52 protein-coding genes and 1 pseudogene (2 of these 53 cut by a window edge) are annotated in these 57671 nt (G+C 39.1%); 18 read left to right on the top strand and 35 right to left on the bottom strand.

Features of this window, described 5'->3' with window-relative positions; all coding sequences use genetic code 11:
* The 6 genes from ABLB98_RS03300 to ABLB98_RS03275 form a co-directional block, all read right to left on the bottom strand.
* Positions 1 to 254: the 5' end (the start) of a hypothetical protein gene (locus ABLB98_RS03300; RefSeq protein WP_348882790.1), read on the bottom strand. It extends 412 nt beyond the left edge of the window; the window shows 254 of its 666 coding nt (coding positions 1–254); the start codon lies at positions 252 to 254; its stop codon lies off the left edge, out of view.
* A 249-nt stretch (positions 255 to 503) separates the two neighbouring features.
* Complete coding sequence (gene bioD, locus ABLB98_RS03295) at positions 504 to 1148, bottom strand: dethiobiotin synthase (RefSeq protein ID WP_348882791.1); 645 nt, start codon at positions 1146 to 1148, stop codon at positions 504 to 506.
* Positions 1145 to 1897 (bottom strand): malonyl-ACP O-methyltransferase BioC, encoded by a 753-nt coding sequence (gene bioC / locus ABLB98_RS03290; protein WP_348882792.1) that lies wholly within the window; start codon positions 1895 to 1897, stop codon positions 1145 to 1147. Before bioC ends, bioD begins: the two co-directional genes overlap by 4 nt.
* On the bottom strand, positions 1894 to 3048 hold the full coding sequence (locus ABLB98_RS03285; protein ID WP_348882793.1) for an 8-amino-7-oxononanoate synthase: 1155 nt from the start codon (positions 3046 to 3048) through the stop codon (positions 1894 to 1896). Before ABLB98_RS03285 ends, bioC begins: the two co-directional genes overlap by 4 nt.
* Positions 3035 to 4330 carry an adenosylmethionine--8-amino-7-oxononanoate transaminase gene (gene bioA, locus ABLB98_RS03280; protein WP_348882794.1) on the bottom strand — a complete coding sequence of 432 codons (1296 nt, stop codon included), beginning with the start codon at positions 4328 to 4330 and terminating at the stop codon, positions 3035 to 3037. Before bioA ends, ABLB98_RS03285 begins: the two co-directional genes overlap by 14 nt.
* Before the next feature lie 320 nt (positions 4331 to 4650).
* Positions 4651 to 5364, bottom strand: coding sequence for a hydrolase (locus tag ABLB98_RS03275; RefSeq protein WP_348882795.1), 714 nt, complete (start codon positions 5362 to 5364; stop codon positions 4651 to 4653).
* A gap of 195 nt (positions 5365 to 5559) precedes the next feature.
* On the opposite strand from ABLB98_RS03275, the gene ABLB98_RS03270 reads away from it, so the two are divergent.
* Positions 5560 to 6138: a peroxiredoxin gene (locus ABLB98_RS03270; RefSeq protein ID WP_348882796.1), complete on the top strand. Its 579-nt coding sequence runs from the start codon at positions 5560 to 5562 to the stop codon at positions 6136 to 6138.
* 52 nt (positions 6139 to 6190) lie between these two features.
* Here the strand turns inward: ABLB98_RS03270 and bfr are convergent, their stop codons facing one another.
* A complete protein-coding gene (gene bfr, locus ABLB98_RS03265; RefSeq protein WP_004663600.1) occupies positions 6191 to 6655 on the bottom strand; it encodes a bacterioferritin in 465 nt (154 codons plus the stop codon).
* A 351-nt stretch (positions 6656 to 7006) separates the two neighbouring features.
* On the opposite strand from bfr, the gene ABLB98_RS03260 reads away from it, so the two are divergent.
* Positions 7007 to 8062, top strand: coding sequence for an aldehyde reductase (locus tag ABLB98_RS03260; protein ID WP_249570781.1), 1056 nt, complete (start codon positions 7007 to 7009; stop codon positions 8060 to 8062).
* A gap of 77 nt (positions 8063 to 8139) precedes the next feature.
* Here the strand turns inward: ABLB98_RS03260 and ligA are convergent, their stop codons facing one another.
* From ligA to ABLB98_RS03240, 4 genes are all read right to left on the bottom strand, one after another.
* Entirely contained in the window at positions 8140 to 10167 is a 2028-nt protein-coding gene (gene ligA, locus ABLB98_RS03255; protein ID WP_348882797.1) for an NAD-dependent DNA ligase LigA, read from the bottom strand.
* Between the two features lie 71 nt (positions 10168 to 10238).
* Positions 10239 to 11228, bottom strand: coding sequence for a cell division protein ZipA C-terminal FtsZ-binding domain-containing protein (locus ABLB98_RS03250; RefSeq protein ID WP_348882798.1), 990 nt, complete (start codon positions 11226 to 11228; stop codon positions 10239 to 10241).
* Between the two features lies 1 nt (position 11229).
* Positions 11230 to 14679: a chromosome segregation protein SMC gene (smc, locus tag ABLB98_RS03245; protein WP_348882799.1), complete on the bottom strand. Its 3450-nt coding sequence runs from the start codon at positions 14677 to 14679 to the stop codon at positions 11230 to 11232.
* A 10-nt stretch (positions 14680 to 14689) separates the two neighbouring features.
* Positions 14690 to 15385, bottom strand: a complete 696-nt coding sequence (locus ABLB98_RS03240) for a GntR family transcriptional regulator (protein ID WP_004663651.1) — start codon at positions 15383 to 15385, stop codon at positions 14690 to 14692.
* Between the two features lie 346 nt (positions 15386 to 15731).
* On the opposite strand from ABLB98_RS03240, the pseudogene ABLB98_RS03235 reads away from it, so the two are divergent.
* Positions 15732 to 16696, top strand: a pseudogene (locus ABLB98_RS03235) (hypothetical protein).
* 14 nt (positions 16697 to 16710) lie between these two features.
* Entirely contained in the window at positions 16711 to 17250 is a 540-nt protein-coding gene (locus ABLB98_RS03230; RefSeq protein ID WP_348882800.1) for a GTP-binding protein, read from the top strand.
* Here the strand turns inward: ABLB98_RS03230 and ABLB98_RS03225 are convergent.
* The gene (locus tag ABLB98_RS03225; RefSeq protein ID WP_087536749.1) at positions 17247 to 18047 is read right to left on the bottom strand and encodes a sulfite exporter TauE/SafE family protein; all 801 of its coding nucleotides are present in this window, start codon (positions 18045 to 18047) and stop codon (positions 17247 to 17249) included. The two genes, ABLB98_RS03230 and ABLB98_RS03225, sit on opposite strands and share 4 nt — an antisense overlap.
* 29 nt (positions 18048 to 18076) lie before the next feature.
* Between ABLB98_RS03225 and ABLB98_RS03220 the strand changes: the two genes are divergently transcribed.
* Both ABLB98_RS03220 and ABLB98_RS03215 read left to right on the top strand, forming a co-directional pair.
* Positions 18077 to 18829 carry a biotin--[acetyl-CoA-carboxylase] ligase gene (locus ABLB98_RS03220; protein ID WP_348882801.1) on the top strand — a complete coding sequence of 251 codons (753 nt, stop codon included), beginning with the start codon at positions 18077 to 18079 and terminating at the stop codon, positions 18827 to 18829.
* 14 nt (positions 18830 to 18843) lie between these two features.
* Positions 18844 to 19587: a pantothenate kinase gene (locus tag ABLB98_RS03215; protein ID WP_005158532.1), complete on the top strand. Its 744-nt coding sequence runs from the start codon at positions 18844 to 18846 to the stop codon at positions 19585 to 19587.
* Positions 19588 to 19716: 129 nt separating this feature from the next.
* On the opposite strand, the gene ffh is transcribed toward ABLB98_RS03215, so the two are convergent.
* The gene (ffh, locus tag ABLB98_RS03210) at positions 19717 to 21123 is read right to left on the bottom strand and encodes a signal recognition particle protein (RefSeq protein WP_016652919.1); all 1407 of its coding nucleotides are present in this window, start codon (positions 21121 to 21123) and stop codon (positions 19717 to 19719) included.
* Positions 21124 to 21270: 147 nt separating this feature from the next.
* Here ffh and ABLB98_RS03205 point away from each other — a divergent pair, with 147 nt between their 5' ends.
* Positions 21271 to 22080: a cytochrome c biogenesis protein CcsA gene (locus ABLB98_RS03205; protein WP_348882802.1), complete on the top strand. Its 810-nt coding sequence runs from the start codon at positions 21271 to 21273 to the stop codon at positions 22078 to 22080.
* 80 nt (positions 22081 to 22160) lie between these two features.
* Complete coding sequence (locus ABLB98_RS03200; RefSeq protein WP_348882803.1) at positions 22161 to 23087, top strand: tRNA-dihydrouridine synthase; 927 nt, start codon at positions 22161 to 22163, stop codon at positions 23085 to 23087.
* On the opposite strand, the gene ABLB98_RS03195 is transcribed toward ABLB98_RS03200, so the two are convergent.
* From ABLB98_RS03195 to ABLB98_RS03160, 8 genes are all read right to left on the bottom strand, one after another.
* The gene (locus ABLB98_RS03195) at positions 23084 to 23692 is read right to left on the bottom strand and encodes a Uma2 family endonuclease (RefSeq protein ID WP_348882804.1); all 609 of its coding nucleotides are present in this window, start codon (positions 23690 to 23692) and stop codon (positions 23084 to 23086) included. The two genes, ABLB98_RS03200 and ABLB98_RS03195, sit on opposite strands and share 4 nt — an antisense overlap.
* A 99-nt stretch (positions 23693 to 23791) precedes the next feature.
* Positions 23792 to 24832, bottom strand: coding sequence for a DUF6160 family protein (locus ABLB98_RS03190; protein ID WP_348882805.1), 1041 nt, complete (start codon positions 24830 to 24832; stop codon positions 23792 to 23794).
* 212 nt (positions 24833 to 25044) lie between these two features.
* Positions 25045 to 27438: a DUF6160 family protein gene (locus ABLB98_RS03185; RefSeq protein ID WP_348882806.1), complete on the bottom strand. Its 2394-nt coding sequence runs from the start codon at positions 27436 to 27438 to the stop codon at positions 25045 to 25047.
* A gap of 26 nt (positions 27439 to 27464) precedes the next feature.
* On the bottom strand, positions 27465 to 28217 hold the full coding sequence (locus tag ABLB98_RS03180) for a hypothetical protein (protein ID WP_348882807.1): 753 nt from the start codon (positions 28215 to 28217) through the stop codon (positions 27465 to 27467).
* A gap of 10 nt (positions 28218 to 28227) precedes the next feature.
* Positions 28228 to 30312 carry a hypothetical protein gene (locus tag ABLB98_RS03175; protein WP_348882808.1) on the bottom strand — a complete coding sequence of 695 codons (2085 nt, stop codon included), beginning with the start codon at positions 30310 to 30312 and terminating at the stop codon, positions 28228 to 28230.
* A gap of 149 nt (positions 30313 to 30461) precedes the next feature.
* A complete protein-coding gene (locus ABLB98_RS03170; RefSeq protein ID WP_348882809.1) occupies positions 30462 to 31835 on the bottom strand; it encodes a hypothetical protein in 1374 nt (457 codons plus the stop codon).
* A 282-nt stretch (positions 31836 to 32117) separates the two neighbouring features.
* The gene (gene dcd, locus ABLB98_RS03165; RefSeq protein WP_004663684.1) at positions 32118 to 32687 is read right to left on the bottom strand and encodes a dCTP deaminase; all 570 of its coding nucleotides are present in this window, start codon (positions 32685 to 32687) and stop codon (positions 32118 to 32120) included.
* Positions 32688 to 32801: 114 nt separating this feature from the next.
* A complete protein-coding gene (locus tag ABLB98_RS03160) occupies positions 32802 to 33395 on the bottom strand; it encodes a LysE family translocator (RefSeq protein WP_004663686.1) in 594 nt (197 codons plus the stop codon).
* Between the two features lie 312 nt (positions 33396 to 33707).
* Between ABLB98_RS03160 and ABLB98_RS03155 the strand changes: the two genes are divergently transcribed.
* A complete protein-coding gene (locus tag ABLB98_RS03155; protein ID WP_348882810.1) occupies positions 33708 to 34280 on the top strand; it encodes a DUF2062 domain-containing protein in 573 nt (190 codons plus the stop codon).
* Between the two features lie 29 nt (positions 34281 to 34309).
* Here ABLB98_RS03155 and apbC read toward each other — a convergent pair whose 3' ends face one another.
* Complete coding sequence (gene apbC / locus ABLB98_RS03150) at positions 34310 to 35539, bottom strand: iron-sulfur cluster carrier protein ApbC (RefSeq protein WP_348882811.1); 1230 nt, start codon at positions 35537 to 35539, stop codon at positions 34310 to 34312.
* A 161-nt stretch (positions 35540 to 35700) separates the two neighbouring features.
* Entirely contained in the window at positions 35701 to 36237 is a 537-nt protein-coding gene (locus ABLB98_RS03145; RefSeq protein WP_348882812.1) for a hypothetical protein, read from the bottom strand.
* A 256-nt stretch (positions 36238 to 36493) separates the two neighbouring features.
* Between ABLB98_RS03145 and ABLB98_RS03140 the strand changes: the two genes are divergently transcribed.
* The 4 genes from ABLB98_RS03140 (at position 36494) to ABLB98_RS03125 (ending at position 41740) form a co-directional block, all read left to right on the top strand.
* Positions 36494 to 36991 carry a hypothetical protein gene (locus tag ABLB98_RS03140; RefSeq protein ID WP_348882813.1) on the top strand — a complete coding sequence of 166 codons (498 nt, stop codon included), beginning with the start codon at positions 36494 to 36496 and terminating at the stop codon, positions 36989 to 36991.
* A 101-nt stretch (positions 36992 to 37092) separates the two neighbouring features.
* Positions 37093 to 39150 (top strand): methionine--tRNA ligase, encoded by a 2058-nt coding sequence (gene metG / locus ABLB98_RS03135; protein ID WP_348882814.1) that lies wholly within the window; start codon positions 37093 to 37095, stop codon positions 39148 to 39150.
* A 91-nt stretch (positions 39151 to 39241) separates the two neighbouring features.
* The gene (locus ABLB98_RS03130) at positions 39242 to 40768 is read left to right on the top strand and encodes an ATP-dependent endonuclease (RefSeq protein WP_256415271.1); all 1527 of its coding nucleotides are present in this window, start codon (positions 39242 to 39244) and stop codon (positions 40766 to 40768) included.
* 15 nt (positions 40769 to 40783) lie between these two features.
* Positions 40784 to 41740, top strand: a complete 957-nt coding sequence (locus ABLB98_RS03125; protein ID WP_348882815.1) for an MBL fold metallo-hydrolase — start codon at positions 40784 to 40786, stop codon at positions 41738 to 41740.
* A gap of 61 nt (positions 41741 to 41801) precedes the next feature.
* Here the strand turns inward: ABLB98_RS03125 and ABLB98_RS03120 are convergent, their stop codons facing one another.
* Complete coding sequence (locus ABLB98_RS03120) at positions 41802 to 42425, bottom strand: LysE family translocator (RefSeq protein WP_348882816.1); 624 nt, start codon at positions 42423 to 42425, stop codon at positions 41802 to 41804.
* Positions 42426 to 42780: 355 nt separating this feature from the next.
* Here ABLB98_RS03120 and ABLB98_RS03115 point away from each other — a divergent pair, with 355 nt between their 5' ends.
* Positions 42781 to 44403, top strand: a complete 1623-nt coding sequence (locus ABLB98_RS03115; RefSeq protein ID WP_087545413.1) for an oleate hydratase — start codon at positions 42781 to 42783, stop codon at positions 44401 to 44403.
* 46 nt (positions 44404 to 44449) lie between these two features.
* On the opposite strand, the gene ABLB98_RS03110 is transcribed toward ABLB98_RS03115, so the two are convergent.
* Together ABLB98_RS03110 and ABLB98_RS03105 are read right to left on the bottom strand one after the other, a co-directional pair.
* Positions 44450 to 45208 (bottom strand): class I SAM-dependent methyltransferase, encoded by a 759-nt coding sequence (locus ABLB98_RS03110; protein ID WP_348882817.1) that lies wholly within the window; start codon positions 45206 to 45208, stop codon positions 44450 to 44452.
* A 100-nt stretch (positions 45209 to 45308) separates the two neighbouring features.
* The gene (locus ABLB98_RS03105; protein ID WP_348882818.1) at positions 45309 to 45986 is read right to left on the bottom strand and encodes a DUF1345 domain-containing protein; all 678 of its coding nucleotides are present in this window, start codon (positions 45984 to 45986) and stop codon (positions 45309 to 45311) included.
* A gap of 334 nt (positions 45987 to 46320) precedes the next feature.
* Here ABLB98_RS03105 and ABLB98_RS03100 point away from each other — a divergent pair, with 334 nt between their 5' ends.
* Both ABLB98_RS03100 and ABLB98_RS03095 read left to right on the top strand, forming a co-directional pair.
* Positions 46321 to 47193 carry a pyridoxal-phosphate dependent enzyme gene (locus ABLB98_RS03100; protein WP_348882819.1) on the top strand — a complete coding sequence of 291 codons (873 nt, stop codon included), beginning with the start codon at positions 46321 to 46323 and terminating at the stop codon, positions 47191 to 47193.
* A 53-nt stretch (positions 47194 to 47246) separates the two neighbouring features.
* The gene (locus ABLB98_RS03095) at positions 47247 to 48443 is read left to right on the top strand and encodes an NAD(P)/FAD-dependent oxidoreductase (protein WP_348882820.1); all 1197 of its coding nucleotides are present in this window, start codon (positions 47247 to 47249) and stop codon (positions 48441 to 48443) included.
* A 35-nt stretch (positions 48444 to 48478) separates the two neighbouring features.
* Here the strand turns inward: ABLB98_RS03095 and ABLB98_RS03090 are convergent, their stop codons facing one another.
* The 3 genes from ABLB98_RS03090 to ABLB98_RS03080 all read right to left on the bottom strand — a co-directional run bounded on the left by ABLB98_RS03090 (position 48479) and on the right by ABLB98_RS03080 (position 50905).
* Complete coding sequence (locus tag ABLB98_RS03090; protein WP_348882821.1) at positions 48479 to 48658, bottom strand: hypothetical protein; 180 nt, start codon at positions 48656 to 48658, stop codon at positions 48479 to 48481.
* A gap of 256 nt (positions 48659 to 48914) precedes the next feature.
* Complete coding sequence (locus ABLB98_RS03085) at positions 48915 to 50477, bottom strand: mechanosensitive ion channel (protein WP_348882822.1); 1563 nt, start codon at positions 50475 to 50477, stop codon at positions 48915 to 48917.
* A gap of 227 nt (positions 50478 to 50704) precedes the next feature.
* Positions 50705 to 50905 carry a hypothetical protein gene (locus ABLB98_RS03080; RefSeq protein ID WP_087547041.1) on the bottom strand — a complete coding sequence of 67 codons (201 nt, stop codon included), beginning with the start codon at positions 50903 to 50905 and terminating at the stop codon, positions 50705 to 50707.
* Between the two features lie 206 nt (positions 50906 to 51111).
* Here ABLB98_RS03080 and ABLB98_RS03075 point away from each other — a divergent pair, with 206 nt between their 5' ends.
* Positions 51112 to 51534 (top strand): hypothetical protein, encoded by a 423-nt coding sequence (locus ABLB98_RS03075; protein WP_016652946.1) that lies wholly within the window; start codon positions 51112 to 51114, stop codon positions 51532 to 51534.
* A gap of 20 nt (positions 51535 to 51554) precedes the next feature.
* On the opposite strand, the gene ABLB98_RS03070 is transcribed toward ABLB98_RS03075, so the two are convergent.
* Positions 51555 to 52316, bottom strand: a complete 762-nt coding sequence (locus ABLB98_RS03070; RefSeq protein ID WP_348882823.1) for a ferredoxin--NADP reductase — start codon at positions 52314 to 52316, stop codon at positions 51555 to 51557.
* Positions 52317 to 52400: 84 nt separating this feature from the next.
* Here ABLB98_RS03070 and gigC point away from each other — a divergent pair, with 84 nt between their 5' ends.
* Positions 52401 to 53285, top strand: coding sequence for a LysR family transcriptional regulator GigC (gene gigC, locus ABLB98_RS03065; protein ID WP_348882824.1), 885 nt, complete (start codon positions 52401 to 52403; stop codon positions 53283 to 53285).
* A gap of 13 nt (positions 53286 to 53298) precedes the next feature.
* On the opposite strand, the gene ABLB98_RS03060 is transcribed toward gigC, so the two are convergent.
* From ABLB98_RS03060 to nuoM, 5 genes are all read right to left on the bottom strand, one after another.
* A complete protein-coding gene (locus tag ABLB98_RS03060; RefSeq protein ID WP_348882825.1) occupies positions 53299 to 54051 on the bottom strand; it encodes an excalibur calcium-binding domain-containing protein in 753 nt (250 codons plus the stop codon).
* A gap of 188 nt (positions 54052 to 54239) precedes the next feature.
* Complete coding sequence (locus ABLB98_RS03055; protein ID WP_004663739.1) at positions 54240 to 54533, bottom strand: cold shock domain-containing protein; 294 nt, start codon at positions 54531 to 54533, stop codon at positions 54240 to 54242.
* A gap of 118 nt (positions 54534 to 54651) precedes the next feature.
* Positions 54652 to 55287: a uracil phosphoribosyltransferase gene (upp, locus tag ABLB98_RS03050; RefSeq protein WP_004663741.1), complete on the bottom strand. Its 636-nt coding sequence runs from the start codon at positions 55285 to 55287 to the stop codon at positions 54652 to 54654.
* A 116-nt stretch (positions 55288 to 55403) separates the two neighbouring features.
* On the bottom strand, positions 55404 to 56900 hold the full coding sequence (gene nuoN / locus ABLB98_RS03045) for an NADH-quinone oxidoreductase subunit NuoN (RefSeq protein ID WP_348882826.1): 1497 nt from the start codon (positions 56898 to 56900) through the stop codon (positions 55404 to 55406).
* 3 nt (positions 56901 to 56903) lie between these two features.
* A protein-coding gene (gene nuoM / locus ABLB98_RS03040; RefSeq protein WP_348882827.1) for an NADH-quinone oxidoreductase subunit M crosses the window boundary here: on the bottom strand, positions 56904 to 57671 show its 3' portion. 831 nt of this gene lie beyond the right edge of the window; the window shows 768 of its 1599 coding nt (coding positions 832–1599); the start codon falls outside the window, past its right edge; it ends in the stop codon at positions 56904 to 56906.

Raw genomic sequence — 57671 nt, 5'->3', positions numbered from 1 at the left:
GTTAATACATAACCAGCCCAAAAATTACGTCCTGCATTGTCAAAACTCACACCCGATAAATAGGCTTCTTCCCCTGAGATCAGTTTTACGGCTTCGGTAGAATCAATCTGAATGGCTTGAGGAGGATTGGCATTTGAATCTTGTAAGTTGGTGATCCAACTGATGATGGTTTTATCTGTGGGTACAGTAGCGTGAGTTGTCGAGATTAGACCTGACAGGCAGAGGGTTATATAAATAAAATTCTTTTTATTCATTATGATTTCTCTTTAGTGATTAAATCTGAAAGCGGTCTTGACGGAGTCTCCCCCAGCTCTCATCCGATCATAGGGAAACCTTCTTACTTTTCAAAGATGAAAAGTAACAAAAATCTTTTGTTAGACTGACGGTACGTCCTGAGCAATTTCAAAGCAAGGCTTTGAAAGCAGCGCAAGGCACTCTAACTTGGCGGCATCCTTGCCGCCCATCACGATTACAGATATTTACTAGACAATAAATATCTAAAGCTATTTAAATTTTTCCAACTCAATCCATTCTGCTTCTGGAAAATGCTTTGTCAAATAAGCTTTTAAATAATCAGCCGTATCTTTCGAAATAAGTGGATCTTTCGACTCATCCTTTAAGTTATACACCAAAGCATGCAAATTCAAATCACGCTGCTTTAATGCCTCTAAACTCAATAAGGTATGATTAATACTACCTAAACGCCCAGAAGTCACTAAAATCACAGGAAATTGATGTTGAGCAATATAATCAATGGTCAACAACTCTGTGGTTAAAGGCACCATTAAACCGCCCGCACCTTCTAATAGCACCACATCAAAACGCTGAGCAAGCTCTTTAGTTGCAGCTTCGATCTTGGCAAAATCTAGATCACGCCCATCCAACCGCGTGGCTAAATGTGGCGAGGCAGGATAGCTAAAAATTTCAGGCATGGTCAATTTTTCATGATCTTCTGGAAACCAACCACTTCCCATAATTTTACGGTGTTTTTCGATGTCTTCAGACACATCGACATTACCCGTTTGTACTAATTTCTGGGTGATAACACGCTGCCCTTGTTCGGTCCAAAGTTTGGCAAGATAACCTGTGGCATAAGTTTTACCAATTTCAGTATCAATACCGCTGACAAAATAAATTGCTGCACTCATGCTATTCTCCGCGCAATCACATAGATCGGATGATAAGTCAGGCTAAAACCCTGCTCACCATAAAACTGTTGATAATCTAAATAAAACTGCTGCAACGATTGCTTAGTCCAACGATGCGATTTTGCTGTTGCGGTCACGCCTGTTGCTTTTAAATGCTGCAATACCGATTTTGGATGATCAAAATAAATCTGCTTCACTTCTTGCTCAATGAACAGCACTTCAAAGTTTTGCTGTTCAAGCTGTCGTTTTAAAAACTCTAAGCTAATATAATTTAAGCCTTGCCCTGTCAAGTGCTTAATTTCAGTGAGATTATCTGACCCAAAAGTGGAAAAACCGAAATATGCATTGGGTTTTAAAGCATCATGAATTCGTTGTAATAACGCAGGTAGATCAGTCATCCATTGCAAAGCTGAACTCGAAATCACCGCATCCAATTCTGATGGTAATTCAAGCTGTTCAATATCTCCGATCAACCAAGCTATATTTTGAATCGTTGAAAAATGCTGATCTACATCCTCATAAAGATCATTTAAAAATAGTTGATCAACTTGAAAATAAGAATGAAATAAGTGAGTTAAATTACCCGAACCGCAGCCAATCTCAAGCACAGAGGCTAAGTTCTGCGGACAATACACTTTAAGGTATTTAAATAATTGTGCACTAATCTGTTTCTGTACCACAGCCTGCTCGACATAGCTTTGCCCTGCTTTGGCAAAACGTTGGGCAACCAGTGCTTTATTAATACTCACAAATACTCCACTAGTTGTTGCAATTCATTTTTTTGCACCAAAGAGGTTAATGAAATTCGCAGGCGTGAACTATTTTGTGGCACTGTTGGTGGGCGTACTGGCATAGCATAAAAGCCTTGTTGCTGTACATAACGTGCTTTTTCAATGGCCGCTTGGCTTTCACCTACGATAACTGGAATGATATGACTGCTCGATGGGCTTGAAAAACCTTTTGCAATTACCGCTTGCTGTAAATACTGACTGATCTCGGCCAAGTGCTGACGCTGTTGCTGCATGCTCAATACTTTATTAAAAATAAAATCTGACCATGCCATTGAGATCGGTGGCAATGCGGTACTAAAAATCAATGGACGCATTTTATTGATCAGATAATCACGGATAATCGAATCACAAATGATATAACCGCCCACTGAGGCAATTGCTTTGCCAAAGGTTCCCACCAAGAAATCAATCTGATCCAATACCCCATATTGTTCAGCACAACCCAGACCTTGCTCTCCCCTAACCCCAATCGCATGTGCTTCATCGACATACAACATGGTTTTGGCAAAGCGCTGCTTTAACTGCGCCAATGCAGCTAAATCCGTTTCGTCGCCATCCATACTAAAAATACTTTCAGTCACCACAATAATGCGTTCAACTTGTTCATCTTGATGATACTTTTGCAATAACTGTTCCAAATGCTGCAAATCATTATGGCGATAACGCACATATTGAGCATTCGATAGACGAATACCATCAATCATACTGGCATGTACCAGTTTATCGGCTAGAATCACGGTTTTGCTATCACATAAGGCTGGCAAAATACCGATATTCATGTGGTAGCCACTATTAAAGAGTAAGGCAGCTCGACCAAAGGCTATGCTTAGGCTATTTTCAAATTGTTCATATTCTGCAAAATTACCCGTCAGTAAGCGTGAAGAAGATGAACTAAAGAGCGCTCGTTCAATTTTCAGCGTATCAAGAAATTCTTCTCTTAAATTTAAGTCAGCGGCCAAGCCTAAATAATCATTGGATGCCAGATTCAACATGGTTCGATCTTGAATCGTGATCCATTTTCCCTGCTGTTGATTTGCAGTAAATTGGCGGAAATTACCTTGCTGTTTAAGGTTGTCAAGCTGCTCAGCATAATGATCAAGCAAGGACATTAGCTTGTGCTCCTTGCATATTTTTGACCACTTCACTCATCTGCACTAATAAGTAATTTAGCTCATCATCGGTGATCACATACGGCGGCATCACATAGACCAATTTTCCAAATGGTCGCACCCAAATACCACGTTCAACAAACTGTTGCTGCAAGGTTTTCATATCGACATTACTGGTTAATTCAACCACGCCAATCGCCCCTAAAACCCTTACATCCGCAACATGATCGAGCTGGGCTAAATCATTTAACTGTTCAACCAGAATCTTTTCAATCCGTTGAATATTGGCTTGCCAATCTTGCTCAACCAATAATTGGGTGCTTCTTAATGCTACTGCACAGGCCAGCGGATTCGCCATAAAGGTTGGGCCGTGCATAAACACACCCGCTTCACCACGACTAATGCTTTCAGCCACTTGCTTGGTGGTCAAGGTTGCAGACAGCGTCATATAACCACCCGTTAAACCTTTGCCAATACACATAATATCGGGTTCAACTTGGGCATGTTCCCAAGCAAACATTTTGCCTGTGCGCCCAAAACCCGTGGCAATCTCATCGAAAATTAACAATAAATTGTATTGTTCACATAACGCCTTGGCTTGGCGTAAATACTCAGGATGATAAAAACGCATGCCACCTGCACCTTGTACAATCGGCTCGATAATTAGTGCAGCAATACTATGATGATGCTGTTCAATCTGCTGTTTGAGTTGCTGAATATCTTGCGGATTCCATTCACCATCAAAGCGACTTTGTGGTGCGGGTACAAAGATTCGATTCGGTAAACTTGAGCCAAAAATCTGATGCATCCCCGTGACTGGATCACACACCGACATCGCATTCCAAGTATCACCATGATAGCCAGAACGGGTGGTAATAAAGTTGGTTTTCGCGGGTTGATTCAACGCAGCCCAATATTGCACGGCCATTTTTAAGGCGACTTCTACAGCAACTGAACCTGAATCTGCATAGAAAATTTTATCTAAACTCGGCGGCGTAATTTTTAATAGTAATTTACCTAATTCAATTGCAGGGTCATGGGTCAGACCGCCAAACATGATATGCGCCATGTTTTGCAATTGGTCAGCAACTGCCTTGTTTAGTTGTGGATGGTTATAGCCATGAATCGCACACCACCATGACGACATGCCATCAACCAAAGTTCGCCCATCTTCTAATTCAATGGTTGCGCCATAGGCACGTTTCACTTTAAAAGTTGGCAGTGGATTTAACATCGAAGTATAGGGATGCCATATATGCTCTAAATCAAATGGGTCTGTCATCCTTTACCTCTGTAAATTCAATATTTAACGATGTGCTGTACAGTGTCATTCCGAGTACTCACCCAATTTCAGGATAAGCCTTCAGCTGTACTTACTTTTCAAAGATGAAAAGTAAGCAAAAATCTTTTGTTAGGCTGATGGCACATCCTTGATGCCACAGCCTAACGGCGACATCCATGTCGCCTCCACGATAGCGAATATTAAAAGTAAATTTCAATAATGATTAGAACGTTCAATAAATCTCAACAGCTTTTTATCTTAAAGCTGTCAAAATCTAAAATAAATTGCGAGAACTCTCAATTCAAGCAAGATTAAACCGTCTATTGAATAAAATCTTCAATTATTTGCACAGTCTGCTCCACCATAAAGCATGGAAAACCATGTGAAGCTCCTTCAACAGAAACGATAGATGAATTATTTGCAGCTAAATCTTTAGTTTTTTGCATAACTTGGTAAGGAACTAAAGCATCATACTCGGCAAAGACATGCAACTGCTTACCCTGATAATTTTTATACATTTCAACCAGATTTAATTGCTCCAGCAACTGTAACCCGTCCCGAAGCAAAGCAATTGGTTGTGGACGAATCAATTTCTGCATAGCCACGAAATCTTTCTTTGCAGAACTTGCACCCTGACACACCAATAAACCAAACCGTTTTAGCGTGGTAATGGCATCCTGTTCAAATGATTGTTTAAATTGCATAAAGGTTTCAACAGGCATGGCAGTCATCCAATCTGCTTGAGCAACAAAACATGGATTCGACGCTAAAGTGATTAAAAGTTTCTGTTCAGCATATTGTTGTTGTATTTGATTGACCAAGATTGTTGCCAGTTGTCCGCCAAGCGACCATCCAATAATTACATCATATTCAACCGCAAGTTCGACATGCTGTTGTAAAACGTCATCATTCAAGACATTAAAAATATTAATCCGCTCAACACTATGTCCCTTTTGTTCTAAAGCCTCATGTAATGGCTTTAATAATTCTGCTCCACCGCCCCATCCTGTGATGAGTAGAATCCTATAAGTCACGCGCTTGCTCAATTCCAAAAAGTTGAATGCAGTATACTCTCCGATTTATACGAGTCATTATTTTCCTAATCAATCCCTTTCATTATGCTTTGCTCAAAAGACACCATAAAACGGATCAAAATTCTTTAAAGAATTTTCTAACCCATATGATTTCGAAATTTGCTAAAGTAGAGTTTATTACACTTTGAGATCAACATGATGAATACGATAAAGTCCAAAGTTATTATTTTATGCGGTTTGTTTTTTTTACTTGGTATCCCTAGCCTTAGTACAGCACAAACTTCTATTTTTTCTAAGCAAAATACAGCTCAAAAAGAATGGGTTGGACAGTCTGCACCAGATTTCAAACTGCAAGATCAAAGTGGTAAATGGCACACTTTAAACCAATATAAAGGCAAGTGGATTGTACTTTATTTCTACCCTAAAGATGACACTGCGGGATGTACTCAAGAAGCGAATCAATTTAAATCACTTTATCCTCAATTCTTAAAATCAAATGCAGTCGTGCTGGGTGTTAGCTTAGATGATGTTGCATCACACCAAAAGTTTTCACAAAAGCTCGGTTTACCTTTCCCAATTTTGGCAGATGAAAAAGGCGAACTTGCTGGAAAATTTGGTATTGTCAGAAACCTCGGGATTACAAAAATTGCCAAACGTGAGAGTTTCTTGATTAATCCTCAAAGTGCAATTATGTATCACTACACGAGTGTGAATACGCAAACGCATGCTGATCAAGTATTAAAAGATTTAAAAGAAGCCCAAACTAAAAAATAATTCATAAATAAAAAACTCAGCAGGTGCTGAGTTTTTTATTTATTCGAAAATCTTAAATTTGCGATTGAATATAATTTTGCAAACCAATTAATTCAATTAAACGCAATTGTTTTTCTAACCAATACGTATGATCTTCTTCTGTGTCCGAAAGCTGCTGACGCAACATATCACGACTAATGTAATCACCTTTATCTTCACAAAGCTTAATGCCTGTCGCTAGTTTTTCACGCACATGATATTCAAGTGCTAAATCAGCTTTTAAACAACTTACGACATCTGTACCCACATTGATGTCTTCACGATTCATGTTTGGTTGAGCACCCAAAAATAAAACACGGCGAATGATTGAATCAGCATGTGAAGCTTCTTCTTGCATTTCATGATCAATACGCTCATAAATTTTACTTAAGCCCCAATCTTCGTACATTCTTGAATGAATTAAATATTGATCACGAGCAGCCAATTCACCGCCAATGAGCATATTTAAATAGTCGATGACTTCTGGATTGCCACGCATAATATTTACTCCTATCGAATAATAATATTATGGTGAACTTAAATCATATTTGCAAAATTAAATTGTGTAAGTTTATGATTTTTATAAAATTAAAATGAGAAACATACGCATTTACAGTTTTAATTCGCCTAATTTATCTAAATAAAAGAAGCATTTGCATATCATTTTAACCTTTCAAAATAGATAATCTTATTGAAAATCATTTGTTTGATTTTTTGTAACGATTCGCAATGCTTCTTATTCCACTGCAATTTTGATCAAAAAAGATTAAAAAATGACTGCTCGGCTGTTGTTTGTTTATACAAAATTCGGTAAATAACATCAATCACAAAAACACAATGCGGAAATAAAATGGATAAAAGTAAGCCCATTCTGGTCACGGGTGCAACGGGTTATATTGCGAGCTGGATTATCGAACGCCTGTTGAATCAGGGTTATAGCGTTCATGCCACGGTTCGAGATCCATCTAAGCAAAATAAAATTCAGCACCTGTATGATCTAGCAGATAAATCATCAGGACAAATCCAGTTTTACCAAGCAGATTTACTCGAACCAAATTCCTTTGATGAAGCTATGCAAGGTTGTGAAGTTGTTATTCATACTGCATCACCTTTTGTAGTCACTAACTATAAAGATGCCGTCAAAGACATTATTGAACCTGCAGTGAAAGGCACAGAAAATGTCTTAGATAGTGTAAATCGTACAGAATCAGTCAAACGTGTGGTTCTCACTTCAAGCATTGCCTCAACCTATGGCGATGCGATTGAGATTCAAAATACCGCGAATAACGAGTTTGATGAAAGTCACTGGAACAATACGAGTAGTGAAACGCACCAACCCTATCCATATTCAAAAGTCGCGGCTGAACGTAAAGCATGGGAAATGGCCGAGCAACAAAATCGCTGGAGTCTTGTCTGTATCAACCCTGCACTGGTGATGGGACCATCACTCACTGATGCAAGTCAGTCTGGCAGTATTGAAGTACTACAACAGTTTGGCAATGGTACCACTCTGTTTGGTGTACCACCAATGTGGAATGGTATTGTTGATGTTCGTGACGTTGCCGATGCACATGTTGCTGCGGCACTCAATCCTAAAGCACAAGGTCGCTATATCATTTGTGGTGGCACATTAAGCCTACTAGAAATGGGCCAGGCATTAACGAAAAAGTTTGGCTACAGATATCCTTTCCCACATTTTACCGTGCCTAAAGCAGCTTTTTCCTTGATCGCACCAGTATTTGGACATTCCCGTCAATTTGTAAAACTGAATATGGGTTATCCTATCTACTTTAATTCACAACGTAGTGTGAAAGATTTAGGGATTCAATATCGCAATATTCGTGAAAGTGTTTGTGAACATTTCCAGCAATTGCTTGATGATGGGATTGTTAAAAAATATATTTAACACATTAAAAGGCGGCATCAACATGCCGCCTTTTTCTTCTCAAGGATCAACTTTAAATTAACTCGAGAAGAAAGAAATTAATTTTCATACTGCGCTAAAAATGCCAAAAATTCTTGTTCATTCATCACGCGAATCTCAAGCTTTTGCGCTTTATCCAATTTGCTTCCCGCTTTTTCCCCTGCCACCACACATTTGGTTTTACTAGAAACACTGCCACTGACACGTGCACCCAAAGCTTGTAACTTTTGTGTCGCCTCATCACGTCCCATGGTTTCCAGTGTACCCGTCACCACCCAACTCTCACCATTCAATGGCTGACGAGTCGGTGCAGTTGGTGCATCCCAATGAATTCCTGCTGCCAATAAACGATCGAGTACTTCAATGTTATGTGGTGCTTGGAAAAAGTCTGCAATCCATTCCGCAGTAATATCACCGACATCAGGAGTTTTCTTAAGTGCTTCAACATCGGCTACTTTCAAAGCATCCAAAGTTTGGAAAGTATTGGCTAACATGCGTGCTGTAGTTTCACCGACACCACGAATACCTAGGCCATAAATAAAACGTGCCAAGGTGGTTTTCTTACTTGCTTCGATTGCATCAATCAGATTTTGAACGGATTTTTCACCCATTTTCTCGATGGTCAATAAGGTGTCACGATGTTCATGCAAATGATAAATATCAGCAACGTCTTTGAGTAAGTCGAGATGTAATAGTGATTCCACCCAACGATCGCCCAAGCCTTCAATATCCAAGGCTTTACGCGAAACAAAGTGACGAATGGCTTCAATCCGTTGTGCTGCACAATACAGGCCACCTGAACAACGTGCCAAGGCCTCACCTTCTGGCATCACTACAGGTGATTCACAGACTGGACAATTGGTCGGAAGATGAACCATCTCTGCATCGGCAGGTCGGAACTCTGCCCAGACTTTCTCAACTTTTGGAATCACATCACCAGTACGATAGACGCTGACAGTATCGCCTACACGTACATCTAAACGGTGGATTTCACCAATGTTATGTAAAGTCACATTAGAGACCGTCACACCACCTACGAAGACAGGTGCTAAACGCGCAACTGGGGTAAGTGTTCCAGTACGTCCCACTTGCCAGTCAATATTCTCAACTTTGGTTAAAGCGGCTTGTGCTGGGAATTTATAAGCTGTTGCCCAACGCGGTTCACGACTTAAAAAGCCCAATTGTTGTTGCTGTTTAAGGCTGTCCACCTTAATCACCATACCATCAATTTCGACTTTAAGATTTGGGCGCTCTTGTTGGATTTGTTCATAGCGTTGCTGTACCTCATCAATCGAGGCACAGAGAAATTGACGTTCTGCGATTTCAAAACCAAATTTGGTTAACCAGTGCAGACTGTCATGCATGGTCTCCAATCCATGATTCGGTACACACTGCGCGATACCATACGCATAGAACGCCAATGGACGTGAGGCTGCGATATTTGGATCGAGCTGCCTTAGACTTCCTGCTGCGGCATTCCGTGGATTCGCAAAAGTCTTCTCGCCTTTCGCTTCTTGATCGGCATTGAGTTTTTCAAAGCCTTGCTTTGGCATCAGCACTTCACCACGCACCTCAAGAAACTCTGGAATCGCTTGATGCTGACTGGATAATACTTTGGGCAGGTTACGAATGGTTTTAACATTTTGAGTAATGTCTTCACCTGTCTCACCATCGCCACGAGTGACCCCACGAACCAATACACCATTTTCATACCACAGTGAAATCGCCAAACCGTCAAGCTTGAGTTCAACTTCATATTGAACTTTTTGATTAGGTAAACGCTCATCAATACGGCGTGCAAAGGCAAACAGGTCTTCCTGATTAAAAACATTACCTAAAGACAGCATCGGCACTGCATGAGTCACGCTTTCAAATTTTGACAACGCTTGACCACCGACTTTATTGGTCGGGGTATCTACCTGAATACATTCTGGATGTTGTTGTTCTAAGGCTTTCAATTGATGAAATAAATGGTCATATTCACTATCAGAAATGGAAGGTTGATCCATCACATAATAAGCATGATTATGTTTTGCAATCAGTTGAATTAACTGACGCATTTGCTCAATAACTGAGTTGTGTTCCATTTAAATTTCACCATATAAAAGGGCGGAAAAACCGCCCTATAATTTTTACTAAATTTATTATAAAAGATTCATTAGACGGTTGCTTGATTTGGACGATAATCAATCACATGATGACGCCAATGTTCCTTCAACTGCGGCGTGAATTCAAGATTGTTTTCATCATAGACCTTACCATCAATCTCACGCGCAATTAAGCCTGCGATACTGGTCATCATGTCATAACCTGTTACAGCTTTACTATTTGGTAAGGCAAGAAAGAACGCTAATCCCTGTACTTGTTCTCCCGACAAACTTTCCAAATCAAAACCAGCAGGTCCATTATCTGTGACACGTAATACAGAGAACATTAATGGGCTTGGCTCATCGGTATTTTCATAACGATGGAAGCAAGACATCTCTCCAAAACGCAGACCGTATTTCAACAATACTTTGAGAGCTTTATCACCAGACAAAGCACGGCGTGGGTTTGGATAAACATTAAGGGCAATGATCTGTTCAGCAGTCGCCAATGCACTTTCATCATCACAGCGTTGCTGCTCATGCAGATGCACATCCAGAATATTGCTTTCACCATCAAATTCTTCAATTTCAACAGTTGCAATATTTGGGTTTAAGCTAAGCTCTGTTTCAGCTTTCTCATCCTCAGCTTTTTCTGGCGTTGCTAAAAGCGCTTCAACTTCGTCTTGAGACTGCGATTCAAGAATTGTCTCTTGTTTATTTGCACTCGTAGTGAACTCAACGACTGGCTCAGGTTCAATCACAACATCAGTTTCACTCGCTTTTACAATATTTTCTGCAGCAGTTGTTTCAACTGGCGCTTTTGCTTCAATCGGTGCCGTGTTAAAACTTGGTTCAACACGTTCAACTGTAGCGGCGACATTGCTTTGTAGAAGTTGATCTCGCACATGACGAGGAATCACAGGTTGCTGACTTTCAGGGTTAACATGAAGATCTGCTTCTAATGAAGGCTCAACTGGTTTTGGTTTTCTTAAAATCATGATCAAACCAACGAGCATAATCACAACGGCGATAAAAATGCCTATTATTGTATTCATTTCCATATTAGGACTCCGCAACTAACCCGTATTCTTTTGCCTGTTCTAAATCGACAGTCACTAATTTTGATGTGCCCGGCTCTGGCATGGTCACTCCCAGTAAATCAGTTGCCATTGTCATCGCCAATTTATTATGTGTAATGTAAATGAATTGCACTTGTTCAGAAAGCTCTTTTACCAAATTACAATACCGCTGCACGTTGGCATCATCAAGTGGTGCATCAACTTCATCTAATACACAAAAAGGTGCTGGATTTAACCTAAAGATCGCAAATACTAAAGCCAGAGCAGTTAAGGTCTTTTCACCACCTGACAATAATGCCAGAGAACTGTTACGTTTACCTGGCGGACGCGCCATTAATTTCACACCCGACTGCCAATCACCTTCAAGGCTTAAAGTCGCTTCACCACCACCAAACACCTTTGGAAATAGCAGTTGTAACTCTTGATTGACCTGATCAAAAGTGGTCATAAACAACTTACGCGTTTCCTGATCAATACTTTTCATCGCGTCTTTAAGCTGATCAACCGTATTTTGTAGATCCTGCATCTGATGACTCAGCTCATCAAAACGCTGTGAAACTTCTTCGTATTCTTTTGAAGCCGCTAAATTCACAGCACCGATTTTCTCGAATTGCTGCTGCGCTTTTTCCAGTTTTTGCTGATGATCTTTCATTTCTATTGACAGATCAGATAAAGCTTCCGCATTTAATTCTTTCAGCTGTTCCAGATAATGTTCACGATCTGATTTTGCTGCCTGCCATGCTAAACGCTTTTGTTCCAACTGCTCACGCACCCGCTCGTCTTTCTGTTGAGCTTGATGACGTTGTTCTGTGAGTTGTTGCTGTTTCTCTTGTACTTGATTTAGTTCAAGCTGCCATTCATTCCATGTTTTCTGTAGCTTTTCTGTTTGCTGGAATTGCTCGTGAAATTCAGACTCCAAGTTCGGCAGCTCAAGCTGAATCGGATCAACAAACTTCTTCGCCTGCTCAATTTGTTCGATGATTTGACGGTATTGTGTTTTCAGGAACGAGATATCTTTCTCTAACAATTCAATTTGCTGATTGGCTTGCGAGGTCTGGCGGCGTAAAGCTTCACGTTGCTGTTGTTGTTGAGTCAACTGCTGTTGTTGCTCATCCAACTGCTCATTCAAGTTTTCCACCTGAAACTGCAAGGTTTTATAATTTGGCAATACTGCTTCGAGTTTGAGTGCCAATGCATGTAAGTCAATTTCCAGATCATCACGCTGCATGGCATCTTCTTCAAGCTGCACATCCAGTTGTTTCAGTTGCTCTGCCAGTTGCTGCTGTTGCAGCACAAAAGCCTGTGCGGTACTTTGCAGTTTGGCAATTTGTACATCCAGCTGTTGCAGTTCTTTTTGCTTTTGCTTCACACTTTGCTGCTGTTGCTGCAAGATTTGTTGTTGCTGTTGCAGGCTTTGCTGTTGTTGGAAAAACTGGTTTTCCAAATCAAGCAACTGGGGTTGTTTCTGTGCCAGTTGCTGTTGAATTTCCTCTAAACGCACCTGATGACTGAGCATCCCCTGCGCAGTTTGACTGTCTTCATCATAGTGCAGTGCAATCACCCAGTCTGAGCCGACATGATAACCATCAAGCGTCAGAATAGATTGTGCTTGCTGGAGATGCACTTGGTATCGCAATGCTGCGGCTAAATCTTCTGCAACGGCGACATTTGTCCATAAAGAAGATTGTGGTGCCTCGATCCACTCACTTAAACAAGTCAGCTCTACAATTTGAATAGGCTGCTGTTGTGATGATTTTAACTGCCGTGCGATACCCTCTTGGAAGGCTTGCTCATTCCCAATCAACTGCGCTTGCAGCCACTTAGCCAAGAATTTCTCAATAATGCTTGCATGCGCTTTAGCTTGAGCACTTAAACGTAGGCTTTGCATCAGTCGAACTGCATGTTGATCCTGCTTCGGGCTTTGCTTTGCGACAAGCTGATTCAGGTTTTTTTGTTCAGCCAATAACACCTGAATCTCTGTTTTTAAACTCTGTACATCAGTCTTGCTTAACTGTTGTTGATCTTGCTTAGTCTGAACATCCTGCTGTAATTGTTCAATCGCAGTTTCTAACGTAATAATTTCCTGTTGCAGTTGCTGCTGCAATTGTTCTAACTGCGCCTGTTCATCATCCTGAACCTGAGCACGAATCTGAGTGGTTTGTGTTTGCAAGGTCTGCTTTTGCTGCTCAATCCGTAGCACATTCTTACCCAACTGCTCAATTTGCGCTGCCATCTGCAATTTTTTTTGTTGTTGCTGATCGACTTGGATTTTCAGTTGTTCAAATTGCTGTTGTGCTTGCTTATGTTGTGCTTGAACATCGCTAAAATTTTGCTCAGCCGTTTGTGTCTGCTGTTCTAAAGCAAGTAAGCTTTCGTTTTGCTCATCAAATTGAGTTGTTAAAGTTTCGACCTGTAACTCTGATAATTGTAAACGCTCTTTGGTTTGTAATTTTTGCTGTTCAAGTTGAACCAAACTACTGCTGTTTTGCTGGAATAAACTCTGTTTTTGTTCCAAGGTCATTTTTAATTCAGACAGCTTTTTCTCAGCCTGTTGCCATTCATGCTGTAAAGGCGAAGATTGCTGAATTAAACGCTGGAATAAAGCACTGGTGGCTTCAAGATCATGTTCAATGGTTTGAGATTCAGAACGAACCAGTTTAAAATTTTCGCCCAGTGCCGTCATTTCAACCGTATATTCTTGCTGTAATTTCTGACTCTGATTCGCTTGGAACGAAAGGATTTCAATTTTTAAAGTTCGAATCTGCCCTTCTAGGGTCTTATATTGAATTGCGGCTTCAGACTGGCGCTTTAAACTTCTAAGTTGGGATTTTAGTTCAGCGGCAATATCGTCTAAACGCGCCAAATTCTGTTCAGTATGTTCTAAGTGCTGTAAGGTTTCACGACGACGCGCCTGATAACGTGATACCCCAGCAGCTTCTTCAATAAACACGCGCATTTCTTCGGGCTTGGCATCGACCAAACGGTTAATCATGCCCTGTTCGATCACCGCATAAGAACGCGGCCCTAGGCCTGTCCCCAAGAAAATATCGGTGATATCACGACGACGACAACGCGTGCCATTTAAGAAATATTCAGACTTACCTTCACGTGTGACTTGGCGACGGACGGCCAGCTCGCTATAAGCATTATAAGCACCGCCTAATTTGCCATAAGTATTATCAAAACGAAGTTCGACACTGGCAACCCCGACAGGTTTACGTTTGGCTGTCCCGGTAAAAATGACATCCTGCATACTACCGCCGCGCAACTGACGTGCATTGGATTCACCCATAACCCAACGAATAGCATCGATGACATTTGATTTACCGCAACCGTTCGGTCCAACCACCGCAGTACGGTTTGCTTTGAAATGTAATGTAGTACTATCGGCAAAAGATTTAAAGCCTGAAAGTTTTAAACTGCTTAAACGCATACTGCCCTAACTAGCGGCGTGAGCGTCTCGCCCAAGCCAATTCAATCTGTTTCATACGTGTCAGAGATTCCAACACAAGGTTACGTAAGTGTCGACAAAAATCTTCCATAAATAAAGCGGCTTGTTGTGATTTTCGGATCAAAATAGCATCAATCACTAACTTAAACAGGGTAAAAGATTCCTGTAATTCACGACGTGAAGTATTTAAGGTTAAAAAGTAGCTACGACGTAACGAAGGCAACAGTTCTTTATAAAATTGCATTAAATAGGGATTGGCCACCATATCATGCTGATCTGCTAAATATTTAAAAATCGAATCGTAGAATTTTTCAATGTCCCCAGCACGTACAAATTCAACCAGTTGATCTAATAAGGTCTGTAGCTGTTCAGCCTCGTTAACTCTCCAAGTCTCACTAATTCGTTGCACAATATGCCCAAGTACCATGACATTGGTATCAAACAAAGCTTTAACTTGTTGAGCTGACATTTCAGAAACAATTGCACCTCGTCTTGGGAAAATTTCAATTAAATAAGTACGTTCTAGTAGTAGCAAAGCTTCACGAACAGAACCTCGACTCACATCTAATTCTTTCGCAATACGTAGCTCTTGAATACGCTCTCCCTCAACCAGCTCACCACTAATAATTTGTTCACTAATATATTTTGCAATCTGTTCAGAAAGACTATCAGCCTCTTCGAGATTCATGATCCCCTCGCTATCGTTGTTATACGCATATTCCAATGCTATTTGCGCTTTTTTGTTTTAACTGATCTCGTTGTATAAATTCTATATCATTGTCTAACAATTTTATTGCTTTTTAAGTCAATCGAAAGATAAAAACAATATTTTAAGGAAATATTTGGTTAAAAATTTAAATTCCTTATGTTTAAGATCAATGAGTTAAGCTTACGAAATTGCGCTAACTGAATATCTGAAAATTAGTTTATTTACCAAAAATTTATTGATATAAATCACATAAAATAATACTTTTACCAACGTAAGCCCATTTTTATTAATTTTACTGAATTGCTCAGCAATTATGAGTAGCATTATGAGTGTTCATCAAGCTGTTAATATCGCAATTTTTGGGCTCAGTCTCAGAACATTGAATGAATTAAAAGAACATGTACAAACTGCTATTCCTAGTCATATCCAAGTCAATTGGAGCAATATTGCTGAACCACATCTCGATATTTTGATGATCAATCATATCTTTTTTGACTCACCGAATATCAAAAGTTTAATCAACAATAACCATATTAATGTTCTACAAATTGCCAATAATGCTGATAAAAATAGTTCAATCGAAGATGACATTCTATATCTACCATTGAATCATCTTCACTCACTACATCAATGGCTAAATGAGCGCTTAGCTAAAAATGCTGCGATAGAGAAAGTATCCCCACCTCAAGCAACGAATACTACAATTCATCGGAAACAAATCGGGGAAGTTCTACAAGAAATCCTCAATCCTAAAAATGGCAAAATTCAGTTGTTTGATCACAATGGTTTAATTGCAATTGCAGACCCTCGTAACGAATGGGTTTGGCAAAATCCGATGCTACAAACATTACATACAGATCCAAGCTTAAATTACACCTACGCCACACAAAATGACCAACTTTGGATCACAGAGACTCCACAACAAGATTTAAAACAATGGTTATGGAATTTACTTTGGGCATCAAAAGATTTTAATGAACTTTGCCCCCCTCTGCATCAAGTTTCTATTTAGAGATTTGGCCACAACCAATAAATAAAATTGAGCGCCAAGATATTTTACGTATGGCTGCTTGTTTTGCTAAAGGGGCTGAAATTTCAGTTGTAGCCAGCCAATTAAAATTACCTGAACAGCGTGTCAAACAATTTGTTGCAGCAAGTTTAGGTGCAAATTACGGCAAAATTATCAAAGATCATCAAGCCAACTATCATCCGCAAAATAATCAAAATATGACTGAACAAAATTTTATGAAAAAATTGTTTGGTCGATTACGTAACCGTTTAGGCTTCTAACCTAGGATAACTCTATGATTATACAACAATATAAAATTGTCTTTGGTGGAACTATGGGGTCAGGTAAATCCAGTGCGATAAAGGCCCTCTCGGAAATTGATGTACTCAGCACCGAGGCTTTAAATACTGATGAATCGCATGAAAAAATGCTCACCACTGTCGGTATCGATTATGGTGAGATTACTTCAGATAATGGCGTCAAAGTCGGGTTATACGGGACGCCTGGACAAGAACGTTTTGAGTTTATTTGGGCTGTAATTTACAAAGGTGCAATTGGTACGATTGTCATGATTGACCACGCCACAGAAAATCCACTACTCGATCTAGCTCAGTATGTAGAAGCGTTCAAACCATTTGGCGATAATATTGTGATTGCGATTACTCATATTGATCAAAAACCAGAAAGAACGCTTTCGATGTACCGAGATTGGCTTGCAACACAAGGCGTTAATTACCCTCTGTTTTTCATCGATGCACGGCAACAGGATGATGTTTTGCTATTGGTAGAGACGCTGATCGCAAATATTGAAGTACATTATGGGCTGATAACTTAAATTAAACCTTTATAAATAAAGTAGCAGCCAACAACAACTAATAAGCCTGCAAAAGATTTTTTTAACATCGCAGATGATAAGCGATGTGCTACTTTTGCTCCCAGTTTAGCTGTAATAAAGCTCATTGCGCTAATACCAAGAAAAGCATAAATATGAACATAACCAATCGTATTTGGCACATTAATTTGCTCTTTTGCACCAAACCACATAAATCCGATTGCACCAGCAATCGCAATCGGCAATCCACACGCCGCTGAAGTTGCCACCGCCTTTTGCATCACCACACCATGACGGTTCAAATAAGGTACCGTTAGGCTACCACCACCGATCCCAAATATCGCAGATGCCACCCCAATTCCACCACCAGCAATAAACTGTAATGGTGCAGATGGTAAGTGGCGATTTGGATCAATAACAGCATGCGCTCCGCTAAACATTTTATAAGACATCCACACTGCAAATACACCAATAATTAACTGTAAATGCTGCCCAGAGAGTAAATCCGCCACACCTGCACCGAAGAAAGACCCCAAAACCAAACCTGGTGCTAAATTACGAAATACATTCCACAAGACAGCGCCTTTTTTATGGTGAGCAGTCACAGAACTAATTGATGTTACAATAATTGTAGCTAGAGATGTCCCCACAGCTATATGCATGATCACATTCGGGTCATAATGCATTTGAGTAAAGACAATATATAAAATTGGTACAATAATTAATCCACCGCCAACACCAAACAAACCTGCAGTAAATCCAGCAATTGCGCCAATCAGTAAATATATGATTAACTCCATAAACACATGACCACTCTACTTATAAAACAATGGAAGATTTAGCAACTCGCCAGCTTCAGCAATTACTTAATGCAAAAAATCAATTTCCTGAAATAGTCTTGCTCAAAACGACGACAACATCGACAAATGATGATATGCGTGAAATTGCACAAAAAGGCATTAGCTCAGGATTAGTTTGCAGTGCACAGCAAACACAAGGTCGAGGTCAGCACCAACGGCAATGGTCTTCTCCTGAAGGTAATATTTATTTAAGCACACTGATTCAAACCAAAACAGCTTTAGATGGTCGTCTTGCACTGGAAGTTGCTTTAAATATCCTACAAATGCCAAGCTTACAAAGTCTAAGTTTACAAATTAAATGGCCAAATGATTTATATAGTGCTCAAGGAAAATGGGGAGGTATTCTGGTTGAACCACTCTCCCCTCATCAAGCGATTGTTGGCGTAGGCATTAACTTAAACACGCCCCCTGTAGAAAATGCGGATCAGCCAATTACTTCTCTGGCGATGCTCGGTTTAGCTCATATTGATCGTTTAACACTGATTGCTGAGCTTTACACTACGATTCAACAGGCTTCTCAATGGTTTGAACATGGCAGTTATAATTTAGCTGAACGCTTTAATCATCATGCAATATGGCTCAATCAACAAGTTGAGTTTGAACATACGCAAGGTAAACTTCAAGGGCGTTTTCAAGGCATCTCCAATGATGGTGCTGTACTCATTAAAACCGATCATGTTCAACCCTTTTATCAAGGCCGTTTACGCCTCGCACCAATTTAAGGAATGATCATTTTATGAAAAGTCTATGGTTGGATATTGGTAATACCCGTTTAAAATATTGGATTACCGAAAATGATCAAGTGCTTGAGCATGCTGCAGAATTACACTTACAGTCACCAGCCGATTTACTCTTAGGTTTAATTCAACATTTTAGGCATCAAAATTTAAGTCAGGTTGGGATTTCATCTGTTTTAGATACAGAAAATAATCAACGTATTCAAATGATCCTCGATATTTTGGAAATTCCAATTATCTTCGCTCAGGTACATGCTAATTATGCAGGGCTTCGTTGTGGTTATGATGTCCCAAGTCAACTCGGGATTGATCGTTGGTTACAGGTCTTAGCAATTTCAAAACCTGATCAAAACTTTTGTGTGATTGGCTGTGGTACAGCGCTGACCATCGATTTAGTAGAAGGGTTACAACATTTAGGCGGTTATATTCTGCCAAATTTATATTTACAACGAGATTCACTCATTCAAAATACCAAAGGTATTAAAATTCCTGATTCTGCATTCGATAATCTGAAACCAGGGCACAACACCGTTGATGCTGTGCATCACGGTATCTTGCTAGGTCTAATTAGTACCATTGATCAAATTATGCAACAGTCACCTAAACACCTGATTTTAACAGGCGGAGATGCTGAGATATTTGCCAAATTTCTGCAACACCATCGACCTTTGATTGAATCTGATCTCTTACTTAAAGGACTAAAAAATTACGTTCAACTTAAGTCAGCATTAACCAATGTTTGAAGTATCTGGAACAACTGAGGAAACATCGTATATCCATCTTCAGTGCGAAAATGCCCTGCCTGAGCAGCCTCAATCAGTTGGGCATTCAGTAAAAAGGCGCAGTTTGCGCCTTTTCTAGAGAGCTTTAGGTTATTTTTTTGGTTCATTACTACCAAATAAAGGTCCCATGTTACCGCCACCAAATTGTTTTTGCATATTACCTAATGACTTCAACATTTTGCTCATTCCTGACGGATTCGCAAATTTCTTCATCATTTTCGCCATTTGAGCTTGTTGCTTAATTAATTTATTCACTTCAGCAACGTCCATACCACAACCCGCAGCAATACGTTTTTTACGGCTTGGATTCATCAAATCTGGGTTACGGCGCTCTTTAATGGTCATCGATTGAATAATCGCTTCCATTTTTTTCACTTGCTTTTCAGGATTTGCTTGTGCAATCGCATCTTGAATACCAGAGTTACTCATGCCAGGCAACTTATCCAAGAAGCCCATCATACCGCCCATCTTGCTCATTTGCTCAAATTGCATCAGCATATCTTCAAAGTTGAAGGTTCCGCCTTTCTGCAATTTCTTCGCCATTTTTTCGGCTTTTTCTTTGTCGATTTTGCGTTCAACTTCTTCGACTAAAGAAAGTACGTCACCCATACCTAAGATACGTTGTGCAACACGATCTGGATGGAATGGCTCAAGTGCATCTAGTTTTTCACCGATACCCAAGAACTTGATCGGTTTACCTGTAATCGCACGAACAGAAAGCGCAGCACCACCACGTGCATCACCATCAGTTTTAGTGAGAATAACACCAGTCAACGCCAAAGCATCGTTAAATGCTTTTGCTGTATTAGCAGCATCCTGACCTGTCATCGCATCGACAACAAACAGAGTCTCTGTTGGCTTAACTGCAGCGTGTAATTCTTTAATCTCATCCATCATGTCTTCATCGACATGCAGACGTCCTGCGGTATCGACAATTAAAACATCCGCAAACTGGATTTTAGCTTGTTCAATCGCACGATTAACAATATCAATTGGCTTTTCAGATGCTTGCGATGGAATGAAACCCACGCCAACTTCATTGGATACGGTTTCTAACTGCTTGATTGCGGCTGGACGATACACGTCAGCAGAAACAGTCATTACTTTTTTCTTTTGGCGCTCTTTCAGAAAACGCGCTAATTTTGCGGCAGTTGTTGTTTTACCCGCACCTTGCAAACCTGCAAGTAAAACCACGACAGGTGGCTTTGCACTTAAATCTAGAGTCTCATTTGCCTCACCCATCATTTTGGTGAGTTCATCATAGACAATTTTTACAAATGCCTGACCTGGAGAAAGCTGAGTCATGACTTCTTGACCGAGAGCTTCTTCCTTAACCTTCGCGATGAATTCACGAGTTACAGGTAATGCCACATCGGCTTCAAGAAGTGCCATACGTACTTCACGTAAGGTATCTTTAATATTGTCTTCGGTCAGCTGCCCTGAGCCAGTAACATTTCTTAAACTCTGTGTGAGTCGTTCTGTTAAGGTATCAAACATTGCGAAATCCGCTTAAAATGGCTAGTTGCAAAAAAATCTTTCTTAAAATAGAAAATTTATGCGTAAGATGCTATAGGATACTGTAGTTCGAAGCGAATTTACATCTTATATAGTGAATATTATTCAACCCCCTGAAAAAGGTTTGACATGATCAGTCTCCCCTTGGTTTACACAATTTTGGCACTTGTAGCCTATACCAGTTCTTTTTGGTATTTGTTTATACGTTTGATGTCAAAACGTACTCCAAATCTTTGGTGTTATTCGATTATGATTGGTCTAGGGCTACTACTGCATAGTACGGTGCTCTATCAAGACATGATGACACCAATGGGAGTAAATTATGATGTATTTAACCTAATGTCATTTACTTCGGGGCTGATGTTAGCACTCAGTTTAATTTTAAGTTTCATTCGACCAATCTTGCCATTAAATTTAATCGGCACTCCTGTTGCCGCAATTGGTTTAATTTTAGGATATGCTTTTAGTCAATCAAACCAAGTCATTGAACAACATAGCTTAGGTTTAGATCTTCATATCATCCTCTCTTTATCAGCTTATGCTGTTTTACTAATGGCAACTATTCATTCCGTATTGCTTTGGTTTCAAGATAGAGAACTTAAGAAGAAACAAAAAAGACGAATTTGGGTTAACTTACTTCCACCATTCCAAGTGATGGAATCGGTACTCTTTGATTTAATTATCACAGGTTTTGGCTTACTCACTGCTGCACTTCTCTTTGGCTTTTTTACAATTGATCACTTCTTTGCTCAACATCTTGCTCATAAAACCGCTTTTAGTATTATTTCATGGTTTTTATATGGTGCGCTTTTAATTGGCCATTACAAATTCGGTTGGCGTGGGCGCAAAGCAATTCGCTTTACCATTACAGGTTTTATCTTACTTGCAATTGGTTTTATCGGTAGTAAGTTTGTTTTAGAAATGATTCTAGGACGTTGATTTCTAGCTTCAGAATAAACTAGACAGCCTATCTGAAAATGCGTATAACGCTGTATTCGCTTCATTAGGTAATAATCATCGTGAAACTTGTGCTCGCTCCAATGGAAGGTCTAACTGATCCGATCATGCGTGATGTGCTCACTCATGTTGGCAGTTTTGATTGGTGCGTAACCGAGTTTATTCGTATTACCGATAGTATTCTTCCAGATCATATTTATTATAGTTTTTGTCCCGAACTCAAAAACTCAGGTAAAACCGCAGCAGGCACACCTGTGCATGTACAATTTCTTGGGAATAATCCAGAGATGTTGGCCGCCAATGCCGCGAAAGTTGTTGAACTCGGTGCTCCAGCAATTGATCTTAATTTTGGTTGCCCCGCTAAAACTGTTAATCGTCATCGTGGTGGTTCTGTTCTATTGGATGAACCTGAAACCGTACACCTCTTAGTTAAAGCAGTTCGTGATGCTGTACCTGCACATATACCCGTTTCAGCTAAAATGCGTCTGGGCTATCTAGATGAAAACCACACTTTAGATAATGCACATGCGATAGAAGATGCTGGCGCAAATTGGCTTACCGTACATGCGCGTACTAAAGCAGATGGCTATACCCCACCCGCTTACTGGGAAAAAATTCAGCCAATTACTGAGGCACTAAAAATCAATGTCATTGCCAACGGTGAAATCTGGAATAATACTGATGCCAAATCTTGTATAGCGCAGTCAGATTGTCATGATATTATGATTGGACGTGGTGCGGTTACAACACCAGATTTAACCTTATGTATTCGAGAGAATAGTGATCAAGCTATCCTTTCTTGGTCAGAGTTAGTGCAACTCCAGCAACGTTTTTTAAGTGGCCAGTACAAAACTGAAATTGGAATGATCGGACGTTATAAGCAATGGTTAGGTATGATGACCAAAGCCTATCCAGAAGCACAAGCACTTTGGGATCAGGTAAAAAAACTAAAACAATTGGATGAAATTTTAAAAAATTTAACTCGCTAATTATGCAGATCAATTTGCTGCTGGGCTTTCTTTTCCCACCATTCTAGCATATCTTCATTTTTAACCTGACGGTAAATATCTTCAACTGCAACAGTCAAACCAATCGAATGAAAGGTAATATCATCACCTAAATAATAAACCGACTGTTGCCAAAGATTATCTTGATCTCGTGACCAAAATTCAATTTCGACAAAGTCCTGCTCAATCATGACATATTCTTTTAAGGTGGGAATTTGGAAATAGGCTAAACGTTTGTCTGTTTTATCGCGCTGACGAGTGGATTTCGATAAAACTTCAACGATAATACTTGGTTTTTCAACAAAGTAGTCCGTCTCTTCATTGCTACAATCCACCATGACATCTGGATAAAAGTATTTTTTATCAATTTTAACTTTCATATCTGAAGCATAAGGTTGACATGGCTTGTCTAATAAATGATTCGCAAATATTCGAAAGACTTCACCCGTGATTTGATTATGATATTTATGTGCTCCACCCATGGCATAGATTTCACCCTCGATATATTCATGACGAATGTCAGACAGTAATTCTCCCTCTAAATAATCGTATTCAGAGATCACAGCATATTTTTTTGCAAGTGACATGTTCATTTCCTGTGAATCCGTACCATGAAATAACATATAGCATTTTTCAGCTATAAAAAAAAGCGACCGAAGTCGCTTTGGAAAATGGTGAATGAAAACTTACATGCCACTCACGCGCATTTTCAAATTAGTCGCAGAAATACCAACTGCACCAATATTACCTAAAGAACCGTTATTTAAACCATTAAAAACGTTGGCATTTGCAGCACCAGCATCTCCTAACCAAACATTATTTAAGTTCAAATTTAGTTTATCTGAAACACCTATATTACCAAATACAACAGCACCAGGAATACTACCTGCGCCAGCTTCAATACCTGCATAGAAGCCATTTAAAGAAAAGCCATTGGCATCTTTCCCAGACATTTGTAAATCAAATTTAGCTCCTGTCGCTCCCGAAACTAAATTAAATGAACACCCACTTGGCTGAGAAGTAGTCGAAGCACAAACCGAATCAACTGCGCCACCAAACATGACTAAATGACCTTGTGGTGAAGATCCTAATTGAATATTCATACGCGGTTTATTATTGGCCACAAACTTAACATCAATATTATTATTCACACGCAATAATTCTTTAATATTTGCAGACTTAAGGGTTGTACCTGTACTAAAAATAGAGTGCTGTGTGTAGGTTGATCCCACCAAAGTAGAGATAGCATGTTTGGTAGAATCGCCAGGATCATATTGGTCTGGTGTCAAATAAACCGAGAATGGACGGATTCGAAGACCATTTACATCACTTCCCAAAGTCAAGGCAACATTGGCGAATGCACCATTTGTGCCTGTGCCTGCATCAGAGTCTATGACGGCTTTAAATAATTCAGACGAACTATTTTGAATGGAACCATTTGCATTAAATGTTTGCACAAAATCAATACCAATATTAGCAGGCCCACCTGGACTAGTAGCCATCACTAAAGCCGCTTTCCCTGGTAAAGTTGCATCTGGATTGCTAAAGCCGTCATTATCAATAATTGCAGCTTGTTTAAAGTCAATCTTAGAAATATTTACACTTACGGTCAGACCGTCTTGACCTGTCATAGCAGAAAGACTTTGATCGTCAAGGGGTTGCATTGCCATCGCCATAGGAGTGAACAACAACAGCGATAAACATCCTAATTTTTTGTTTTTTCCCATTGCCCTAATCCGTAGACAAATGTTTAAAATATGACCTGTAGTCTAGCATAATTCAGATCGATAACAACCTTAAAAGATAAAAGGTTTTAAAGCGTTGATCACAGAACACCATTAGTCTTAGCATTGAAAAAATGCTGAGTTTGTAAAATTTTAAAAATTACATACCAAATTTAAAGGCATCCGAGATGCATATTTTAAGCTACTATGCCAATTTAGTGCGGTGTAATATTAAACTGACTGGTAATTTTACCGCCAGTAAACACCATTTCACCCAAACGTTGTGCACTTCCCACTCCTGTAGGAACCCCACCCGTGAATGTAGCGGGATATAAGTTTAAATCCTTGATTCTCAGAACATCCGCTGCTTGTTTATCTGGATTAATGGTAAATGCCGTATTAAAATCCACATTATCTTTATGAATTTTAATTTGGTTACTAAAACCGAACTTACCTGTAATATTGTCAAATCCAACAATTGAACCATCAACAGGATCTACCACTTGTACTGCACCACTGGTCAGGTTCAAATTACCATCGAAACTAATAAAGTTGCTTTCAGCGGTTGTGCCACCTGGCACCATGGTCATGTCAACACTGCCTGCCATGCGTAAACGCAAGCCAAATAAGACATCTTTAGTTGTTAAAAAACCATCAATAGGTGCATATTTTGCAGTACCACCCAGTGAAGTTTTATATTGCGACCCTGGTAAATAACCCACCGCAACCTGACCTGCCGCAGCAAACATAAAGTCTGGAATGTTTAGGTTTAACGACCCGTTTTCCATACCTATGCTACCGTAGCCTTTCAACAACATATCAATGTTACGCAGACCAATATAATAGTTAATTGGGTCACCCTCAGAGTCAGCATTTCTGACTTTTGTTGTTTCATCAAAACTGGTAGGGCTATACTTTTTACCATCAATCAATAAAATTGAAGTTGTTTTACTACCATCTGCACTGACGCCTTGAGTCGTCATACCAAGTGCAAAACCAAGACGTTGTGCATTTTCAACCGCTGCTGAACCGTAAGGCTTACCTGTGAAGGTTGTGCCATAAATTGCGAGATTACTGTTGAGGTTATAAAACGGCAGACCCAAGCCCCACGAGCCACCACCCACAGGGTCGTTGGCGGTAATATTATCTTTATAGACATCTGGACTGGCTATAAACTGGGTTTGGCGTGAAAGCGCCTGAAACTCTGTTCCTCGTGTCGCAACAACCACAGCATTCGGGTTAGCCCCTGTAGCACTATGCACAAGCTGCTTATAATCATCCGATGTTGTCAGCTTTCCAGCTAGAAATGGTGCTGCATTTAACGCCGAGTTTTCTGGCAAAGCCAAGCGTTTGGTGTTGGCAAGGTTGACATACACATTGCCCGAATCGAAATAAGCAGCATCTGGGTTGAAAGCCCCACCATTATTCTGTTTGCGAATCAGCAAGGGACTAAAATTGCTAAATTGTAATGCATAGGCATTGTCACCGCCATGACCAAGCTCTAACGTAGTTGGGTTACTGACGTCATTGGTAAAGTCGGCTTTTACTCGCATGGCAATGCCCGAACTGCCCATAATATTTACCGAACCTGAATCTGGCGTAAAGGTACTATTTCCTGCCGAATATGCTTCACCTATAATGGCACCATTGGTATCTGTAGCACCGTTAGTCCCTCGAATGGTTAAACTGGCATTTTTTAAACGACCCGATGCACCAACACGAATCATACCCGAAGTGTTATCTACGTTATAAGTCGTTTTACCATTGATATTGCCTGAGTTTTTCTTTGCAACAAAGTCAATATTTAGACCTGGTTTTGAGTTCCATGCTTTCAATCCATAGGTCGCACATGATGCGGCATCTGTACAAACGCGATTTAAATCAAAATAACCTGATGTACCCGTACCTGAACCTGGCTCTGTACTTAAAACAAGGCCTTTGATTGGGTCAACATACATATAACCCTGACCTTTCACATTGAAGTTAAAGCCTTTCAAAATAAGTTGGTTAATGGTTGAAGAAAGCGGCTGAGTGCTGTTTTCTAAATTACTCAAATAAATATTGACATCGACCAATGAAATTTCAGCACTCGATAAGCTGGTCGGGCTAAACAAACCATCTTGAGTAATAAAATGCAGTTTTGCGTCTTTGGTCGATTGCACAGTTAAGCCAAATGGGCTTTGACCACAGTTATTACCCTCAGCATCACAAATTTTAAATGCGTCAGCAGCAATCGTGCCATAACGTGAGACAATGCTTAAGTCCACACCTGCTTTTCCTGTGCCTGTGTCTGAACCTGCATTGATTTTATACGTTGTGCCAATATGATCTGTTGGACTATTTTTGGTAATCGAGATGCCATCGGCATAAGCACGTAAAGCTGTATCCGACCCAGTCGACATACCCACTTTATCTTCCCAATACAGGCGGTCGATGTTTAGACTGTCGTATTGAGTATCCAACATAATACCGTCTTGCGCATTGACCGCACGTAAGTCTTGCTCGTTCAGTGCCTGCATGGCATAAACGGAGCTTTGTGCTGCACATAAACTCATCGCCAAAGCAGTCAGGCGAAATACAGGCAGTTGGCGGTTTTTGTTATTTTTCATTTCTATCCTCCATGAATCGAATTGAATTAGCAACGTTTCATTGATCCATCACAACTAAACACTTTTAAGTTACCTTGTAATGCCAAATTGCCATTCATCATCATTCCCATAAAACCTGTTTCACGACCTTGGTCATAAACCGAAGTTGTGACCTTAATATTTGTACCTGCTGTAGCACCGTACTTATCGGCATTTAAATAACCTGGAACATTTCCTGCCCCTTCATTTGCAACCGTATCGGTTTCAATCGACAGAGCATCAAACCCAAAGTTGCGAATTTTAATGGGGTTAGCCGCTTTAAATGATACTTGCAAGGCCGCTTTAATTTGGTCGGGTATAGCCGTCATATTTGCATCGGAACTATACAATAAGTCTGTACCATCGATATCGACTTTTTGCAGTTGAATACTCCCCTGTATGCCTTTAAATACAATCCATTGTTTACGACCTGTTGCTGTAATAACATTGCCGTTTTTGTCATGAATCGTTTCTATGTTGGTTATAGGGTCTCTAGTCACATAAGAACCATCGTCATAACGGTTATTTGAAGAAACGGCAAAACGACAAAAGCGCAAGTCTGCACAGGTGTCGGTATCAAATGTATAAACACCAGAACCAGCTGTGGTTTCTTTTTGGTTCAGCCGCAAAGTCCAGTCAATGGTGGCAGCACTCGCCTGCCCTTCAACCTGTTGTAACTGCTGATTATTTAAACTTTGCAATTCTGCATGGGCAGATGTGAACAGCACCAACAAAGAAGAAAACAAAATACTTTTTTTCATGATTTTCTCCTTATAGTCCTTTGGTGGTGATTTTCATGTGCTGAATCAGCATCCCATCAATGACGACAGAACCAAGATTATTTAAAGGGGTTGCCTTTAACTGAGATGTTGGGTCAACTGCCTGATTGGTTGCATAACTGACTCCTGTTTGACCATAACCTGCATTTACTCCTCCAATAAAATTATCAACCGTTGAATCTGTAGTAGCTTGCCATGCTCCATTCACCCAAGAACGATTGGAAGTCGTACCATATCGGGTACAAGCTGCGTTATTTGGACATGCCAGGTATGTATAACTATCAACTGTCACTGCTGGTGAAACAATTGAGCAGCTACCATTTCCATTAAACAATGCTGTACTACACTGAGCTACATCTGTTGGTTTTGTTACGGCAGTTGGTCCTGTTACATACGTACCACTAGCATTTTTATATTGCCATTGATACAAAGTCCCAGTTTGATCAGTTCTTTGTGTACAATTTCCTGCAATAGAATAAGTGCAGAGACTCGCAGATCGCCACGTATTACTCCCCATTAATTGTCGTTGCTTATACTGCAATTCATTAACAGTGACAGGATCACTGTTTGCGGTCTGACTAGACTGTAATGCCCCAAAAGACACCCCGATTGAATCTGAGCCTTTATATGCCGTTAGTAGTCCTTGTCCTGCCGTACCATATGCCTCCGTTGTACCAATGCTGATACTGCTATGTGTGGCATTGACTCTCTGACCGTTGCCTGCACCACCGCACCAGTAAATACTACAGGTACCGCCTTTATAGCTTGCATCTGCACCTGTATAGTCGGTATAAATTTGTTTATAAACATTCGCGACGTTTGGAATACGTGTAACTTCCAATACTAAGTTCTTACCATCAGGTGCGACACCCAATATCACTGGTTGCCATTGAGAACCCAGTACTAGGTTGATATTGGGCTTATACAAAAATAAGCCCTCTGTATCCGCAAACTCAGGCATAGTACCACCACTAATCGCAGGTGTGGACAGTACATTGCTATCACTGGTTTCCCGTGTACTAAAACGCATGACATGATTATTTAAACCCGTAGGCAGTGTCCATGTACGTGTCTGGCTTTTGGTATCCGTTCTTGATCGAGTTTGAATTTCATATTGACAGCCGACACCTGTATTAAATGAAGAATTTGTTGCACCTGCATTATTACAACTTGCGCCAGTAGCACCACCATTACCTGTTGTGTCGAATGCATTATTTGCCCCTGTATGAATGGTTTTCCATGCACTCCAGTTCGATACAGGACTTGCTGTAATATTACTATCTGAAGATGCACCGACTTTTAACGCAGTACTATCACCACTATTAATGCGAGCGGTCAGTGCTAAGCCTAGCGTATTATTATAACTTGAGTAATTCGGACCCAAACCAGTTGCAGTTTCTGCCCCGCCCAAGGTTTGGAACATTTTAAGATTGGTTCCATTTAAACTCACGCCATTGATAATCGCCTGTAAACGTAGGCGATTCGCACGATTTGCACCGTTTAAATCGAACTGATCACCTGTGGCAGTAAGGTTTTCCACTTTACTCGGGTCACGTACAAAAGCATCTGCCCATGTTCCAAGTTTAAGGTCATAACTGTTCGGGTCAGTGGGCAACAAGGCACCAGAAGCATTGACCAAATTAGTCTGTAATGGGGCTTCAAGGGTTAAAATACTTAAAGGGCTATTCACACCTGCAAAGTTCGGCGTGGTCACGGTATTGACACTAATTAACCACGGATTATCTGCTGTGCCTATATTGACAGTATTGCCACTAAACTGTTTTGTGGAATCGCCGTCATTTCCTGAAATTGACAGACCATATAACCATACATCCGCTTTACCGATTTTTGTCGTTGGGTGCGCAACATTATAATCATCAATGGTTTGACTGAGTGGCCCCACAGGAATAATTCGCGTATATCCTGTACCTGCGGAGTCATCGGCACCTTTGTACTGCATACTAAAATCACTAAGTGTAAATGCGATACCTTCGCCTGTGACATCTTTTAAGCTCTGATCATCCAGTGCTTCAAGCGCAAAAGCCGAACTTGACAAAACTAGAGTAGATGTTGCCATAAGTATACCGATTGACAATGCCAGCCTGTACTTTATTATTTTTTTTACTTTATCATTTTGCACCATGGTTGTTGCCTCCTTAATTTAGCAAATCCTTGCCTGCAACCCACTACTTTTAAAAAACCAAAAAAACTTTAAAATACAAAGCTTTAGCAGAACTTTAAACCACCATAGCAGTTAGGAGCAAAAGACTGTGCACCTAGTTGTAAATTACTCAATGGAAAATTTACATTAGTCCCCGTAATATCTACAAGACCTACTGGCAAATTACCCCCAAAGCAATTAGGGCTACCAAAAGCCTTACACTCAATTGGGTCTTTATATAACGCACAGTTAATACCTGGAGCAGTTGTACTACTACACCCCTCTGGGCCTAAGGCTTGGCTAAGCACTGCATCAGTAATAGGAACAGGTGAAGCAGGTGAAATACTCCCAATATCAATTTGATCCTCAAATGCCATCCACCATCCTCTCAGGGCATCTCCAGCAGCACCAGGCCAACGAAGATCTTGACCTTGCACAGACATTGAAAATGAATTTCCGTTGATTGGCAACTTATGAATAAAGCCAAGACTTTGCACAATAGGAACTGTAGCCGTTAAACCTGTAATTGTTCCTGTAACATTTTTTTCCAAAGGAATATCAAATCCAAGGTTCACATTTGCGGTCATTTTCCCTGAAAAACTAATAGGAGCCACGGTTGCTGATCCAGTTAAATTCACGCTTGACATACGATTACCTGAAACCACAGTAGGCGTGGTTACCACATTCGCAGCCGCAGGTGTTAAAGCCAAGTTATAGGTATCTGAACTGAAATTTAAAGTAGCCCCTCCCACATCAGTGATTCTAATTCGCCCAGTCATATCCTTATTGCCCGCAGTTGCTTTCGTCATGGTTCGAGCTTGTGTCATTGCAGTCCCTGTCGCAGAACCAATATTCATATAACCACTTAAGCTATTAATTCCATTCGGTGTTGTAGTATTTTCCTCACCGAACGTTAACAAACCAAACATTTGTTCTGAACCGAGCTGAACACCAATAAGTTCACGAGTAGAGGCGGAGTTTGGATTTTTAATTGCCAATTTAATAAAGGGATTAATCAGCCGAGCATCGGACTGTACTCGCGCCGCACTATCTGCGAGAGTTGCAGTCTGCACACCACCCACTACTTGCCCAGTCAAAGCCCCAGGATTGCCACTTAAACTAAAGTTATCAATATCAATATCGCATGCACCCGCACCATTGACACCACCACAACCAAGCTGCAACTTTTTAATATTTGCGTTGAGCTGAAGTTCAGCCTCCATACCAAATTTATAGAAGCCAATATTCCCATTGCTGTTATTATAAGAATTACCTGTATCCCCAGGAGCAAGGTATTGCAAAGTAAATAAAGACTGACCAGTAGCAGCAGACATTTCACTATCACTTAGACTATGTAATGTATCAGAGGCATAGGCTGAATTTAAGCATAAACTGCCCAGTGTAAGCATTGCTAAATGAAAGAACTTAAACCGTCGCATAACGACCTCCGTGTTTTAAACATCCATATATGTTTATTTTTATAACGATTTTGCACCCCACCACATAGATTTAAAATCTATGCTTTACCTGTGATTTTGTACAAAAAGGAATCATTTTTTTGATTATATCTTATTTTTCATAAAATAACATTACTATTCATCTGATCCATTTTGATGAAAGATTAAAATTAAAATGTATTTGATTTTTATAGATTTTACTGTTTAATCAGCCATTCATCGGGTACTCACTATTATATCTTTAATAATGAATACCCAGTAATTTTATGTCTTCGGCAAAGTCACCCCTGTTTGCCCCTGATATTTCCCACCACGGTCTTTATAAGAGGTTTCGCACACCTCATCACTTTCAAAGAATAGCATTTGCGCCACGCCTTCACCTGCATAAATACGTGCTGGCAAGTTGGTGGTATTAGAAAACTCAAGCGTAACGTGACCTTCCCACTCAGGCTCTAGCGGCGTAACATTCACGATAATACCGCAACGGGCATAAGTCGATTTACCTAGACATACCGTTAGGACATTTCGTGGAATACGGAAATATTCAATCGTACGTGCGAGAGCAAATGAGTTCGGTGGAATAATACAAACATCTGATTCGATATCGATAAAACTTCTGTCATCAAAATTTTTCGGATCAACAATTGCAGAGTGAACATTGGTAAAAACTTTAAATTCACGTGCGCAACGGACGTCATAGCCATAGCTAGACACCCCATAAGAAATCAATTTTTCTCCGTTTTCATCGAAACGGACTTGATTCTCTGCATAAGGTTCAATCATGCCGTGTTTTTCGCTCATTTCACGAATCCAACGATCAGATTTTATTGCCATGACTTTTATCCAAAATCTAAGTTAATGATTGGCGAGTACTTTAACGTAAAACGACATTAATGAAAACAACAGAACCCTGCTACCTAGATGGTTCAAGGCAGCAGAAAAATAGAATTAGAGATTAATTAGAGCTGAATAGCTAATAGGAATAGCAAAGCTGATCAGTACAACTGATGCTGTACGCTGTAACTTAGATTGAGATAACCATTTTACTTTATTGGTTGCCAACACAGCACCAACTGAAATCCAAAATAGTGCAATTGGAAGAATGAGTGCGACAAAGCTACTCATATGCGCAACATAGATTTCTTGCGTTTGCCATGCTGTTGTTGGGAAAATTGCTGAAGCAAATAATAAAGCTTTAGGGTTTAATAATGTTGCACATAACAATTCTCTAGGTCGAATTGTAGGTTGATTTAAAATCACTTCTTGATTTGCTGTACGCCATAATTTAATCGCAAGAAAAATAATATACCCTGCACTTAATAGTTTTAAAAATGTTGGTAATAAAGGTAATGTCGCTGAGACTTTACCAATCAACATTCCCCATGCACTGATCGCAATAATATAACCAATTGCCTCCGCAGGAATCAGCAATAGAGATTTACGCAATCCTACCTGAATACCAGAGGATGCAAGTAAAGTATTGGTTGGGCCAGGAGTGAGCAAAATGGTTATCACTAAACCAATAAAAAACCATGAAATCATTGAATGACCTCACTAAAAGATAAATTCAGATTAATATAATTGCCAGTTGATAGCAAAATTTTAACTGTAAGCACTTATGACGAGAGCCTATTTAAATAAATGTTTTATCTATATTTTATTAATTACAAGTACACTCTACTCAAGAGTCACATGAGTAAAAACACAGGCTAAAATACAACACATATAACGTATTCTAAGTATTCTTATTTTTTAACAAGATAAACTTTGGTGCTATTTTAAGTTTTCAATAAGTAAATAATGTTATTTTATATACATTCGTTCACTTTTCTCTTTAAATGTGTTCCCTCGCTTATGCCTAAGAAGTTTTTTAACAAGTGGCTGCCTTCATCAGAGAAAGTTGCTAGTCTAAAATTTATGAGAATTTTTGGTGAACGCACCTTAAATCCTCTACTTTGGTATGTGAACCGTCGTTCAATCGCTAAAGCCATGTTTATTGGAACATTTTGGGGGATATTACCTGTACCCTTTCATAGCCTATTTATTATTCTAACGGTGTTATGGTTTGAAGTGAACTTACCGATTGGACTATGTATGGCGTGGTTAACCAATCCGCTTACTATCGTTCCAATTCTCTATTTAGGTTTTTGGTTTGGAACTAAAATTTATCATGTGAACATGATCAATAGCGATATGCTATTAGGGGTTTTACACCAAATTATCAATTGGCTTAAAAATTTTGGTCATGGTCATATTGATTTTAGTCTTGCAAAGATTTTGGTGTCAGGACTTGTCATTGAAGCGGTATTATTTGCGATTAGCTTTTATTTAATTACACATTTACTTTGGCGCTGGAGCGTGGTGAACGCTTGGAAAAAAAGAAAACAAGCTCAGCTCTCAAATCACGAAATTAAAAAAAGCCTCTAAAATTTATTTAGAGGCTTTTGCATTTAGAGTTAGAAAATACGATTTTCATCTCGTTGACGTTTTGGCAGCTTACCCATTTGTTGCAACACAGCTTGTGCGATATTGAGGTAGCTCTCTGCGGCTGCATCCTGAGCAATCACACTTGGTTTACCATTATCTGCATGTTCACGAATTTTTGCGTCTAAAGGTAAACGTCCTAATAAAGGAATATCATATTGCTCAGACAATTGATCTCCTCCGCCTATCCCAAAAATCTGCTCTTCATGACCACAGTTAGAACAAATATGTGTCGACATATTTTCAATAACACCGAGTACAGGAATATTTACTCTGTTAAAGAGTTCGATTCCTTTTACCGCATCCATAAGTGCAACATTTTGCGGTGTGGTCACAATGACGGCACCTGTGACTGGAATACGTTGTGCCAAAGTCAGTTGAATGTCTCCAGTACCAGGTGGCATATCAATCACTAACACATCCAGATCAGGCCACAAGGTTTGATTAAACAACTGCATGAGTGCACCAGTCGCTTTAGGACCACGCCAAGCCACAGGTGTATTGTGTGCACCAATCAAATGTCCGATTGAAAGCACAGCCATGCCATATGCATCTAAGGGCACAAAATTTTCATTTTCAATTTGTGGAGTACGTCCCGCATTCCCTAACATGGTTGGAATACTTGGACCATAAATATCTGCATCCAAAACACCGACTTTTAGACCGAGTTGTTGCAATGCAAGTGCCAGATTCACTGTGGTGGTTGATTTACCGACCCCACCTTTTCCTGACGATACCAATATTACATTTTGAATACGTGGATGTGCAGCCACATCGCGTTGTTGTGGTGCAGCTTTTTGAATCGGTGGATTATTGGGATCGACTTCCGATTTAGGAGAAGCATCCATTACAGGTGGTAAATTGCTATTTTCTGCTTTTGGCTTCGATGAGCAGCTATGACCTGCTTCACCATGCACTGCATGTTTTTGTTGGATAATATGTAAATTTAACTCTTGGATACCGCATTTTTCCAGAGCTTCAGCGAGTTCGTCGTGAATCTGTTGTAAGTGATCTTTTTCTTGAGGAAAAGTATTAATCGTGAGTTGTAAAATTCGACCTTGTACATTCACTTGGCTGATACGATCTTTTAATGCATTTTCAGAATGTGGCAGCACATAATTTTGTAAAACAGTTTGAATTTCATCTTCCTTCACTTCTTGTGCTGGTGAAAAAACAGATTTTAAGGAAGAAAGCCACGACATTTTGTTTACTCCAAAAACAGATGATCAATATATCACTGAGTTTGGCTAGTTTAGCAGTATTGAAGATTGGACGCTCATATCAGAGAAGATAATTGCTCATTTTTTATGAACGTGTTTTCTTCTCTGAGTATAAGCGTGAATCTTAAATAGTCATCAAAAGATTAACCTTTGAATTTATTTAATGTATCAGTTGCAGCTTTCTTTAAATCATCCAGTTTATGGCTCGCTTGAGCTTTTAGATCTTCAAGCTTAGCAGCAGCTTCATCTTTTAGTTCAGCAGCTTTTGCTTTGGCATCTTCTAACTTATGGCTTGCTTCTTGTTTTAAATGATCTAATTTCTCTTTGGCTGCATGCTGAGTATCTGTCAACTTTTCTTTCAGCTCATCTGCTTTAGCAGATAAAGCAGCTTTACCCTCACCATACTGATCCGTTGCATTTGTTTTTAAATCATCTAAAGTTTGCTCACCCTTTTGCTTCAATTCATTCGCTTTATCTTTTGCTTGTTGCAGATCAGCTTTCGTTTGATCAAGATCTTTAGCTGCAAAGTTTTTAACGTCTTCGACAGTTTCCTGACCTTTTTGCTTGATGTCATTTCCAAGTTCGCTGACTTTATCTTTGACTTGGTGTAAATCTGTTTTAGTTTGCTCCAAGTCTTTTGATGCGAACTCTTTTAACTGATCAATTTTGTCATTACTCATGTCTTATTCCTCTTGTTATATCGTAATAAATTACTGTTGCTTTCATTTATAGTTATACAAGATTCTGCAGATATTTAGAAGAATTGCTGCAAATTGAAACAAATGGGATACAGTAGCAGTCAAAGTAAATTTCGAGTCTTTTGTTTATTTTTAGAACCAACACAGCACCACGAAACAAGTATCAACAATGATCAGGCAATCGATCGGATATACTTTCAAGCGATTTAAATCTTCAATTTACTCATCAAGCCCCCTTATGAACGAAAATGAACTTCTAGAAATTCAACATGAACTGCAAGCTCAACAAAAGCGCCTGAATTATATTCTTTCGAGCAAACGAAGAATCCAAAGCATGATTGATTCTTTTGAAAGTGATTTAGCTGAGCAACTCCTTCAAGTCATTCATAATGAAAGCAACAATTATGCTGGAATTGCAACAAGCTTAGCACTTTCAATTTGTTGGAAATTTTCAAAAGTTGAATTTCCAAAGACCGTTCATTGGTGCAGTGAAGTGAGCATTAGCAACTTACAAGTTAAAGATGAATTTACCGCTGTAATTAAAGCTCAAGCATGGTTGGGAACTTTAGGAAGTGATGAACTTTGGCAAACGCCACTCTTTGCCGAAATTACAGTTGATCCAAAAACCAATAGTTTAAAAAGCTATCATATTCATTTCTTGTCTAAAGGGAAAATCATCTCTTTAAGAAAGAACTCTAAGCAAAGCGTAACGGTTAAACAAATGCAGAATATGTGATCCTATAGGATTAAAAAGATTTCACCGATTCCCTTGTGCAAGTCGCTCTTAAGTCATGTAAAATCATTTGCCTTGTAAATACGAATGAGAGAACAATATCCGTGCGTAAAATTTTAGTCACCAATGCCCTTCCTTATGCCAATGGTCCTATCCATATGGGTCACTTACTCGGTTATATCCAAGCAGATATTTGGGTTCGTGCGATGCGTGCAATGGGTCATGACGTGACTTACGTTTGTGCGGATGATGCTCATGGTACAGCGATTATGTTACGTGCCGAAGCCAATGGTATCAGCCCTGAAGCGCAAATTGCCAATGTTCAGAAAGAACACATTCGTGATTTTGATGGTTTTGGTGTGCATTTCGATCATTATGATTCAACTCATAGCGATGCAAACAAAGCACGTGCATCTGAGATTTATATTAAAAACCGTGAAGCAGGCAATATCGCAATTCGACCTGTAAATCAGCTTTTTGATCCTGAAAAAGGCATGTTTTTGTCTGATCGTTTCATTAAAGGCACGTGCCCGAAATGTAAAGCAGAAGATCAATACGGCGACTCATGTGAAGTCTGCGGTACAACTTATAACGCGACTGAGTTATTAAACCCTCGCTCAACATTGAGTGGTGCAACGCCAGTTGAGAAATCATCAGATCACTATTTCTTTAAACTACCGAATTTCTCAGAATACCTACAGAAATGGACACGTGATCAAGGTCGTTTACCTGTTTCGATTGCCAACAAGCTTGATGAATGGTTTGAAGCAGGTTTATCGGATTGGGATATTTCACGTGATGCACCTTATTTCGGTTTTGAAATTCCAGATGCACCAAACAAATATTTCTATGTTTGGGTCGATGCACCGATTGGTTATATGTCGAGTTTTGAAAACTACATCAAAACTAAACGTCCTGATCTAAGCTTTGATGATTTCTGGAAAAAAGACAGCGATAAAGAAGTGTATCACTTCATTGGTAAAGACATCGTTTACTTCCATGCACTGTTCTGGCCTGCAATGCTTGAAGGTGCGAACTACCGTACCCCATCTGGTTTATTCGTGAATGGTTTCTTGACAGTGAATGGTCAGAAGATGTCGAAGTCTCGCGGTACATTCATTAAAGCTGAAACTTATTTACAGCACTTGAATCCTGAATATTTACGTTATTACTTTGCTTCTAAGCTTTCTGACAAAGTTGAAGATTCAGATTTGAATTTGGATGACTTCGTACAAAAAGTGAATTCTGACCTTGTCGGTAAAGTAGTGAATATTGCTAGCCGTTGTGCAAAATTCATTAACAGCAATTTCAATAATACGCTTTCCAACACTTGTGCTGAGCCTGAATTGGTTCAAAGCTTTATTGATGCGGGGGATTCAATTGCTCAAGCCTATGAAGCACGTGAATTTTCTGCTGCTGTTCGTGAAATCATGGCACTTGCGGACAAAGCGAATCAATATATTGATGAGAAAAAACCATGGGCGCTTGCGAAGCAAGAAGGTCAAGAACAACAAGTGCATGATGTTTGCTCAGTTGGTATCAACTTATTCCGTCAACTTGCGATTTACTTGGCTCCTGTTCTTCCAACGCTTGCGGCTCAAGTACAGTCTTTCTTACAACTTGAAAGCTTTGACTTTGCATCACGTCAGCAAATCTTAGTTGCACATGAAATTGCTCAATTCCAACCGCTTATGCAGCGTGTTGATCCTAAAGCAGTTGCAGCCATGGTTGATGCATCTAAAGATTCTTTAGCTGCTGCGGCAGAAGCGCCAAAAGTGGAAAAGAAAAAAGAGAAGAAAGTCGAGAAGAAGCCTGAGCCTAAAGTGGGTGAAGCTGAAATTATTGGTATTGAAGACTTTATGAAAGTTGACCTACGTGTAGCTGAAGTTTTAGAAGCTGCAACGGTCGAAGGTTCTGATAAATTACTTCAACTCACTTTAAATGTTGGTGAAGCTGAGCCACGTAATGTGTTTAGTGGTATTCGTGAGTTCTATCAGCCAGAAGATTTAAAAGGTAAATTGGTAGTAATGGTGGCTAACCTTGCTCCTCGTAAAATGCGTTTTGGTATTTCTAACGGTATGGTACTTGCAGCGGGTAATGGTGAAGGGGTTTGGGTGATTTCACCTGAATCTGGTGCTAAAGCTGGTGATAAAGTGTCTTAAGAATTTTATGTTAGCCTTAACTTATTGTTAGGGCTAACTTTTTTAATAAAGTTAATCTATAATAAAAATAAGATTGATACTATCCAAAAATATGAACATTAACTCCAACAATGATTTTTTTTCTAATGTAAATATTGATGACCATAATCTATATCCATTTTTTCTAAAAAATATAGAATTTGAAAGATTTAGACATATCCCTCACTTGAATTTAGATTTTCAGCATCCAATCTCTGTTATTTCTGGAACAAATCGCTCGGGGAAGACAACTGTTTTAATGGCTATAGCTTGTAGTCATGAAAAATTTATGCGTCGAAATCCAACAAATGGGAATTTAGAGAGAAATACTTGGAGCTCTCTAATGAAATTTACAAATCATGATAAACAACTTGAGGATTGGACATATTATATTAATTATCGTAAAGGTATAAAATTTGAACGCAAACGTGGGCAAAGAAAAGCTCTCACAAATAAATGGAATGGTGTTGGTAAAAAAGAATCTCAATTTAATTTCCGTGATGTTGTATTTATTGATCTAGATAGAATACTGCCAGCACGTTTTTTTACTGCTAAAGTTTTTAATGTGGCTAAAAGAGGCAGTGTTGACAATTTATCTCCGCAAATGAAAAGCAAGTTAGAACACTATCTTTCACATATCCTAGAGCAACAGTTTAGTATTACAGGTATTGCTAAGGTAAATGATAAAGATGTTTTTAACTACACAAATTCTTTTGAGTACTCTAGCTTTAATACGGCTACGGGTGAGGATGTTTTAACTCGTATTTTAATCGATATAATTGAAGCTAATGAAAAATCTTTAATTCTTATTGATGAAATTGAAATGGGGCTTCATCCAAAAGTACAACGAAGATTGATGGATGTTATTCGAGATATCAGTAGAAATGAAAAAAAACAATTTATTATAACATCCCATTCTTCAACAATTTTAGATGAAGTAAATCCTGAATCTAGAATTTTCATTGAAAAAACACATACTTCAGAATACAGAGCAATTAACAATATTAGTGTTAGTGCCGCATTGACTAAAATGGATGCTAAGTCATTTCCGTTAATAGATCTTTATTGTGAAGATAAAATTGCAAAAAAAATAATTATGAAAGGTATACTTTTTTGTGCCGAACAGAATGATATTCAAAAACTTAATGAGTTAATTAATATCATACCAATAGGATCGGCAGATGATGTTTACAAAATTTTCAAGTCTCAGATGGACACATATCCTTTGAAGAAAATCAGATCAGGATATGCTTGTATATTAGATGGAGATATGAGATTAAAACAAAATCGTAATTCACAACCTCTTTATCCAGCACATCAAAATTTACACTTCATATATTCAAATGAATCACCCGAAAAATTTTTAACTCGCTTTTACTTAGCTTCTCATCCTAACGTAGCTATTCAGTACTATCTTGACAACGTAAATAATCATTATTTCTTTCAATCAATAATTGAAAACTCAGCATTAACAGATGAAGAAGAAGTTTTTAATTGTTGTTGGAATATATTCAAAAACACCCCTCAAGGTGAAAATTACTTAAACGAATTATCAAGTTTTATTTTCGAAGTTTATGAGCTATTTTCACAAGAATTATGATGAATGAGAAATCCTATGAAAACTCTAAAACTACTCTGCCTAACTCTATTCTTAAGTACAACAGCCATCACCACCCAAGCTGCCGTCCCCCAACAAAAACAAGTTTCAGGCTATTACCAATACCAAGCGGGCAATGTACAAATCACTGCCCTGCTCGATGGTACAAACTTTATGTCACCAAGCTTGTTTAAAGACATTTCACAACAACAAGTTCACGAGATTTTAAAGAAATACTATGCAGATCAAGAGAAAGGCGTACAAACCTCAGTGAATGCCTTCCTTGTTAATACAGGAAAATCTCTAGTATTAGTGGATAGCGGTGCAGCTGGTTGTTTTGGTGCTCATTTAGGTTCAGTTTTATCGAACCTAAAAGCATCAGGCTATCAACCTGAACAAGTCGATACCATTCTACTCACACATCTACATCCCGATCATGTCTGTGGAATCAGTAAAGATGGCGTTGCCAATTTCCCTAATGCGACAGTCTATGTATCTGATGATGAAGCAAAATATTGGTTAGATCCCAAACAAGCAGCGAAACTTCCAAAAGATAAGCAAGCTAACTATCAAGGAACAGTGGAAAAAATTAAACAAGCGATTGCGCCTTACCAAGCCAAACAACGCTTTAAAACCTATAAACTCGGTGATGACATTCAAGGTTTTAAAGTCATTAACACGGCGGGACATACACCTGGGCATTTTAGTTATGAATTAAAAACCAAAGATGAAAACGTGGTGTTTATTGGAGATATCGTACATTCACATACCGTGCAATTTGATAAACCTGAAACGGCAATTGAATACGACATAGACCCGAAAAAAGCGGTTCAAACACGTTTAAAGCAATTTGCTAATTTCGCTAAAAATGGACAAACCATTGCCGCTCCACATTTACCGTTCCCCGGCATTGGACATATTTACTCTGCGGATGAAAAAAGCTATCAATGGATTCCTGTACATTTTAAAGATTAAGCTGAACAAGCTGATTCTAGGCAATAAAAAGCGACCTTCTCGGTCGCTTTTTTCTGCTGCATCATTTCATTCCAAAGATTAACTTCAATCCCAGCAAGGTCATCACCCCACCTGCAATACGATCAAAAACAGCCTTAGATTTTAAATACACTTTGCGAGGACCTTCTGCTGACAATGCAACAGCCACTAGCGAATACCAACCTGCATCAATAAAGAAGCATAGCATCGGCAACACCACATAAAAATACGTTGGGATTTCTTTCGGCAATAACGCGGTAAAAATACTGGCAAGGATAATCGCAATTTTAGGGTTACTGAGTTGGGTAATCAGTCCTAAACGAAATGCTTGCGTATAACTCATGGTCTTGACTGCTCGATTTACAGCTTCCATGGGTTCTTTGGCATGTTTAATAATTTTATAAGCGAGCCAAAGTAAATACAGACCACCAAAGATTTTTAAAGCGATATAGGCAGAAGGCACAGCCAGCAAAATTGCTTGTAGCCCCATCACTGCAAGCAAACCAAATAATGCTGCACCCGTGCCCGTACCAAGCGCAGTAAATAAGCCATGTTTACGTGAAATCGCAATTGAGTTTTTGGCAACATAAATAAAGGTAGGACCAGGACTAATTGCCCCCAACATTAATGCCAACGTAATAGAGCCTAAAATCAATAATGATTCCAAGATAGACCTCAAGATTAGAATAATTTTCAACTATTTATTTTACTTAAAAAACCATAATAGAAGATATAATTTTTTGATTTATGTTTATAAATTTAAGGATTTTTCAAGCAATTTGATATTTAGTAAAAAACCAAAAATAGAGTAAAAACTCAATTTAATTTCAATATCAAACAGTTAAAACATAGCATATGAATAGTAAAATTTTATTGTGCATCCATTTTTTCTATTAAAGTTTTTTTCTGATAATAATTTATCATCGATTTTTAGCAGAACTTTCATATATTTTTAAAACATATAATCCCATAATAAAATTATGGCTTTAATTTTCTTTAGAACTACAACCGAGGCACATCAGATGCAAAATAAAAGACTGAAAACATTAGACCGCTCTAAATCACATCTTTGGATTGTAGGTGGAGGCATAGCTGGTATGGCTGCTGCTGCTTTTGCGATTCGTGACGCTAAAGTGCCAGCCGAACATATCCATATTTTAGAAGAATTGAATGTTTCTGGTGGTTCGATGGATGGTGGACATAATCCGCTTAATCCGAACCAAGCATGGGTCACACGTGGTGGACGTATGCTAACTGATGAGACTTATTTGTGTACTTGGGATTTATTTTCAAGCATCCCATCTTTAGAAAATCCAGACATTTCTGTTCGTGAAGAATGTCGTGAATTTAACGAACAAGTTAAAACCAATGCTCAAGCACGTTTGATCGACTCAAATCATATTATTGCAGAAGCTCAAAAATTGGGATTATCAACGCTCAACCGTGCTCAAATGTTACGTCTACTGGCATTAAAAGAAGATCGTATCGGTAGTCGCCGTATTGATGAATTTTTTGATGATGCATTTTTCCAAAGTAATTTTTGGCGGATGTGGCGAACCACGTTTGCCTTTCAAAAATGGCATAGTGCAGCGGAATTACGCCGTTATTTTCTACGTTTCATTCAAGAATTACCACGCATCCATACCTTAGCAGGTGTGAAACGAACTAAATACAATCAATATGATTCAATGATTCATCCTCTACAACGCTGGTTGGTGGAACAAGGCGTTGATGTTCGTTTCGGTAGTTATGTCACAGATGCAGACTTTGTCGAAGATGCCCAAACGAAGGAACGTAAGGCAACCCAACTTTATGTCAACATTCCAGAAGGCACTGAACAAATTCAACTGGGTGAGCATGATCTTGCGCTCTTTACTTTAGGTTCGATTACGGCTGATTCACGTTATGGCGATAAATTCGATGTTCCTGAGCTGATTCGTGATCGACAAGATCATGGCTGGCGTTTGTGGGAAACATTGGCTCAAAAAGCCCCTGATTTTGGTCGTCCAATGACCTTCTATGGCAACATTGATGAGCATAAATGGAAATCCTTTACGCTCACCATGCATGATGATGTGCTGCTAAAACGGATTATTGATTACACAGGAAATGAACCGGGTACAGGTGCACTCATGACTTGGTTTGAATCTGGTTGGCATCTATCTGTGGTCGTTCCAGCTCAACCGCATTTTGCTGACTTACCAGAAGGTAAATTCACCTTATGGGGTTATGGTTTTGAAATTGACCATATCGGCGATTACATTAAAAAACCGATGAGTGAAGCGACGGGTCAAGAGATTTTAATTGAGTTGATTCATCAACTTGGTTTCGATGACATTTTGGATCATGTGTTGGCACATACTGACATTACCACAGTAATGATGCCTTATGCCTCTGCCCTATTTGCATGTCGTAAAGCAGGTGATCGCCCATTGGTCATTCCAGAAAATGCTGTCAACTTTGCTTTCTTAGGTCAATTCGTAGAGCTTGAAGATGATGTGGTTTTCACGGTGGAATATTCCGTACGTTGTGCCATGATTGCCATTTATCAGCTCTTAGGTGTCGAACGTGAAATTCCAGAGATTTACAATGGTTTACTCGATCCTAAAGTTGGCTTAAATGCTTTGGAAGCAGTTTTTCATTAAATTTAAAAAAGCCATAGGGTAAGTTGCTGCCCTATGGTTATTCAACTTATTTTGATAAAACGATATAAGCAACTTCACTGCTAAATGAACCATCGGCTTTGATTTGATAATATCGTTGCACCTGCTCTGATGCTTTGGTCTGTAAATTACGTATGGTGGTAATGGCATATTCAGGCGTTTGCATCCGTTCTGTCCAACTTTGGAAATCTAAATCCAAACGTTGCTTTGCAACGGTTTCAACTTTAAAGCCTGTAGATTCCGCGAAATACATCCATTCCTGCAAACTATAATTTCTGACATGACTCGGATCTCGAATCATTTCAATGGTCTGAAAAAAGCTATCAATCGCTGGATTTGAATTTCCTAAAATATCAACAATAATAACTTTGCCGTCTTGAGTTAATACACGATAAATTTCATGCATTGCCTGAGCAACACTCTGCCAATGATGCGCTGAATAACGCGTGATGACACAGTCAAAACATTGATCTATAAAAGGTAATTTTTCCGCTGCACCTTGTTGGGCAATCACGTTTTCAAAACCTCGTTGTTTGGCTTGAATCGATACAAGCTCAACCATTGACGGTGTTAAATCATAGGCAACTACTTCATCAACCAATGCTACCACCTGAAAAGTCACATGCCCACCACCACAGCCCAAATCTAAGACTTTTTGAAATTGATGAGATTGGATCAATTGTTGCATCTTCTGAAATTCGATGCCTTGCGCATGTACTTGGCTGTTTAAATAGGCTTGCGATTTATCTTGGTATTGCTGTTGATTAACTTGATGCTGAGTGGTCATGTTTTTATCCTTGCGATGTCATCTAGCTTTTAAAATAGACGTCACTAATCAAAAATAAAAATGATGAATTTTAATTCAATCAATAAAAATAAGTTATCAATTATAATCCAATCAAACTGGCTGCCACATTGATTGCGATGGCTAAAATCATGGTATTAAAAATAAAAGCCAAAACACAATGAAAAATATTCAGATGCCTCAATTCAGAACTGGTAATCGAAACATCTGCCGTTTGTGCAGAAGTGCCGATAATATAACTAAAATAAATAAAATCGAGATAATCAGGTTGATCAGTTTTTGGAAAATCTAAACCAGGATTCTTTTGCTGACTTTTGGCAAGATAATAATCATGCGCATAATGAATCGCAAATAAGGTATGTAGTAACAGCCATGTTGAAAAAATAGTCCCTGTGGTCAATAAAATCAGGAATCCTTTTAAAAAAGCCTGATCTTTGGGGACATGGCTGAGTTGTACTACAATTGAAATAAAACAGATCACAATGGCGATCAAGACAACATTCATAATTGCCCATTTCCCTGCATCTTGTTGCTGAGCGCGTTGTAAAATATGAGTTGAGTCTAAGCGCCACATCATTTTTAAAGTCAGAAATAAATATAACCAAATGGCAATATTCCACCCAATTTGTAGACAAGTCGCCCATTGCCAAGGCGTAAAAAAATGCAAAACAGCATAGATCACTAAACCTAAACTAAAGGTTGCTGATAAGTATGGGCGATGTTTTAGCCCTCTCGCAAAACGCTTTACAAAGCCTTGCATCTTTCACCCGCTGCTATTTTTTATTCACAATCAATTTAGGCTTATATTTAACACTGTAATCTTATATCAAAGTACCTTATTGCCTATATTTTACCTAAACCACACAAACCATGAGCCAAGTGATAGACACTTAAACTTTTGAAATTCATCTATGGTAAATGTTATCGAAAAGTAGTTAAAACATAAGCGAATTAGATTGGACTAAATCGAATCATGCATAAAGTAATTTAGCCATTCCAATACTGACCAAGATGAACGAGGTTCGAAGAACAATACTGACTTTCACGATCGAATACACTTACAATAGGATTCAATTTATTTTTAATGATCTCAAATGTTTGATCACATTGCCTTTGATACACCTTATCAAACATTGCAACTTCCCCAGCCTGTTCAACTGACCATCAAACGCCTTGACCTGATTCATCCCCAGATTTCGGGCAATAAGTTTTTTAAACTCAAATACAACCTCTTGGCAGCACAACAGCAAGGTTTTTCTCAAGTCCTCACTTTTGGCGGTGCATTTTCCAATCATATTGCAGCAACGGCTTATGCAGCTCAACGCTTTGGCTTTCAAAGTATTGGCATCATTCGTGGTCAAGAACTTGCGACCCAAGACTTAAATCCTACTCTACAAACAGCGCAAGATTTTGGCATGCAACTGCATTTTGTCAGCCGAGCCGAATATCGTCTGCGCCATGAAGTGGAATATTTACAACAACTTCAACAGCAATATCCTCAAGCCTTTATTATTCCAGAGGGTGGAAGCAATTCCCTTGCCATTCAAGGGACACAGGAAATCCTCTCCCCTGATGATTTAGAAAATTATGACGTAATTTGTTGTGCTGTGGGTACTGGTGGAACAATTGTGGGCATCATTGAAAGTAGCTCGGAACAACAGCACATTTTAGGCTTTTCAGCCTTGAAAGGTGATTTTCTCAAACAGGACATTCAACAATGGACCGATAAAAGCAATTGGTCTTTAACCGATGCCTATTGTGGTGGCGGCTATGCCAAAACTACACCTGAATTATTGAAATTTATTCAAAATTTTGAGCAAAAATATCAAATTCCACTCGAACACATTTATACAGGTAAAATGATGATGGGACTTCTTGATTTAATCCAGCACAATCATTTCCCTGCCCACACTCGAATCCTGGCCATTCATACAGGTGGGTTGCAAGGAAAGCTTAAAGCATATTAAAACCCCCACAAATCTTTTATAATTGCTCGCTTTTCGTCTACCGAGTAATCCTCATGGTTCATCAAGTTGATGTTGTTGTTTTAGGTGCAGGTGCATCAGGCTTGATGTTGGCTGCAGAGGCTGGTAAACGTGGACGTTCCGTTGTCGTATTAGAAAAAGCCAATAAAGTCGGTAAAAAGATTCTAATGTCTGGTGGTGGCAAGTGTAACTTCACTAACCTAGATGTTGAACCTTCAAATTATATTTCTGAAAATCCACACTTTGTTATTTCAGCGCTCACTCGTTACACCAACTGGGATTTTATTGGTTTGGTCTGCGAATATGGTATTGAATATGAAGAACGTAAACACGGTCAGCTATTTACAATCAAAGGCGCAAAAGAAATCCTCGAACTTTTACTTGCAGAGTGCAATAAAGCGAAACGGGTTCAGATTCAGACCCATTGCGAAGTACAAAGCATAACAGCACAAACAGATTCAGGTTTTATCATTGAAACCAATCAAGGCACTTATCACTGTGAATCTCTCGTTGTGGCGACTGGTGGCTTATCTATTCCAACACTAGGAGGCTCTGGTTTTGGATATGAACTTGCTCAACAGTTTGGACACCATGTTTTTCCTACCCGTGCGGGTCTAGTCCCCTTCACCTTTTCGGACCATTTTAAAGAAGTCACAACACGCTTAAGTGGTAATGCTTTAGATGCAACACTGGTGAATGATCGCCATCAATTTACTGAAGCTTTGTTGTTTACTCATCGAGGCTTAAGTGGACCAAGTTCATTACAGCTCTCAAATTATTGGCATGTGGGTGAAAGCTTTAAAATTGATTTTTTCCCGAGCCAAGATTTAGTTCAATTCTTCAAGGAAAAGAAAAAGTCGCAACCCAAAGTTCTGCTCAGAACTTTGCTCAGTGAATTCACGGCGAAAAGTATCGTGCTTGAGCTACAACAACTAATTTGGGCGGAACAAAGTGAAACTGCGATTGGCAATTTTAGCGATTTACAACTAGAGCAAATTGCTGATCAATTGCACGCCTTTTCTGTTAAACCATCTGGAACTGAAGGATATCGTACTGCTGAAGTCACATTAGGTGGCGTAGACACTAGCGAAGTTTCTTCAAAAACCATGGAAAGTAAAAAGCAGAAAGGCTTATATTTTATCGGTGAAGTACTCGATGTAACAGGTCATTTGGGAGGATATAACTTCCAATGGGCATGGTCTTCGGCTCAAGCAGCGGCTCAATTTGTTTAGTTCACTTAACACATTAAGCCGATTGCTAAATAACACTAAGCATGCTGATCTGAAGAGTTAGCAGCTTCTGTAGAAGATACTTTTTGAGTATTTTTAATTGGTTTTTCTTTAGCCGTGTTTGATTTCGAAACAACAAATTTGTACGCACTCGCCAAAAAACCTACAGTAATACCTGCAATAATAATCGGTGCAAATACGCGATTTGGCCTCTTCATGTCACTCTCCTCTATAGAATTTTTATTTAGAGACTATTGATACTTTATCTATAAATGAATTGCTTTTCAGGTCAAATTTTTGATTAATCCTATTAAACTACAGTCATATGTACGCTAAAATTCAGTTTTAGGTCTCGTTTTTCTAAAATATGCCCTAATCACGATATAGATAAAAACTCAATAATGCTTATACAAACAAAACGACCACCCTGCTTAGAGTGGTCGAATTGGTTCAAAAAATCAAAGATTATTTTTACTATTCATCTGAATAAGGTGGGGTCGGTGGTGTTATTGGTGGTACCGAATGACTTGGTGTGATTTCTTTATCTAACGGATTTGGCTGTTTCGCTTCATTCTCTGCCTTATCTAATAAATCTGTCAATAAGCGTTCTGCAGGTTGACGACCACCTAAACCAAATGCCAAGGCAAAAGCAACTGCAACTGAACCAAGCGTCAAACCAAAAGCCAAATTCACAATGGAATCCGCAATACCCATAGCTTTTAGACCCATCGCAATCACTAAGCCCATAATTAAAATACGAACTAGGTTTGCTAACCAACGTGAACTATTGTATTCACCGCGTTGTACCACATTAGCCACGACATTGGCGAGCCAGAATCCAATCACCAAAATGACTGCACCCAATAAAATACTTGCACCAAACTGAATAAACATCGCAATCAGCACACTTACCTGCTCTAAGCCAAGACGGTTCGCAGCTTCAGAGATTGCAAACAACATGGTAAAAAATACAATCAAATAACCGATCAGATCAGAAATACGGGTTTGTCCAAGGAATCGTTGCAAATCAAGCTTCATTGGAATTTCATCAATTCCCGCCCCTGAAATAAGTTCAGCGACTAAACGTCCAACAAAACGAGAAACAATATAGGCAACGATTAGAATTAAACCAGCTGCAATAATTTGTGGAATTGCATACATAATTTCATTCAACATCGCTGTTGCGGGTTGAGAAATCGCTTGGATTCCTAAAGCTTCAAATGCCACAATCAACGCTGTGATGACAATAATTGCAAACACAAATGAGCCTAAAAATTTCGATATATTTGAGTTTTTAAATAATCCTACTTTTTCAGCTTGCGTTTGTAATCCCAAGCTATTACCTAATCCCTCGACAATACCGCGCACAATCTTGGCGAGAATATAACCTACAAAAAGGATCACACCCGCAATAAACAAATTAGGCAGATAAGCAATCGCTTCGTTTACCATGTTTTGTACAGGAATCAGCAGTCCTGTTAAACCTAAAATAGACAGCACAATTGGTAGAAATAGTAATAAAACCAACCAGTAAAAAATTTCTGCGATATTACTACTTAAAGCGTTAACACCAACTTCACTGCTTAGCTTCTCATCTAATTCTGTTCTAGATAATACATTGGTCAATCCAGCACGTACCAAACGCGCCACAATCCAACCAATAAATCCTACTGCAACGGCTGCAAATAAGTTTGGTATATAAGCAAGTACTCGTCCTACCATATTGCTAAACGGGTCACTTACACCACTAATATTTAAAACATTGAGTGAGCCAACCACAGCGAGAATCATAACAAACCAAAACACCAATTTAGAAACTAAGTTTTCAATATTGGGCGTACGATCAGTTACCGAAGATAACTTGTGATTGGTACCAACCTTTTGCAATAGCCGCTTTACACCTGCGGCAATGATTAAGGCAATAATCCAACCCACTAGTAAGATCAAAATTGCCGCTAAAATTGGGTGAAACTGTTCCCAATAATACATTGCGTCGAATCCTCCTCTCTGGGAGGGATCAGTAAAGTATTCATTCATGTGTTGTTATCCTTATGTTGTGTTTTAAAATTAATCAAAGCACCCATGATCGCTCTATAACCAAGAACATAACTTATGGATGCCTCAACCTTAATTTTTGTCTATTTTCCAATCAACAAGCGGCAGCACTAATACAACAAAAAGTCCGCATAATTTTGCAAAAAAGCTCATTGATTCACATCAATGAGCTTTTCAATTCAACAGATTTTGGTCTAAAAATAAACGATCTAGGCATCCAAAAGTACCGACTGCATATGAGACAGTATTGCCTGTGCAGTTGGATTCGCTGAATGATCCGCGACCATGTAAACAAGAAGTGCAATTAGGAAAACCCCCACAATGATCAACATATAAACGGGTAGTTTCTTTTTCTTTGCAATTTCCTCTCGACTCGCCACATGAGGTTGTGGCTTACTAAAATCATGCATCATAGCAGCCCTCATCCTTTTATTTGTTAGGCTTTTATCTTAGCAATACTCAATGTTGCATTGTGTGAAAAAGCTTCGGACTATCGTTGCAGTGTTTGCAGAACTCTACTTTTTTTATTTATTTTTTTGTTTAAAATATAGTCGGTTTTAGAATACGCTAAAAATAAGCTATACTAGTCGGCTTCGTTTCTCATATGTTTTGCTTTATGTCCTATAGTCAACAAAGTGTTTCTCTTGATTTAGACACGGATGTTACTCATCAATGTTTTTTACATCACACACGTGATGAACATTTAATAGGAATTATTGAGTTCAATAAGCCAAGCTATATCTTAAAATGGGGAGATTTAGAATACTTCCGTCGTCGCACTGAAGAATTCTCCGTCATGCCTTTACCTGATTGTGTAAATGCAATGATTATCGATATTCGAAATGTACAACCTTTTTTAGACAATGAAGTGCCTATTTTACCTTGGCGCCTACTCGAAGAAGATTGCCCTGTTCGCCTTGTTGTTCCTCAAGACCGTTTAGAACATTATATCGGTATTTTTGAACCGACATGGCTAAACACTGATGTCGATACTGCCATTCAAGAAATCCGTGAATTTATGGATATGTTTGTACATTAAGACATATCCATACCATACGACTACCAATAATTCTCTACTGCAATATTACCTTCACCACGACGATTCATCGTTAAACCTCGTTGTTTAAGTGCCTCTTTTGTATCCTCAACCATCTGAGGATTACCACACAACATCACATGACTACTGGCAGGGTTCAAAGCTAATCCTGCTGCTTTCTCTAATTCACCATTACCAATTAAAATTGGGAGTCGATCATGTAATGCGGCTTTAGGATCACGGGTAACAATTGGAATGAATTTAAATCCAGAATGCCCTTCACCAAATGATGCTGCGATTTCTTCAATACGTTCCACATAAGCCAACTCAGACTCTGTGCGAACGCTATAAACTAGATGAATATGTTTATATTTATTCCAAGTTTCAAAGTCTTGTAACATGCATAGAAATGGTGCAAGTCCAGTACCAGTCCCCAATAGCCAAAGATCTTGTGGTAAAGGTTGTTGATACCTTGCCAAAGTCAAATAACCATAAGATATTTTATCTAAATAAAGTTCATCACCAACTTTAAGGTGTTGCAAATTTGACGTAAATGCACCATCGGGAACAACAATCGAAAAGAATTCTAAAGTTTCATCAAAGGGCGAAGAAACAACAGAATAAGCTCTTACAACTAGCTCACCGCCAACCATTAAACCAATTCGCGCAAACTGCCCTGCACTAAATTTAAAATGAGCAGGTCGAGTCAGGGTAAAACTAAAAAGATTGTGAGCCCAACGATGAACAGATAGAACTTTTTCTACGCTAAATTTTTCAATTGACATGATTTGAACGTGGCACGAAACAGTAGGCTCATGTTAGCATGATCGAATAATTGATGGATACTCAAAACATTAAGGCTATTTAACATGCGCATGACCTTACGCCAATTGGCTGTTTTCGTGGCGGTTGCACAAGAAGGAACGGTAACCAAAGCGAGTGATGCTGTCAGACTGACACAAAGTGCAGCAAGTATGGCTTTGGCTGATTTAGAAGATGGCTTAGGTGCGCCTTTATTTGACCGTTTAGGCAAGCGTTTACAACTGAATGATTTGGGGCGTTTTTTATTACCTCAAGCCTTAGAAATTTTGGGTCGCTGTGAATCTTTTGAGCAAGCAGCCAAAGGTGAATTACAAAGTATTGACCTTAGATTGGGAGCAACGCTCACAATCAGCGACTACTTGATGCCTGATTTAATGGCTGATTTCTTACAAAAACACCCACAGGCACACTTACAATTACAAGTCGGCAATACTCGCCAAATGATTGAAGCAGTGAATCAATTTCAGCTTGATTTAGCCTTGATCGAAGGTTCGTGTCATTTGCCTCAATTGCAATGTATCCATTGGCGAGATGATGAGCTTGCAGTTTGCTGTGCGCCTGATCATCCTCTAGCAAAGTTAGATCGCCCAATTACACCAGCAGATTTCCATGAGGTTGAATGGATTTTACGTGAAGAAGGCTCAGGCACACGTGAAGTTTTTGACAATGCGATTTTACAAGATCTACCAGATGCCAATATCCGTTTAACCCTCGGTCATAACGAAGCAATCTTAAAAATTGTTGCTGGTGGTTTGGGCATGTCTTGTGTTTCAAGACTCGCGATTGAACCGCTGGAGGAGAAAGGTCAATTGGTTATTCTTAATACACCTTATTGGCAATTAACTCGCCCATTGTACATGTTAGTGCATCGTCAAAAATACCAAGGTCCTGGACTCAAAGCCTTTTTACATTTTTGTGAAGATCAGGTTTAAACCTGATCTTTTTTTACCAACGTGAATCATTTTCACATGGCTCACCATCATGATCACTATCCATTTTTGTATCTGGACAATTTCTTACAAACCAACGTGCCTCTTCAAGTGATCGCATTTGAGAACAATGTTTTCTACCATCACATTGAAAATGATTAGGGTTGCTATTTACTGCTTGAGTATTTGCTATTTCTAAGGTTTCCTGTATTACAGGTTGATTTGTCAATTCATTACGATGCAAAGAGTCTTGAATAAAACCATACACAAAATAGCCGATTATGCCAAAAATAATGACTGTAATAATTGTCCCAAAAAAACCACCTGATTCATTCTTTCGTTTAGTTTTTCTTCTTGAATGAGATACGATACGTTTGGGTGTTGTGTTATATGAATTTCGTGATGAGGAATTTACTCGTTCCGACGTTGTATGTTGCGAGTTTTGTGATGAAAAACTCCAATTTACGGTATTGATTTCTTTAGTTTTACCAACAATTCTCAAAGTATTTTGGGTGTTTTGTAAACCCTCTAAAGCACGCTGACAACTTCTTAAAAAGTCATTTTGATTGGTCAATTGGAAATTTTCATGTACCACTTTATTACGCATAGTGGCTATCCAACGTATATTCTTCACTAGCCCAACTTCAAGCTGATATTCAATGCTAGTTAATTTTTCATGCAAACCACGCCCAGTAGCTCCAAATTTTTGCTCCAGCAATGCTTCCAAAGCCTTACTTTGAGTAACTACAATATCAATATCACTTTGCATAATGGCACCCCCATTCTTTATTATATTTTTTAATTATTCCAGTTTTTAGCATCAGATTACCCCAAAAAATTCAACACGTAATATATCAAATTTGACATCATCACAAAAAATAATGCTGCCCTGTTAGACTGCGATAAAGTAAAAGCAAGTATTTTTATTTGCTGATGAGCGATTCATCATGCATTCTCCTAACGTCGAAAGTTTGATAACAATTCTGATGTAATCGATTCATTATGAGCCAATATTTTATTTTTTTTAGTTTTTGCAGGATTCGGATCTACTCGTTCAATTTGTACTGCTTTAAATTTTCCATTATTTTCTAGGGCTACAAATTTTACTTTTTCATTTCGTTTCGGCTCACCTTCCGATGCAGGAAAATCTGAAATATGAAAAAAGATCTCGCCTTCAGCAGTTGCAATAAAACCAAACCCTTTGTCTGGATTATATTGTTTAACTTTTCCCTGATAAAATTCTTTCTTCATGACATTCACCTAATTTTGCAAGTACTGTATTTCAGTATATAAAAAAAGAGACTTTAAATCCTCCCCTGAAAATAGTACGGTTGGATTAAGTCTCTTTTTTTAAGCATATTTTCAAAAATTAATCTTTTTGAACACTACCAAAAATCTTATCACCCGCATCACCAAGACCTGGAACGATATAGCCATCCTCATTCAAACCTTGGTCAATTGATGCCGTATAGATACGTACATCTGGGTGCGCAGCTTCTACTTTTGCAACACCTTCAGGTGCCGCAACCAAAACCATAACACGGATATCTTTACAACCACTTGCTTTAAGCACATCAATTGCCGCAATAAGTGAATTACCCGTTGCCAGCATTGGATCAATAATCATCGCTAAGCGATTCGCAACATCAGGTACTAATTTTTTATAGTAAGTACGAACCTCTAAAGTCGCCTCATCACGCTCTAAACCCAATACACTCACTTTGGCACTTGGGATCAAGCTCAGTACGCCTTCAAGCATACCAATTCCAGCACGTAAGATAGGAACAATGGTAATTTTCTTGCCTGCGATACGTTGAGTCGAAACTTTACCTGCCCAACCATCAATTTCATGATCCACAACAGGTAGATCCTTAGTCGCTTCATAAGTCAGTAGCATCGTGACTTCTTGCGCCAATTCACGGAAGTTCTTTGTGCTAATGTCTGAACGGCGTAATAAACCAAGTTTATGACGAATAAGCGGATGGCGAATTTCTTGAATCGACACGAGTAAGTACCTAACTAATATTAATCTTTAAGTATTATAGAGTGTTTTTTTACTCTTCATTAAAAAAAGCCCCCAAATTTTGGAGGCTTTTTTGTACAAATCAGATTATCGGATGATTACTGTTGTTGAGATAACATGAAATGTAATGGAGAAAGAATCTCTGATTTCAATGCTAAATTGATCATTGGATCTGGGTATATACCAAGTAATAATACAAGCAATGCTGCACCAAGTACCATGATACCACCAACTTTAGTTCCCCAATGTGCATCAGCATCAATACGAGGTGTTTCTGGTGGTGTCATATACATCACCACCATGACACGTAAGTAGTAATACAAGCCAATACCACTTCCGACAACGACCATTGCAGCCAAGAACCAATGTTGAGTTGTTACAGCAGCCATTATCACAAGGAATTTACCAATAAAACCTGCAGTTAATGGAATCCCTGCTAATGACAACATCATCACGGTTAATGTTGCAGTCAAGATCGGACGACGCCAGAACAAACCACGGTAGTCTGCAAGACTTTGTGCTTCATCAACGTTGTTATATGGACTAGACATTAACGCAACTGCACCAAATGCACCGATTGTGGTGAGTACATAAGTAATCACATAAACCGTTACACTGCCTAAACTTGCATAAGTCATACTAATCAAAGCAATCAACAAGTAACCAAAGTGTGCAATTGATGAATAACCAAGGATGCGTTTTAAGTTAACTTGACGTACTGCAAGTAAGTTACCGACCAAAATTGATAACACAGCAATGACTGTCAAAACAGTCACTATTGATTCAACTAAGATTGCACCAGAACTTAATAAGTAACGTACAAATAAACCAATCGTTGCAACTTTGGCAGCTGTAGCTAAGAATGTCGCCATAGGTGCTGGTGCACCTGCATACACATCAGGCGTCCATTTATGGAATGGTGCAAGTGAAAGCTTAAATGCAACAGCAAAGATAATGAGACCTAAACCTAATAGCACCATTGGTTGCTTGATCGCAGTCATCAAAGCTTCAACAGAATCATAGAATGACAATGAACCTGTATACGCATAGATATATGCCATACCCATCAACAACATCGCAGATGCAGTTGCTGAAAGTACAAGATACTTAATTCCCGCTTCTAAAGATTGGCTACGTTGATGCGTGTAAGCCAACATACCGTACACAGGAATTGACATTAATTCTAAGCTGATAAAGAACGAAGCATAATGAGAGCTAGCAACCATCAACATCGCACCTGCTACTGAACACAGTAGCAAGATGTATAACTCTTCACGATTGTCTTTATACGTTTCAATGTAGGCATGTGAAAGCGTGCTACAAGCCAAAGCAGCAATCAAAATCAAGAATTGGTAGAGCATGGTAAATGGATCAACCATAAACATGCCCATCACGTTCGCAGGAACAAAGTGTCCACTAAACATGGTGTATGCAATAAAAATTGCAGAAAGGTTTAAACCGACCACCGTCGTTGTTGCGACAAGATTATGATTACGTTTAATCGCAATCAATAACATCACAACAACAGAGGTCAATGCCACAATCATCACTGGGACAAGCGGCATAAGCTCAGAAAAAGAAAGTGTGAAGTTCATGGTTTATCGCATCTCCACTTGTTCAAGTTGAGTTGCAGTCTGTTGAACAGTTTCAACAACTTCTTGTACTGGCATATAACTATTGACTAACCACTGCATGCTTGAATGTGACATATCCAAGAATGTCTGTGGGTAAAGTCCTAACCAAAGTAAACCAATCACACAGATCATCAAAATGCTCACTTCACGTACTGATAAATCTTTCAGTGGACTCGGATAGTGTTGCTTTTGTTCAGTATTTGGTTCGCCAAAAAGTGCTTTGTGAATCAGAATCAGACCGTAAAGACCTGCAAATACTAAACTTACTGCAGCAATGATTGTGAATGCAGGATAAGCTTTGAATGAACCCATAAGAATTAAGAATTCACCAATAAAGTTACCTAGACCAGGTACACCGACAAGTGCTGCAACAAAGAACATCAAGAAGAATGGTAAATATTGCAGTTGACCACGAAGACCACCCATTAAGCGTAGATCACGTGTGTGTAAACGCTCATACACTTGACCCGACATAATGAACAATGCAGCAGATGACAAACCATGTGCCAACATCATGATCATCAGACCTTGGAAAGTTAGAATATTACCTGCGTAGATTGCAAGTAAAATGAAACCCATGTGTGAAATAGACGTATACGCAAGCAGACGTTTCATGTCTGTTTGTTGATACGCTAAGAATGCACCGTAGAAAATACCAATCAGACCCAAAATGATTGCAATATCAGCAAACTGAGCTGACGCTGCTGGGAAGAATGGAATTACGAAACGAAG

This window comes from Acinetobacter yuyunsongii, from assembly GCF_041021915.1.
Taxonomy (GTDB): domain Bacteria; phylum Pseudomonadota; class Gammaproteobacteria; order Pseudomonadales; family Moraxellaceae; genus Acinetobacter.
This window is presented reverse-complemented; position numbering and strand designations above follow the sequence as displayed.

Excerpts from the sequence above, each read along its gene's own strand:
- ABLB98_RS03090 (WP_348882821.1), bottom strand. The coding sequence starts at position 48,658 with ATGAAGAGGCCAAATCGCGTATTTGCACCGATTATTATTGCAGGTATT.
- ABLB98_RS03125 (WP_348882815.1), top strand. The coding sequence starts at position 40,784 with ATGAAAACTCTAAAACTACTCTGCCTAACTCTATTCTTAAGTACAACA.
- ABLB98_RS03080 (WP_087547041.1), bottom strand. The coding sequence starts at position 50,905 with ATGCATGATTTTAGTAAGCCACAACCTCATGTGGCGAGTCGAGAGGAA.
- ABLB98_RS03250 (WP_348882798.1), bottom strand. The coding sequence starts at position 11,228 with ATGGAAATGAATACAATAATAGGCATTTTTATCGCCGTTGTGATTATG.
- ABLB98_RS03055 (WP_004663739.1), bottom strand. The coding sequence starts at position 54,533 with ATGAAGAAAGAATTTTATCAGGGAAAAGTTAAACAATATAATCCAGAC.
- ABLB98_RS03170 (WP_348882809.1), bottom strand. The coding sequence starts at position 31,835 with ATGCGACGGTTTAAGTTCTTTCATTTAGCAATGCTTACACTGGGCAGT.
- ABLB98_RS03285 (WP_348882793.1), bottom strand. The coding sequence starts at position 3,048 with ATGTCCTTGCTTGATCATTATGCTGAGCAGCTTGACAACCTTAAACAG.
- apbC (WP_348882811.1), bottom strand. The coding sequence starts at position 35,539 with ATGTCGTGGCTTTCTTCCTTAAAATCTGTTTTTTCACCAGCACAAGAA.
- ligA (WP_348882797.1), bottom strand. The coding sequence starts at position 10,167 with ATGGAACACAACTCAGTTATTGAGCAAATGCGTCAGTTAATTCAACTG.
- ABLB98_RS03075 (WP_016652946.1), top strand. The coding sequence starts at position 51,112 with ATGTCCTATAGTCAACAAAGTGTTTCTCTTGATTTAGACACGGATGTT.
- ABLB98_RS03085 (WP_348882822.1), bottom strand. The coding sequence starts at position 50,477 with ATGAATGAATACTTTACTGATCCCTCCCAGAGAGGAGGATTCGACGCA.
- ABLB98_RS03095 (WP_348882820.1), top strand. The coding sequence starts at position 47,247 with ATGGTTCATCAAGTTGATGTTGTTGTTTTAGGTGCAGGTGCATCAGGC.
- ABLB98_RS03220 (WP_348882801.1), top strand. The coding sequence starts at position 18,077 with ATGGAAGATTTAGCAACTCGCCAGCTTCAGCAATTACTTAATGCAAAA.
- ABLB98_RS03230 (WP_348882800.1), top strand. The coding sequence starts at position 16,711 with ATGATTATACAACAATATAAAATTGTCTTTGGTGGAACTATGGGGTCA.
- ABLB98_RS03270 (WP_348882796.1), top strand. The coding sequence starts at position 5,560 with ATGATGAATACGATAAAGTCCAAAGTTATTATTTTATGCGGTTTGTTT.
- ABLB98_RS03155 (WP_348882810.1), top strand. The coding sequence starts at position 33,708 with ATGCCTAAGAAGTTTTTTAACAAGTGGCTGCCTTCATCAGAGAAAGTT.
- gigC (WP_348882824.1), top strand. The coding sequence starts at position 52,401 with ATGCGCATGACCTTACGCCAATTGGCTGTTTTCGTGGCGGTTGCACAA.
- ABLB98_RS03260 (WP_249570781.1), top strand. The coding sequence starts at position 7,007 with ATGGATAAAAGTAAGCCCATTCTGGTCACGGGTGCAACGGGTTATATT.
- ABLB98_RS03225 (WP_087536749.1), bottom strand. The coding sequence starts at position 18,047 with ATGGAGTTAATCATATATTTACTGATTGGCGCAATTGCTGGATTTACT.
- ABLB98_RS03190 (WP_348882805.1), bottom strand. The coding sequence starts at position 24,832 with ATGGGAAAAAACAAAAAATTAGGATGTTTATCGCTGTTGTTGTTCACT.
- ABLB98_RS03100 (WP_348882819.1), top strand. The coding sequence starts at position 46,321 with ATGTTTGATCACATTGCCTTTGATACACCTTATCAAACATTGCAACTT.
- ABLB98_RS03205 (WP_348882802.1), top strand. The coding sequence starts at position 21,271 with ATGATCAGTCTCCCCTTGGTTTACACAATTTTGGCACTTGTAGCCTAT.
- ABLB98_RS03060 (WP_348882825.1), bottom strand. The coding sequence starts at position 54,051 with ATGCAAAGTGATATTGATATTGTAGTTACTCAAAGTAAGGCTTTGGAA.
- nuoN (WP_348882826.1), bottom strand. The coding sequence starts at position 56,900 with ATGAACTTCACACTTTCTTTTTCTGAGCTTATGCCGCTTGTCCCAGTG.
- ABLB98_RS03195 (WP_348882804.1), bottom strand. The coding sequence starts at position 23,692 with ATGTCACTTGCAAAAAAATATGCTGTGATCTCTGAATACGATTATTTA.
- ABLB98_RS03070 (WP_348882823.1), bottom strand. The coding sequence starts at position 52,316 with ATGTCAATTGAAAAATTTAGCGTAGAAAAAGTTCTATCTGTTCATCGT.
- ABLB98_RS03185 (WP_348882806.1), bottom strand. The coding sequence starts at position 27,438 with ATGAAAAATAACAAAAACCGCCAACTGCCTGTATTTCGCCTGACTGCT.
- bfr (WP_004663600.1), bottom strand. The coding sequence starts at position 6,655 with ATGCGTGGCAATCCAGAAGTCATCGACTATTTAAATATGCTCATTGGC.
- ABLB98_RS03110 (WP_348882817.1), bottom strand. The coding sequence starts at position 45,208 with ATGACCACTCAGCATCAAGTTAATCAACAGCAATACCAAGATAAATCG.
- ABLB98_RS03240 (WP_004663651.1), bottom strand. The coding sequence starts at position 15,385 with ATGAATCTCGAAGAGGCTGATAGTCTTTCTGAACAGATTGCAAAATAT.
- ABLB98_RS03130 (WP_256415271.1), top strand. The coding sequence starts at position 39,242 with ATGAACATTAACTCCAACAATGATTTTTTTTCTAATGTAAATATTGAT.
- ABLB98_RS03175 (WP_348882808.1), bottom strand. The coding sequence starts at position 30,312 with ATGGCAACATCTACTCTAGTTTTGTCAAGTTCGGCTTTTGCGCTTGAA.
- ABLB98_RS03105 (WP_348882818.1), bottom strand. The coding sequence starts at position 45,986 with ATGCAAGGCTTTGTAAAGCGTTTTGCGAGAGGGCTAAAACATCGCCCA.
- ffh (WP_016652919.1), bottom strand. The coding sequence starts at position 21,123 with ATGTTTGATACCTTAACAGAACGACTCACACAGAGTTTAAGAAATGTT.
- bioA (WP_348882794.1), bottom strand. The coding sequence starts at position 4,330 with ATGACAGACCCATTTGATTTAGAGCATATATGGCATCCCTATACTTCG.
- smc (WP_348882799.1), bottom strand. The coding sequence starts at position 14,679 with ATGCGTTTAAGCAGTTTAAAACTTTCAGGCTTTAAATCTTTTGCCGAT.
- ABLB98_RS03215 (WP_005158532.1), top strand. The coding sequence starts at position 18,844 with ATGAAAAGTCTATGGTTGGATATTGGTAATACCCGTTTAAAATATTGG.
- ABLB98_RS03180 (WP_348882807.1), bottom strand. The coding sequence starts at position 28,217 with ATGAAAAAAAGTATTTTGTTTTCTTCTTTGTTGGTGCTGTTCACATCT.
- dcd (WP_004663684.1), bottom strand. The coding sequence starts at position 32,687 with ATGGCAATAAAATCTGATCGTTGGATTCGTGAAATGAGCGAAAAACAC.
- ABLB98_RS03115 (WP_087545413.1), top strand. The coding sequence starts at position 42,781 with ATGCAAAATAAAAGACTGAAAACATTAGACCGCTCTAAATCACATCTT.
- ABLB98_RS03145 (WP_348882812.1), bottom strand. The coding sequence starts at position 36,237 with ATGAGTAATGACAAAATTGATCAGTTAAAAGAGTTCGCATCAAAAGAC.
- bioD (WP_348882791.1), bottom strand. The coding sequence starts at position 1,148 with ATGAGTGCAGCAATTTATTTTGTCAGCGGTATTGATACTGAAATTGGT.
- ABLB98_RS03160 (WP_004663686.1), bottom strand. The coding sequence starts at position 33,395 with ATGATTTCATGGTTTTTTATTGGTTTAGTGATAACCATTTTGCTCACT.
- ABLB98_RS03140 (WP_348882813.1), top strand. The coding sequence starts at position 36,494 with ATGAACGAAAATGAACTTCTAGAAATTCAACATGAACTGCAAGCTCAA.